Source organism: Bacteroidia bacterium, from assembly GCA_019695265.1.
In the GTDB taxonomy this organism is placed as follows: domain Bacteria; phylum Bacteroidota; class Bacteroidia; order JAIBAJ01; family JAIBAJ01; genus JAIBAJ01.
The window spans coordinates 1-55,834 of the sequence record JAIBAJ010000011.1 but is presented as its reverse complement, the minus strand read 5'-3'; the positions used below and the strand labels follow the sequence as shown (position 1 = coordinate 55,834).

The window sequence follows — 55,834 nt, the reverse complement described above, 5'->3', positions numbered from 1 at the left end:
AAAAACTGATTGTTCGGCATTAACATCATTATATATCGTGAATTCAATTTTTACCATTGGGATAAGTTGATTTTCACTTACATTATCAGACCGATAAAAGCCAAGTTCGAAGCACCCCGGGCAACGATTGAGGCAGTGTAGCCCGCAAGGTTGCGCAGTGTTAACGGAGCAGCCGAGGACTACCGCCGAAAGCGTGACCTTTTTGCCTTGCAGAAACTTGGAAAATTAACTGAAGTTCTTGGCAAAAAGGGGCCCGCCAAAATCTCCTTACCGAATTGAAAGCTCTCCCCTACCCTTTGATTACCTGATTTTTACGTTTGTAATACACGAAATTAATGGCCAGCCAGGTTAGAAAACCGACAGTTAACACGATGGAAATTGGCATCACCCATTTTACCCAAGAAGAATAATAGGTCAGATAAAGTACATTGTAAACCGGTAGGAAAATGATTAAACGAAGTATTTCAATGCGGTTGACCCATTTACGCCCTTCCATAATTCCACCGCAATTCATGGTGGTTAGGATGATAATTAGAAAGAAAATGATTCGGTAAAACCAGGAAAGCTCGGAAAAATGTCCCATAAAAGATACAATTCCAAACATGAGGGCTAAAAATTGAACAAATACATAAATCTGCATGTTCAATTTGGGCTTAACCTGATATTTGTCCACATGTCCCTCGGAATTTTTGTATAATTTAGAATCCATTCCCAGCAGGTTTCCTAGGTATTCCGGACCTTTCCATAAAAGCATAAATTTATTCCAAAGCCCTTTTTCGCGTTTCATTCCTTCAATCAAATCAACATAAAAATGCACATTGGCCCAGACCGGATCCCAACTATTAATGGGTATAGTGGTTCCATATTCAGGCTCTTCTTTTTCCTCTACAAAGGTTCCAAACATTCGATCCCAGATAATAAAAACGGCTGCATAATTTTTGTCTAAATACTGCGGATTGATGGCATGATGCACCCGGTGATGCGAAGGGGTATTGAAAATCCACTCGAACCAGCCCATTTTTTTGATGGAACGGGTGTGAATCCAATACTGATACAACGTTACAAATGCAGCTGCACCTCCGAAAATAAGTGGATCAAAACCTAAAAACGGAATGGGCAAAAACATGAAAAAAGCGATGAGGTTGTGAATCCAGGATTGACGTAAGGCAACGCTTAAATTGTATTCCTGACTCTGATGATGAACAATGTGGGCTCCCCAAAAGAAATTCATTTCGTGCCCCCACCGATGAGCCCAGTAAAATATAAAATCAAATAGAATTACGCATAAAACAAATGACAACCAGGTTTGCCCTTGTTGAAACGGTGCCAAATGGTTGTAAATCCAGGTGTAAACCAACATAAGTCCAAGTTTCGACAAGGTGTTAAAGGCTTGACTGCCAATTCCGATATTCAGGTTGGTAATAGCATCTTCGAAGTTGTACCAACTCTTACCTTTTAAACGACCAAATAAAAACTCGAAAAAAATGCTTCCTAAAAAAAATGGAATAGCGAATAGAATGTAATTGGGACTCATGAGGGTTAAAATTTGTCCAAATATAAAGAAGCAACAAAACCTAAAACTGACTGCTGTCAGGCTTTTTAGAATTTTTAAGGTGTTTTAACGAAATACTGGAAAATGGGTAGTTTCGAAATCTAAATGAAGAATTTATGCTTTCCTTTTAGCTACATATTTCAATATAAATTTTTTCAAAAAATTGGGCGGCATTTTATACCCTTTGGCCATACGTTTTCCCATGTCCGGATACTCTTCTGCCTTTGCCGGCGTGGTTCCTAGTCCATCCACATACCGGTTAAACATGCAAAAGGCCGCAGCAATCAGAACTGTATCGTGAATTTCTTCGTCACTTGCTCCTAGCTTTTTAGCAGCATCTACATCCGTTTGGGTAACCTGTTTGCCACTTTTCTGAACTTTCCCTGCAATTCGAAGTAGGCTTTTCATCTTTTCGGAAACATTGGCCGTGTCAATATCTTTAATAACACAACTTACTGTTTTGCCTTGGTCGCCCAAGTGAACATTAGCTGCAGCCGTGTGCGAAAGGTGACAAAACTCACACTCGTTGAGGTAAGAAACATAGGAAGCAATTAATTCCCTTTCGCCGCTACTAAGGGGTGATTTTTCCAACAACAAAGTATTGGCGAGGTTGGATAAGGCATTGCCGGTTGAATTTTTATAGAATAATAATTCTAAAATGCCGGGTTGGTCTATGCCGGTTTGAATATAAGCCATGGAATATTTAATTTAAGGGTTAGCACAAACTTAGGACTTTTTTTAAATCACTTTTAGATTTTTTGCCTTAGTTCCTGCTTCTAAATTCCAATGGAGTTTTTCCTGTTTTTAGTTTAAATAGTTTACTAAAATACTGCGGATATTCAAACCCTAATTCATAGGCAATTTCACTCACATTTTGATCCGTATTCAACAAAATACGTTTGGCTTCTTCTATCAGGTGATAATGAATATGATCCTGAGCATTCATACCCGTTTCTTTTTTCAACAAATCGCTTAAATAGTTGGGAGAAAGATGAACTTGTTCAGCCAGAAACTTAACCGTAGGCAATCCATTGCTTCTAACATCCGAATTTCTAAAATAGTTCTTTATAACTCGTTCAACCTGAGCTACATAATCACTGTTAATTGATTTACGAGTTATAAATTGACGACCATAATACCTGGAACAATAATTCAACAGTAATTCAATATTGGAAACTATTAAAGTCTGACTATGCACATCGATGTTTTCATCGAGTTCGTTTTGGATTTTTTGTATTCCATCCCAAAGAATTTGCTTCTCTTTATCCGACAAATGCAAGGCTTCTGTCATCTCATAACTGAAAAAGCTATAATCGTCCATCTTTTCACCCAAATTGGTTCCCCGTATCAAATCCGGATGAAAAAACAAGCCCCAACCGAGTTTATCCGGCCTCTTCTCAATTTCGGTATCCATAGTTATGGTTTGTTTCGGAGCAATGCAAATCAGACTTCCATCTTGAAAATCATAAGATTGGCGACCATATTTAATTCGGTTGCTGCAATAATTCTTAAACATGATGGAGTAAAAATCAGCACTCACACGGGTGTCTTCAGGCATGTATTCATCCACCATGGCAAAATCTATAATGGCCACCAGAGGATGCTTGGGTTTCCAACCCGGAATGAGCAACTCAATATCCGAAATGGATTTAAGGTGAATTATCGGTTTCATGGTTTAAACTTGACTCATTACCACTTTGTCAAATATACGATCTCCGAGGAATATACGCATCCATACCATCGGTTTTGCCCACTTCCCTACTCTATAGCGAGTTTTAGGCTTGTCCGATTGCACTATTTTCGAAATTGTTTCAGCAATTATAGCCGGTTTTGAACCTCCTCCATTCGCATACATAGCTTTGGTGGCAGCCACTAGTTTGTTGGTAATGCCTGAATAAACTGTTTTTCCTGAATACTTGGTAATATTATCCAACATCACCTCACCAAATTCGGTTTCGATAATTCCGGGCTCCAAAATAACCACATTAATATGGAACTCTTTTAATTCCAGACGCAAACAATCGCTAAATCCTTCCAGTGCATGTTTGGATGCATGGTACCAGGCTCCCATTGGTGTATACATTTTTCCGCCCATCGATGAGGTGTTGATGATGGTTCCCCGATTGGCTTTACGCATAAAAGGAATAACTTTTTGCGTGAGGGTGGCCAAACCAAAAATATTCACTTCAAATTGTCTGCGCACCTCTTCCAATGGAACATCTTCAACCGATCCATATAAACCATAACCGGCATTGTTCCACAGTACATCAATTTTTCCTTCTTTTTGAATAATGGTATCCAATACCGCCTGAATTTCATTTTCGTTGGTCACATCCATTTTTATTGGAAAACCTCCAAGTTGTTCCAGGTCTTTCATCTGGTCAATGCGTCTGGCAACTGTATAAACCAAATGACCTTGTTTAATAAGTGTTTTAGCTGTTTCCTTACCCATTCCGGAGCTTGCTCCTGTAATTAATATCACTTTTTTCATTGTTGTAAATTTTGATGGGGCAAAGGTCCTTTCTTCTGCCCGGATGGATGTATACAAATCCACGCTTCTTGGAATCAAATTCCTTTTTTTATTTTTTGGAAACAATCTTCAGTGACCCGAATAGGCTTCAGCCCTGCTATCGGCTATAGTTTGCCTTTTTTATTAGCCTTGTACTGGTTTTAGTTCAAACTCCCCGTTCCATGCAACCTATTACAGTAAAAAAGGCAAAGCTATTTGCCTCTATCAGGTTTAAAACCAATCTGCATCGCCATTAAAAATCTTTTTATTAGCAGTTTATTTCATACGAGCCCCAATTTTATACCGCACTTTTCATTTGAAACGAAGTGAACAAATGACAAGTGTGGTGGGATGTATTCCAAATCAATTTTGAGTTATCTTTTGGAGATTATTTCTTTTTTGCTACTTCTTTAAAGAAGGATAAAAGCAAATACCCGTTACCGGTTTGCATATATCTTTCAGCCGCTTCTTTAAACCTATCCGGTTGGTAAGTAAGATAACGTGTTTGATCAACAAAATCTAAATACAATGTATCCTTCCAGGAGCCATAGTTTGTTACTTTTTCCTTGCCTCCTTCGTGCATTTCATACAAATTTTGAATGGTATCGTTTCGAAAAATGGTGTCACCACTCAGCCGAAATGTGCCAAACCTTTCCCTTTCCGTACAAGCTCCGCAATAGACATACGACCGTGTTTGTCCATTGCTCATCAACCATAAAAAGGTGTTTTCTATTCCAATTTGGGCATTGTAAACAGCAGTGTCTATCCTGTTTGTTTGCCCAAAAAGGTTCATTCCAATGCAGATGGAAAAAACAGTTAGCATAGACTTTAGTTGCTTCATGGCCTCCAATTTATAATTGATTATTCAAATGTACTCAATGAATTAAAAGGATAAACCAACAAAAAAACAGAAGTAATGGTACTTGTTATATATCCAGGCAGCAATTTGTTTCAGTTCATGAAAACATTCAGGCTTGCCTGATGAAAAGTTCTAGGCTTTTATCCATTTCTTTACAAGCTGGATTAAACCATCTTTTGCTACTTCAACTTCAGATAAGTTCTTAAAGGTAGCAACAGCCCTGTCGTTTTCTTTCCAAACAAGTAGTTTTGAATTGTCTTCAATTAATTTGTTGTTGGGTTGCTCTTGCTTTTTTGCACCTCTATGAAAAATAAGCTGAATAGTTTTAGGAGGGTTGATTTTCATCGTAATTCTGTCTTCCCCGTTGAAAGCGTAATTAGGTCCATTCCATTTAATGTTTTCCGTTAAATTATGGTCGGCAGATAGGATATAATTTCTTAAATGCTCAATTTCAATTCTTAATGGATGGTTTAACTGGTTTAAGAAAACAGTTACCTCGCTATTTAATGCTTTTAAAGTCATATTGAAAATGTATTAATCTAATAAACGCAATGGTAATTTATGAATTCACTGCAATTCAGGCAATTCATAGAATTACTCCATTTGCCTGAATGAAATAAAACAACAGCCCATTTGCCGGCAATAAATTTTCCCAAACCTAGGAAATTTTGACCTTACAACAATTTTAATTTATAAATAGTCCGAATGCTTTTATAAATTAAAATTGGTAAATGCCGAGGCAAAAGCTGTTTAGACCAATTTATTCAAGAATTAATATATAAAATTGGACTAAACCTAATGTCCATTCGGTATTACAATTGCGGATGGTAAATCCGCTTGGCATTCTTGTAGATTTCCTTTTTATCCAAAGTCATTCTTTTCAATTCATGTCTACCAAAGGCATGCATTTGATCATTGTAATGTTTGCTGCTTGAAAAACTACTGGCTCCGTAAGGACTGATTGAATTGATATGGGGGCCATCTTTTTTAAATTCTACCAATTGCATATAGCCATCACCTGCAACCATTCGTATTCTGCCATCAGACTGAATATGTCCAAAAACGGCGCGTATCGCATCCGGACCTCCATTTAATCCCACATATTTCCCTCCTCTTTCCAACACCTGAACTTTACCCAAAGGTTGATCAATACTACCAAAATAGGTTATCAAATGTGCCTGAGCCTCCCGAATACAAGCAACAAAGGTTTCTTCCATTTTTTTAGCATCCTTATCCAAATCCTTTAAACGTTCATGTGGACCATTCAACATTTTATATATGGTAAACATAAAAATTGAAGCATTTCTGTCCATGGTATCCGCTTCGTGGTCAAATGCTTTGATCCGATTTATTGCATCTGCAATATCAGGGTATTTGCCTGGATCCAACTTAAAAATATTGTCCAACCAAAATTGGCCTCTGTAAGTAATATGCTTTGGAAAAGTATAATCGAACTTTATTTTTTTGAAATCTTCAAAATCAATGAAAGTATTGGCATATTTTTCATTCATTAACTCATAAAAACGTAAACTACGGTTATTAAATTCCGGCTCATACCCTATTCCTTTGTTATACATTTCTAAGGTTCCGTTTTCAGTGGAACAGGTAGCCTCGTAACCGGCATTGTTGGTATTGAAAACAAAACCACATTCCGGATTTAAAAATTGAGCCAAACTATCAATGGGTAAGTAGCTATTCCATAAAGTTGCTGAGGTATCTCCGGGTAAAACCTTTTTCCAATTGTAATGCTTGTTTCGTAAAGGAATCAACCCGTTTGAAATAAAGAAAATAGTATCATTTTTGTCTGCATAGGTAATATTTTGTCTGGATAAACCCTGAACTTGGAGTGCTTTTTTAAATTCAGTAAAATTCCTGGCTTTGTTCATTCGATACCATTGCAGAGAAGTTTTGGGTTGGATCAGTGCCGGCATTCGAAGCGAGAAAAAACCATGCTCATTCTTCATGGTAGGTCCATAAACACTGGTCCAATACTTTTTTCGAACCGTTATTACAAACTTATGCTTCTTTCCTAATCCAACATGCATTTTGGCTCGATGGGTTTCCAGCTTTTTCCATTGACCATCAAACTTATACCAGTACTTCTTTTTAGGATGCATAGTTAATTTATAAGTATCGATTTCGTCCAATTGCCCGGTGGTATGCGCCCAACCTAAATTCTCATTGGTTCCTAAAAAAATGGTGGTTGAACCATGGAACAAGGCACCAATAATATTCCAACCTTCTTCACTGCAAACATGCGCTTCATACCACGACAAAAGGCCTTCAATGGGTTGATGGGCATTAACAGCCAAAAAGGTGCTTCCATTTTTTGTCTTTAAAGAATTAAAAGCAAAGGCATTCGATCCAATTCCGTCTTCAGGTTTTGGCATATCATGAATAATAGTTCCATCCACCATTCTTCTCACCGTACCTTCTACTCCACCCATCAAAGCCATTCCTAACATATAACCGGCCACTAAATGCTGCGGACGAATTGGAAGTAGTTTTTTATTCCATAATTTTTCAGGATGGGCATAAAAGTAGGCATTGGCTCCTGCTGCATATCCCTCCAATACCTTTTTAAAATCGTCCGGAATTTCCTTTTCATAAACCTTATCAACATAATCAACAACCCCTAAAAACTGAACAGCAAAATCAATCTTGGCGCCATCAACTCCTTGCCTTTGTCCTAATCTACCGCACATAGTGCTAAGCATGAATTGGGCATTGTCTACATCATCTTCAGCCGTTGCCCAGGCCAATCCATAAGCAACCTCAGCATCCGTTTTTGCAAAAATGTGGGGAATCCCAAATGAATCTCTTACAATATCAATTTTGCTGGGATCAATAGTAGTTATTGGTTTCTTATTCTGAGAAAATACAAATTGAACAACTAAGATACCAATTGCCAAAAAGAAAAATCGTTTCATGTTCAGTAATTTTATGGAGTAGGAAATGGATTAAATTGAATAACAACAGGACGGTGGTCACTAAGCCAATGAAGGGTATCATTCTTCCAGTCCGGACAATCATACTTTTTGATTTTCATTGACTTATGAGTAAATATATAATCTATTCGATTAAGTGGAAAAGGAGGATAATAAATTTCAAAACCGGCAAAACTATAGTCAGTTCCCAGAACTTCACCAGCCACTTTGCGACTATCATTTAGGCTTTGAGTCAAAACGGCATAGCTGCTATGTTCAGGGTTCAAATTCAAATCGCCACAGACCACATAAGGATCATTTCCGGCAATTTCTTCGGTTTTACTCTTTAACAACAATCCCGATTGAATTCTGGCCTCTTGACCTTTATGATCAAAATGCGTATTGAAAACAAGGAGAATTTTTCCATTGCTTTTAGACTTTAACTTCACCCAGGAAACTATCCTTGGCAAGTTAGCATCCCAACCTTTTCCTGGCTTTTCAGGTGTTTCACTTAACCAAAAACTTCCTTTTTCTAAACAAATCCATTCCGATATTTTATAGAAAATAGGAACCATTTCTCCTTTTCTTTTTCCATTATCCCTTCCAACTCCATAAGCCTCATATTCAGGCAATCCTTTTTGCAAATCATTGAATTGTCCTGCTAAAACTTCCTGGAAACAATATATAGAACCATTCAAATGTCTCAAACTATCCAACAAGTTTGTCCTTCGTTTGGGCCAGGCCGAAACTCCATCCATTGGATTGTTGAATCGGATATTATAACTCAATAGTTGAATTTCAGTCTGGGAAAACGCCATCAGGTGTGTAATGACAAATACCAACAGCAATCCAACTTTTTTCATTTAGAACTGCAATTCTTTAAGGTAAATCGGATGTTCAATTTTAACTTCTCCTTCCTCACTGATAATTTTCAAAGTAATCAAGGTTTCCATTCCTTTCCATTCAATATCAATCCAACCAAAGTTAGGCTTCATATAAGCACCATGAATCCGATGAATATTTTCTCCTGCACAGCTATGCCCATGGGTCATACCCGACGAAGTAAGATCGTAGAACGGGTAAGCATTCGTCCTTTTCAATTTGGACATTTCAGAATAATGAACATCTCCAGAAACAAAGAACAATCCATTGGCTTTGGTTTTTTCTATCAATCGCATCATTCTTTCTCTTTCATAGGGAAAATTGGCCCAAGCTTCCCAACCATTAAAATCAACTAAAAACTGGGTACTACTACAAACTATTCGAATATCCGCCGGCACTTTTAAAGTTTCTTCCAGCCATTTCCATTGCTCTTCACCAAGCATGGTTTTAGTGGAATCTTCACATTTTCCATATTCACCATAACAATCTTCATCCTTTCCAACCCTGCATAATTTATCCCGAAATGTTCTGCAATCCAATAAAATAAACTGTACCCTCTCCCCTTCTGGTCCAACAACCAATTGATGGTAAATTCCAGGATGTTTTCTGCGTTCACTTTCAGCCGGTTCTTTAAAAAAATCCAGGAAAATCTCCTTGCTTTCTTCCTTTTTAGGATATTCCTTTCCTCCGTCATTTACCCCATAGTCATGATCATCCCAAACTGCTAAAACTTTAGTTTTCTCCCATAATTTTTGCAATCCCGGTTTAGACCCCAATTGACCATACTTTGCCTTTAAAACAGCCATATTTTGGGTGTCTCCATAAATATTATCTCCCAAAAACAAAAAGTAATCAGGATGTAAATCATTTACTTTATACCAAATCTTTTGTTCGTTATCCTGACTTATACAACTTCCAAAACCAATTCGAATTTTATGCTGTGAATAAACCTGTTGCCATCCTATACTAATTCCAGCAACAAGCAAAGAGGCGATTACATTTTTCATGGAAGGAACTAAATTTTATACCTAACCTGTAAAGTGAAATTCCTAGGAGCTTCCATAATACCGGGTCTGGTGGAATAAGTATGATTAGTTAAGTTTTTACATACAAATCCAAGTCTTATTTTGGATGTAATATCAAATCCCGCACGAATATCCATTACCAAATCACCTTTAATATGCTTACGTTGATATTCATTGTAGTTGTAATTTAAAAAATCATCTACCAAACTAAAAATAGCCGGAATTTTCTCCGGGAAACTTCCGTAATAAATGGTATAACCAATAGATAGTTTTTTGTAAGTTATTTCAATATCTCCTCTTACCAAATGTCGGTTTCTAAATTGGAGTATATTGTTGTAAGCATATGTACTATCAATTCGTTTGGTGGCGTATTTGAAAAAATCTTTGATGTAATTTTTGGCACTTCGAATGTTAGAATTGGAATCCAAATCAGCCGGGAAAGTATAGGTATAACCTCCCATTACCCGAATCTTAAATTCACCAATATTTCCCTCGCCCATTAGTCCAATTTCGTATCCTGCAATTCTGGCTCCTGCAACATTAAATGGTTTTAAACCAAAACTGGTGGTATCTTGTCCCTGCGAGCCTTTATAGGTATATAAATCAAACCGATATTCCACGAATTTATCGTATTCCTGCCAAAAGAGCGCCGCATCCAACAATCCATTGAAATTGCCAATTCTAAAACCTTGTTTTAAACCAATTTCAGCACTCCAGCCTTTTTCCACATCCAAATTAGGGTTAGGTACTATTTTCAAAATGGAAAAACTTGCATCAACATAACGCTCACCAATAGTTGGTTGTCTATACGATTGACCGTAACTAGCCCTCAAGAAAGTAAATTTGGCAATTTGATAATTAATACCTGACCTAAATACAGGAATCCCCCATTGTACCATGGTATCTACACCATTAATCTCGTACCTTACCCCGGCAGTCGCCGAAAATCGCTTGCCAACAAAGTATTCTCCTTGTGTATAAACAGCACCGAAATAATTAATTCGTAAACCCGGATATAAATTGCTTCTCGAAAAGCCCGCACTTAAGGGTAAACCACAAGTAAGTATGGCTTTTTCTTTAAATTTTTTCTGAAATTGGTAATCTCCATTAATTGAATGTGAGTTTGCATTGGGATCATCGCCATTACCCCATCTGAAAACATTTAAATACCTAAATCTTAAGGTATGCTTTGCTCCATTGGTTCCTGAATAAGTAAGATGTGGGTCTATATAGGTTTGCATATACCTGTTATCGGACCAACTACTGGCAACATATGCACTATCGTCCAAATTGTGAGAAAGGAAAAATAGTCCATTGTTTTCTCGTTGCCAGTTAAAATCCAAACCATATTGTAAACCCGGCTTTTTCTTACTATTGATGCGGGTTTTCATATCAAGCCTTCCCCTAACCGAATTGCCTTGATCCAGATAACTATTGGTAATATACAAATTCCCCCCTGACACTAAATCTAAAATCCCAATCTTTCTTTTGTCTGAAAAACTAATTCCTGAAGTACTGGGTGCTGAACCTTCCGGCCACCAACGCATGGAATCAATTTCAGGAGCCCCAAATACCTGGGTGAAAGCTGTAATTTCTGTCTCCGGTTCTGATTTTGGCCAAGCTGTACGCATGTTTATTACACCATTCAAGGCTGATGAACCATAAACAACGGAAGAAGCCCCTTTAATCACTTCCACCTGTTCGGCATTTTCAATCGGAGCAAACGACCACTGGTTCATTCCCAGGTCAGCGCTGGCAATGGTTAATCCATCAACCATTACGGCAGTTCTGGAACCAACACCATAGGAATACGAGCTCCCTCCACGAATACTTACTTGTCCATCCTGAACCTGAACCCCGGCTACCCGGTTGACAGTTTCAGATAAGTCAATAGAATTCGTGTTTTTTATCTGTGCTTTGGTCAATACCTCCACGGATACATTTTCCCTGGCTAAATCTTTTTCATATTGACTCGAAGAAATTACAACCATTTTTAACTGGCTCTTCCTCCCTACCATTTCGATGGTCAAATTCAATAACTCCTTGTTCTTTACATTCACCTTTTCTTCCAGGTTCTCATATCCCATATAAGAAAACTTCAATACATGAGGCCCCTCTCTAAGTGTCAATTTGAAGTCACCTTCCAATCCGGTAACTTCCTTGGCAACACCATCCACAGAGATGGCAACACCGATGAGTTTTTCACCATTTGCTTTGTCCTTGACAAATCCGGAAACAATTCCATTTTGCGCAACTGCTGCAAAAGTAAATAAGGTAAATAGGAAGGTAAGTACTGGTTTATTCATACGAGGGGAAGTAAATGGTATTTTCTATTTGATTTTATGATTGCTTAAAAATTATTCTCGCCATCCATTTGGCAAACTTTATCCATGCAGTTGGTTTGGGATTTCGATAACGCCTTTCCAATTTCCTGAAATAGGCCGGCTTCTTTGCCTTTAATTTATTGATGCTGGAATGAGTAATATCCATCACAGCTAAGGTAACATTGCTTTCATCAACTACACTCAACCTAACTTTTTCCTTTCCCATTACCTCCACCTTACCAAATTGGTTTTTGAAATTCTTATTGCCTTTTAAACCTCCTCCACCATGGTTCCAAACAAATTTATCATACCGTGGATACCCCATCAATTTGCAAAATTTATTCATGTAATAGGCTAAATGAGTCCCCGCAACAGCTAAACCACTGGCATTGATTTCAGGTAAACCTCCATTCGTTCCATCGTCCATCACATTGTGGTGGGTATCTCCACTAATCACAATAACATCCTTTATCTGGTTGTTCTTTAAAAAAGCAAGCAACTCATTGGATTGATAAGGAAATCCTGCCCAATACTGTGAAAATGAACTTGCTATACGCAAGCCTGTCCCCTTTTCACCGGCATCTCCGGCAATAATATCCTGGGTCTTTATTCCTAAATCAATCAGGTGTTTTAAATTCTGGTTAAATGGCAATCCACAAACCAAAAATTTCCAATCAGCCTTCGATTCCTTTAGCTTTTGCTTGGCCCAATCCATCTGCTTTTTTGAAATTAGCCTTACATTGCTGTCCGGAGCAAACGACCAATGGTTTTTTAAACTGTCATATTTGAAATTCCTGTAGTTTAAATCGGCCGTAAATCGGGTATCCAGGAAAATAAATTCACAATTACCCATCACAAACGAATGGTAAAACCCATCCGAACTATCTACCAAAGCATATCCAGGAAAATTCTCTACATAACCTCGTTTGCAATTGCTTCGCTCTAATTGGGAAAATTTTGTAGTATGTAATTTGTTGACCACTACCTTTTTCTTCTTCTTCCCTCGCTGCTGCATCTCAATACTTACACCGGCCGAACCTTCTTCCCTCGCACATCCCCAACCATCATCATCATCCGCTATATAGGCAATTGGAACCGTCCTTAACATTTCCTTCATGCGCTTTTCCTGATACCTCCTTCTAAACGACTCTTGCACCGCCTCATACGTAAATGGATATTCATCACCCATCTGATAACTTGGGTAGGTAAAATCTCCGGTATGAATCATCATTCTTGGCTTAAGTTCAGCCATCCTATCAAAGGTGCGCATGTTTTCCGATTCCTGACACGAACCGGTAACAAACACATAATTACCGGGCTCACCAGGTTTTGGAAAGGTTGTAAAAGAGCCTTGCAGCGAATCCGGTCTTTCTGACTCAAAATAAAACTTTATTGCATACAAGGTATTTGATTTCAACCCATCTACATCCACTATCATGGAATTATCCCGCTCCGGTTTGGTATCAAACAACCATTCCCCCTTCCAATCTCCATTCTCCAATACCAGTTTGCCCGACATAGGCGCTACCGTTCTCACATACACTCTGGCCCCCGATTCCGTTACTCCTCCAACTACCGGACCATGTGTAATCTTTTGTCCAATACCTATAAACGGAATTATAAATAATAGGAGTGTCTTGAATACAATCGGTTTTATATGATACATTTAAGGTATAATTGCAGGCCGTCAAATATATTTTTATTCCAAGCCAACCCGCCATGATGAAATTGTTAAATCTACTATTTTTTTCAGCACTTATTAACATTTCTTCATCTTTTGCCCAAACTACCAACGGTGGAAAGTACATTCTGCTCATTGGTATCGATGGATTAGGTGGTTATGCTTTTCCACATGCCAATACCCCAAATATTCAGAAACTTTGGAGTAAAGGCAGTTATACCTTCAAAGCTCGTTGCATCTATCCAAGTTCATCCAGCCCCAATTGGGCAAGCATGGTTATGGGGGCTAAACCCCGTAAAACCCAGATTCCAAAAAATGGATTCTCCCTCGAAAAGGCAACTAAAAAAGCATATTGTGGCAGAAAACCGGGTCAACTTTGGCCTTCCGTTTATACCCTACTCCACGAACAAAAACCCGAAAAGAAAACCATACTCCTGCACCATTGGGACGAATACAATCGATTCGTTAATTTATCCGATGTTTACCTCGATCGTTGCACCCATACCGAAGATTCCACCGCATTCTATGCCATTCAAACCATCCAATCCGGTATGCCCGACCTACTCTTTTTGCATTTCGACAATGTAGATCATGCCGGTCATACCTACGGACACAAAACTCCGGCATACTACCGCGATGTGCATAAGGTAGATTCCCTGGTTGGATTGGTCATCCAAGCGCTTGAAGCAAAAGGCATTTTGGAACAAACTACCATTATTCTTACTGCAGACCATGGAGGAAGAGGAAAACACCATGGCTGGATTACCGAGGGTGAGATGAATATCCCTTGGATCATTACCGGCCCCGGTATAAAACTCAATCATCCCCTTAAAAACAAATCTGTAGTAACCATCGATACCGCTGCAACACTAGCCTACCTGCTCGGACTTACCATTCCAGAATGCTGGGATGGTAAACCCGTACTCGATGCCTTCATTCAACCACACTAAAAACCGGTTATCGCAAGTACGCATGACTTGTTAAACGGAGCAGGATTGGCCGGATTAGGATGCTGTATGGAAACAAAATAGGTTGTACCATCCGGTGTAAACATATTGCCAGTGGTTTCGCTACCTTCCGGTGCCATCATAAACCGTTGCAAATCTTCTAAAACAGGCTGTTTCAATGATGGATCTAAAAAGAAAACCTCATTGTAAGTTTCTCCACGTTTCACAATTTCTTCGCTTGCCTTGCCATTTAATTGCCCTTGCGAATCTTCACTTATAACTAACCATTCCTTGCCCTTAATTTTGGCTACAGTCATCGCATCCGGACTTGCAAAACAAAAATTGGGATCCTTTTCTGATACTCCTCCATTTAAATAAACCCGAATCTGATTGGTTTGTAAATCTAATTCCAAAATCCTTCCATAAGGATCCTCATATTCCTGTCCTTTCTTCTTACACAAGCGTTCCAGATGCGCTGCAGGTCTTCCACCTAAACCAACCTCATAATAAAAATCAAAATGTCCGGATCCCGATTCCGATATATACAGCTTATCCCCAATTCGTTGCAACCATTCCTGGTCAATAAACATAGTTGCTCCTCGTTTTACAGCTATTTCAATACTATTCTCCAAAGCATCTTCTCGCATGGGTAACGAAATCCAGGTCGGAAAACCATCATCTGCCCTTTCCTGATATGCAAACAGTTGCCCTTTGGTATAATCTCCTGCTTGGTCTGCCACAAATTTGAATAAAATGGATGGCTTATTATCTGAACTTAAATAAACCGTTTTCCCATCCGGCATAAACTCCGCATCCTCATGCCTGTACCTTCCAAAACCTTTTAATTTTCTCAAAGCCTGCTTGTTTTCCAGGTCAACCTCCACAGCCCAACCATAATTCAAATACCTGGGCTTTCCATTTATGGCCGAAGTATCCTGTATGCCCGACGATTTCAAAATTTCAGCATTTCCGGTCGGAAACTCTTCTTCCATGGTAACAATGGTTCCATGCGGTGTAAGTCCTCCACCACAATTTCTATACGTTTCTCCAACCGTAGAAAAATCAATTGCCTCCTTCCCTCCTACTACTTTCCATTTTCCATCTTCTTTCTTAATTTCCATCCTGGTGCCTCCTCCTCCATCGCCCAAAATTTTATTCGGCTTTCGTCCTTCCTGGCTTACATATAACCAACCATGCTCGCTCGAATTATTGATAGGAACATAAACTACCATGTCTTGCTCATCTTTCCCCGGCGAACTCACTCCTTTTGCATTAAACACTTCATCTCCGGCCGAGTATAAAACCTGATAGCTAAATCCTGCCGGTAATACCACTGTTTTATTCTGATAATTGTACAAAACAGGTTGAAATACTTGATTTTGAGCATTTAAACTTATGCCTAATGCCATTAAGCCTAATCCGGAATATATCGCTAAAATTGGTTTCATGCCCACAAAGTAAGCATGAATTGCCACGTTAATAGGCGCTTTAGTTTAATTGTTTCTTATTTTTTTGTAAACAATCTTCTGTGACCCGAATGGGCTGCATCCCTGCTATCGGCTATAGTTTGCGGTTTTTATTTTCTGCAAACCCTAGTAAATTTCCTTTTAAACCAATTCTGCTAAACCTAAAACCGCAAAGCTATTTGCCTCTATCAGGTTTAGCTTAGTTGCTGTTTTGCCTTTGTCAATCTTCATCCTGTTGCCACTTCCAACAGCACTGCATACACCACTTGGTTATCGCCGCCCATTTACCACCTCCGGATTACCCATTTTCCCACTTTGATAATTCTGTATGCATTGCTTAATTTCAGCCTCTGTATTCATTACAAAAGGACCATAACTATACACCGGCTCTTGAAGCGATTGACCGCCTAAAACCAATACATCTGCTCCTTCTTTTGAAAATACAGGTACCAAATCCTTTCCTCGTTCAAACAATGCTACTTGATTGGTATTCACAATTTTATTTCCACTAGTTTCAATAGTACCTTTAATTACATATACAAAAACATTATGGGTTGGGTTAACAGGAATTTCCAGTTTTCCATTGGGTTTTACCTGAATGTGGTAATAAAAAGCAGGTGATAACAATTCAATTTTTGATTTGGCACCAAACAATTCTCCCAAAATAACTTTGGCGGCATAGTCCTTGGTTTTCAAATTAGCCATTTTATCTTCTCTATGCACATCCGTTGCTGGGGCAGAAAACTTATATTTTGCAGGCATGTTTAACCAAATCTGAAATCCATGATACAACCCACCTTCCTCATAAAGCTTTTGCCCGGTTTCTTCCATGTGTATAGCTCCCCTTCCGGAGGTAAACATCATAAAATCTCCTCGTCCTATTTGAAAATCGTAATTTAAACTGTCCCGGTGATGCCCGTTTCCGGATAAAAAATAGGTAGTAGGCACTATTCCGGCATGCGGGTGTGCGTCAACACGTAAGGGTTGACTATTGGGAGTTAAATTAACAGGCCCAAATTCGTCAAACAATACATAAGGTGAAACATAGTCGTTCTGATCCCCGGCGAAGGCTCTTAGTATGGGCAAAGTTCCAACCTTTTCCTTACTGGTATTTAATATTCGATACACGGTTCGGTAACCTTTGCTGTCGGTTAACCCAAAACTACCTTTCAATAAATTGGGTAATGCTAAACTAACGCCTACAATGGCTGAACCTTTAAAAAATTGTCTTCTATACATGGTTTGGTAAAATTAATCAATCTTCCTTTTTGTCCATTTGAACATTTAATTGATTTATTTCTTCCAATCTTCGTTTGAGTTGAACCACATAATCCTTGGCTAAAGCATTGTGAAACTGAAAGGCCGATTTATTAGCCCAGGTTAATGCCAAGTCATGTTTACCAAGCATCTCCGAAGCTACGGCTAAGTTATAACAAGCCCTACCGGCAATTTTTTCATCCTGAAGTACAGCTAAATCTTTCCAAATGGCAGCAGCATTTTCCCATTGCCTGGCATCGGCATATTTGGCTGCCTGTTTCATTCGAATTTCTTTTCTTGCTTTGGTATAGTAGCTGCGTTCAACCCTAGACCAACGAGCTGCGATTCGGTTTGAATAAACTTGTCCTCCTTCAAAGGCAGTTTTAAGAACAGCTTGCTCCGGGTTTAGCAAGGCCGTTTTTGCAGCAATCTCGGTAGGTCCTTCCGCATTAAACTGCATTTGATTATACATTTGGTGTTGATCTAAAATTGCTCCATTTCCGCGCTGATAAATTCTCCAACCCATGGTCACTTTTACATTCTCGGTCGCAGCAAAGAAATTCTGAATTACTTCTTTTTTATTCACCATGGTTTTACGTTGCATAGGCTTGGCAAACATGGCAATATCACTATCAAATACTTCAATTGCCAATACCGCATCAGCATTAAACTGTTGACATAATTGATTGATGGTTGCGGTATTTAATGGATCGGGGAAATATCCGGCCCCACTTCCTTCTAAATACCTATTTGCCAAAACCAAGTTGTATCTGGGACTATTAGCCAATTCAGATCTCAATCCTTCCAAGGCATTTTCGGCACCTTTTCGGTCGGTAAACATGAACTCACCGGTAAAAAATCCTTCCACCACATTCTGCCAGGCATTGTTGTTGTCAGGTTTGTATCGATTCACCAATACAATGGTTTTTATTTGAGGATCAATGGTAATATCGGATGGCTTTAATACTTCCAATTGTGCAGTATGCATGCAGGAACTCAATCCCAATAAACATGTCAGAATCAGAATGGGTAAATAGTGCTTCATCATTTCTCTTTTTCTTTGGGTATGCAAACATCTTACCAAAATTCTTCCATTTGAAAAACTTCAAGAAAAATATGCAAACAACATGTTCTTCAAAAATGAACATACTTACCTTCGCACTCAGATTTAAACTATGGAAAAATTTGATGTAACCGTAATCGGTTCCGGACCCGGTGGATATGTAGCAGCTATTCGCTGTGCACAATTAGGCTTTAAAACTGCAATCATTGAAAAATATTCAACCTTGGGTGGCACTTGTCTCAATGTTGGTTGTATTCCTTCCAAAGCCTTACTCGATAGCTCCGAACATTTTCATAATGCCATTCACAACTTCCGTGAGCATGGCATTTTAACCGACTCCGTTCAAGCCGATTTAGATCAAATGATTAAACGTAAAAACGGAGTAGTGAAGGCCAATGTAGATGGAGTCAATTTCCTGATGAAGAAAAATAAAATCACCGTTTTTCATGGTTTAGGTTCATTCGAATCCCCAACCCAAATCAAAATTACGAAGGACGATGGAAGCAGTGATATCATTGAATCGGCTAAAACTATTATTGCTACCGGTTCAAAACCCGCTTCTCTACCGGGAATAGAAGTAGACAAAAAAAGAATTATTACCAGCACCGAAGCACTCCAAATGAAGGAGATTCCGGAACATTTGTTGGTAATTGGAGGTGGAGTAATTGGGTTGGAATTGGGTTCGGTTTATGCTCGCTTAGGTTCTAAAGTATCGGTTATTGAATACGCTGATCGAATTATTCCGGGAATGGATGGCAGTTTAAGCAAAGAACTGCAAAGGGTTCTAGGCAAAATTGGTTTTCAATTTCACATGAGCCACCAGGTTTCCGGTGTAAAAGCCAAAGGCAAAACCGTTACCGTTGCCGCTACAGATAAAAATGGCAAAGAAGTTGAATTTAAAGGAGATTATTGTCTTGTTGCTGTTGGCAGAAAGGCCTACACTCAAGGACTTGGCTTAGAAAATGCAGGTATAAAAACCGACGAAAGAGGTCGAATTGAGGTAAATGCTCATTTACAAACCAATGTACCCAACATTTATGCTGTTGGAGATGTGGTAAAAGGCGCAATGCTTGCTCACAAAGCTGAAGAAGAAGGCGTTTTTGTAGCTGAAACTATAGCCGGTCAAAAACCACATATTAATTACAATGCCATTCCGGGAGTTGTTTACACCTGGCCTGAAGTTGCCGGAGTGGGTTTTACAGAAGAACAACTAAAACAAGATGGCAGAAAATACAAATCAGGACAGTTTCCATTTAGAGCCCTTGGCAGAGCAAGAGCCAGTATGGACCTGGACGGTTTTGTTAAGCTTTTAGCTGATGCTGAAACAGATGAAATTTTAGGTGTTCATATCATAGGCGCCAGAGCCGCTGATATGATTGGCGAAGGTGTTACTGCCCTGGAATTTAGAGCCAGCGCTGAAGACCTCGCCCGAATGAGTCATGCACACCCAACTTACATGGAAGCGATCAAAGAAGCAGCGTTGGATGTTACTGCCAAACGTGCCATTCACATGTAAAAACTCCAACAAATTTCAAAGCCAAGTAAGGTAATACGAGGCGTTATATTGGAATTTCGTTTTTAAGGATTAAATAAGGTAGCTATTCATCGAATGGCTACCTTTTTTATTGAATAAAATTCAATTGGATAACTAGGTTAAACACTTAATACCGATAGCCAATCAGTAATGGTCCAATTATGCTTCGCATTAATTTGCCTAAACAGCTTTAGCATCGGCATTTACCACTGTAATTTTCGAAATAGGTTTTGGACTATTTCTCCAATAATATTGGTATAAGAATGGTAGTTCAAAATACGGAAGTATGGGTTTGCACCTCGGGCAACGATAGAGGTAAGTAGCCCACAGGAGCACGCGGCGCTAGCCAAGGGCTACGAGGACTACAACCGATAGCGTGACCCGAACGCCTTGCATTCCAAGGTGGATTTTGCACATAAGTTTGTAGGCGGAAGGGGGCCCGCCTAAAAACAAGAACCTTAAAACAATTAAAACTAGTGAAAAACCGGTTAAAAACCCGGATTATAAGGGATTAACTTTCTATAATTTCCCAACTTTCGCTCACCCACTTCCGTTCGATTAAGGTAGGCCACAAACTCAGCAATTGGCGATCCTGCTTGCCCCAACCCGGAATACCAACCACGCCGGGAGGACCGTTCAAACCAAGACAAATGATGGATTGAAAGGCCATTTTTCCGGTTCGGGTATCGGAATGTTTTACCACCACCCGAATGCCGATTTCATTGAGATTGTCTAGAATTTCTTTGGGAGGCAAGGGCGCTGCATTTCCGTGAATACCGTTAATTCCGATGAGCTGAAACTCTTTGCGTTCAATTTTGATAGGAAGGGTACTCCAAATTTCTTGAGCTGCCTGAATGAACTTTTGGGCTTTCTCGTACGCAAAGGGCCAGGAAAAGAAAAAGAATTGGTCGCTCATAAAACCCTCATTTTGGCCAATGCATAATTTCAGCTTTTCCGGACGAGGCTTGCCTTTTACACCGGTTAATTTTACCAAACCTTCTTTTTCCTCGGTGAGTGAAATGGAGGTTAAATCAACAATTACATCCGGTGTAATGTAATGAGAAGGGTCGTGAATTTCGTAAACCAATTGTTCGCGAATGGTATTGCGGCTTACTTTACCACCTTGACTTTCCAATTTAGAAAACAAGGCAGTTCCATCTTCGAAAACCTCGGCAATTGGGTAACCCAAATTACTAACGGAATAATCCATAGGCCATTCGGAATAGCTATTTCCACCACTTGCTTGTCCGCCACATTCTAACACATGTCCGACCGTTATACCCGAAGCCAAGAGGTTTAAATCGGATTGATTGAGGTCGCCTTCTAATTTCCAGCCAAATTCATAAACCAGCACGGCCAGGAACAGGCAAGGATCGGCCACCCTACCGGTAATGACGATTTGGGCTCCGGCCTGCAATGCTTCCACCACCGATTTACAACCAATATAAACATTGGCATTGGCAATATCGTGGGTTTGTTCCGCATAAGGTAATTGAGAGTCCAGGTTGGCCAATATTTCTCCTTGCTCCAACATGGAAGGGATTTTATCCAATAAATCATCACCTGTTACAACTGCAATTTTACAGCCTTTTACTCCGTTTTTAGCCAAACCGGCAGCCACCTTTTGGGCGGCAGATTGAGGATTGAGTCCGCCGGCATCAGTTACGATTTTCATACCTTGCATAATGGCTGCCGGATAGCAGGTGTTAGCAAGCAATTCAATATCGCGGGCATACCCCAAACTTGGGTCCTTTTGACGATCTTTTTGTAAAATAGATAAGGTTAATTCCGCTAAGGCATCGTGTACCAGGTAGTCGGCACCACGTTCCATAACAATTTTAATGGCCGCCATTGGACTATCGCCATAAAAACCTTGAGCACCCGCAATTCGAACTGATTTCATAGCCACGAAAATAAATCAGAAAGCAATGAATGGGCGTTAAAAAAATCCTTGTTGAAAATTATTCCGTAAGAATGGGCATTTCCTCACCACTTCCCACCACAGCAGAAATAAAAATATCATTCATGGAAGGAATTAATTCTCGGAAAGAATCAATATGCCCAACATCTAGTAATACTTTAATTAAATCATTGGAAGTATTGTTATTCAATAATTTAATTTTCGCTCTTATGGTATTGCTATCAACGTTTTTTATTTCACCCAATTCAAAATTTGTCCACAAGGCATTGGAAAGTTTAATAGAATTGGTATCCGACAATTCCACTTCATAGGTCATGCTTCTGAATTGTTTTCGGATATCATTCACATTGCCATCCAGAACCACTTTGGATTTATTAATTAAAGCAATGTGGTCGCACATTTCTTCAACGGATGACATGTTATGGGTTGAGAAGATGATGGTAGAGCCTTTTTTCTGTAGTTCTAATATTTCGTTTTTTATCAGGTTGGCATTAATTGGATCAAAGCCGCTGAAAGGTTCATCAAGGATAAGTAAAGGTGGTTCGTGCAAAACAGTTACAATAAATTGAACTTTTTGAGCCATACCTTTGGATAATTCTTCAACCTTTTTCTTCCACCAATCTTGAATTTCAAACCTTTCGAACCAGTATTTTAATTTTGCAAGAGCATCTTTTCTACTTAATCCTTTTAATCTGGCCAAATAAAGAGCTTGCTCACCAACTTCCATTTTTTTATACAAGCCTCTTTCTTCGGGCAAATACCCAATCATGGCCGTATGTTTAGGTTGAAGGGTTTCGCCTTTAAAAAGAACCTGGCCTTCATCGGGGCCGGTTATTTGGTTGATAATTCGAATTAAAGACGTTTTCCCTGCACCGTTTGGACCTAGAAGTCCAAAAACACTGCCTTCATTTACTGAAATAGTTACATTTTCCAGGGCGGTATGCCCGTGGTATCTTTTGGTTACATTCCTAACGTCTATGATATGCATCTTACTGAGCGAATAATTTAACCATGGTTGATAAAAAATGTCGAAGATCCTTCCGTTCAACAATTTTGTCTAAAAATCCATGTTCAAGCACAAATTCCGCTGTTTGAAATCCCGGAGGAAGTTCTTTACCAATTGTTTCTTTAACCACCCTTGGGCCTGCGAATCCGATTAAAGCACCTGGTTCAGATATATTGATATCTCCCAACATGGCATAAGAAGCTGTAACACCGCCGGTAGTTGGGTCGGTTAACATGGAAATATAGGGCAATTTAGCCTGAGCCAATTGAGTAAGTTTAGCCGAGGTTTTTGCCATTTGCATTAAAGAATATGCAGCTTCCATCATCCTTGCCCCACCCGATTTGGAAATAATTACCAATGGTAATTTATGTTCAATACAATAATCGATGCTACGGGCAATTTTTTCACCAACCACACTGCCCATGGAACCACCTATGAAATTAAAATCCATGCAGGCAATTAAGATGGATTCACCTTCTACATCGCCTACCGCAACAGCCATGGCATCCTTTAGTCTGGTTTTACGAATTGTATTCTCAACTCGATCTTTATAAGGCTGAGTATCGGAAAAATCGAGCGGATCTCCACTTCTTAGTTTTTGGAACAATTCATGGTATTCACCTTCATCAAAAAGAATTGAAAAATATTCTCTTGAATTAATTCGCTGATGGTAGGCGCATTTTACGCAAACCCACAAGTTGGCTTCATTGTCAGCCGCGGTGGCAATGTGTTTGCACTGAGGACATTTGTACCACAACCCTTCCGGAGTTTCTTTTTTCTCCCGGGTAGTGGTGGTAATTCCCTGTCTAATTCGTTTAAACCAACTCACAAGCTAGCGTAATTAGGCTACAGTAATTTCTTTGGACAAATACACATCCTGAATAGAATTCAACATAGAAATTCCTTCAGCAAAAGGCTTTTGGAAGGCTTTTCTACCTGAAATAAGTCCTTGACCACCGGCACGTTTGTTTACAATAGCAGTTGTAACGGCTTCTTGTAAATCGGTAGCGCCTTTGGATTCACCACCTGAATTAATTAAGCCGATTTTACCCATGTAGCAATTGGCAACTTGGTAACGACACAAATCAATTGGATGATCGGTAGTTAGTTCGGAATAAACTTTTGGATGGGTTTTACCAAAATTTACAGCATTGTAACCGCCGTTATTGGTTGGCAACTTTTGTTTAATGATATCAGCTTGAATGGTTACACCTAGGTGGTTGGCTTGTCCGGTTAAGTCAGCACTGGTGTGGTAATCCACTCCATCTTTTTTGAATGCTGAATTTCGGGTATAGCACCACAAAATGGTTGCCATGCCTAATTCATGTGCTTCTTCAAAAGCTTGTGCAACTTCAATTATTTGTCTGGCCGATTCGTCAGAACCAAAATAAATGGTTGCTCCAACAGCGGCTGCTCCCATATTCCAAGCTTCACGCACCGAACCAAACATAATTTGATCGAATTTATTAGGATAGGATAAAAACTCGTTGTGGTTAATTTTTACAATAAAAGGAATTTTATGGGCATATTTTCTAGAGCAGGTTGCCAAAACACCATAAGTAGAAGCAACGGCATTGCAACCACCTTCAATTGCTAATTTCACGATGTTTTCCGGATCAAAAAACATAGGATTCGGAGCAAAGGATGCACCTGCTGAATGCTCAATACCTTGATCTACAGGTAATATACTTACATATCCGGTATTGGCCAAACGTCCGTTTCCATAAATTGATTGCAAACTACGCATTACTTGATTATTGCGGTTGGTACCTGCAAAAATCCGATCCACAAAATCACCTCCCGGTTGGGCAATGGTGTCTTTTGTAATTGTTTTGCAGGAATGATCTAAAAAGTAGGAGGCTTTATCTCCAAGTAAATCAGCGATTTGTGCGTAGTTCATGTTCTTAAATGAATAGTTTTAAGGATTGCAAAAGTAAAGAATTTGACATGCGAAGATTGATAAAGTTTTAGCCTTTTCAATTTAAGGTATGTTCATGTATTTATGAGTTTGGAGTGAAACCCTCCATTGGGGATTAGCCATTACATAATCAATAATAGCCGGCATCATCTTCTCCCTCCTACTCCATTCGGGCTGTAAAAACAAACGACATTTTTCATGTACTTTTTTGGCATGTTCTTCGGCCCATTGGAAATCATTTTGGTTATAGATAATGCATTTTAGTTCATTGGCTTTGGGCAAAATTTCAGGCAAGGGAGGAAGGGTTTTCTTAGGACTTAAACAAATCCAATCGAGATTTCCGCTTAACGGATACGATCCGGAAGTTTCAATATGAACTGAAAATCCCCTGTCTTTTAATTGCTTCGAAAAGGCGGATAAGTTATACATCAATGGCTCTCCTCCGGTAATAACAATGGTACGTGCCGGAAATTGAGAAGCATTTTCAACGATAGCATCAATAGATGTTAATGGATGAATACTGGCATCCCAACTTTCTTTAACATCGCACCAATGACAACCTACATCACAACCGCCAATACGGGTAAAATAGGCTGCGGTTCCGGTGTGGAATCCTTCTCCTTGAATTGTATAAAACTCCTCCATCAAAGGCAATAGCAAGCCTTGATCCAAGAGTACTTTTTGATCTGCAGTCAAACTGAAATTATTTCTCTAAAATAAAAAACTCCCAAGGTTTCAATTTGATTTTATCACCTGCTTTTAAGGTTTTGGTATCACCTTTCATCACATCTTTCCCTGAAAATTCTACACCTAGGTCGGTTTCAACAGGCTTTTTGGAGAAATTGGCAACATATAAAACCTGACTATCTCCATTTTTGCGAACGAAAGCAAAAACGCCTTCACCTCCTTTAGCAGAAATTCGCTCATATCCGGCCTCTCCACCGGCATATAAAGCCTTGTTTCTATTTTTCAAAGAAGTTAATTTGCTGTAAAAATCAGCCAGTGGGTATTTTCCCCAATCAATTACATCTTTATCAAAAAACTTTAATCTCTTTTTTAGTCCTGATTCCTGTCCGCTATAAATCAAAGGCATACCCGGCAAAACAAAACTTAAGGCCGAAAATGCATCTCTGGCAGGACCCATCCTTTCGTATTCAGTGCCATTCCAAGTGTTTTCATCGTGGTTGGTAGTGAAATACAAACGATAGGCTTTAGGTCCGTACAAAGAATCATTTCTATGTAAAACCGAATCCAATGAACTAACTTTCATTTTTCCTCCGGCTACCATATTCATCACATGGAAGGTGCTCCAGGTGTAGGAAGCATCAAAACATTGGTCATGAAATTCCGGACGCTCGCCTTCGGCTAACATAAATACAGGTTTAATAGAATCTAAAGCCGGACGAACACTGTTCCAAAAATCAACAGGAACCATTTCTGCCACATCGCAACGGAAACCATCAATATCGGCTTCTTTGATCCAGAACTTAAGACTTTCAATCATTTCCTTGCGCATCTCCTTGTTATCGTAATTCAAATCAATCACATCACTCCAATCAGCTACAGGAGGAACAAACTTACCCGTACTGTCTTTGGTAAACCAATCCGGGTGCGGACCTTTCCAAACATTGTCATGAGCCGTATGGTTAGCTACCCAGTCAATAATAACCTTCATTCCCAAGGCATGAGCTTCTTTTACAACAGCCTTAAAATCTTCCATTGTACCAAACTCCGGGTTTACTGCCTTGTAATCTTGTACACTGTAATAACTGCCCAAACTGCCTTTGCGTTGCTCTTTTCCAATGGGATGAATAGGCATAAACCAAACAATATCTACTCCCATATCTTTCAGTCTTTTCAATTGGGTCTGGAAAACCTTTAAGGAACCCTCTTTGGAATACTGTCTAAGGTTAACTTCATACATGGTAGCATTTTTAGACCATTCCGGGTGAATTACTTCCTTTTTCTTAATACCAATTGAATCATTGGTGGCTGTTGGTGGTGTAGGTGTTTTTTTATCAGGTCCGCAAGAACTGAATATTACAAGTGCACCTGCAGTTGCAGAAAAAAGAAGAGTTTTTAATGATTTCATAACTATTGAAACTTTTAGTTTTTGGAAATTTTTAGTTTTCTAAAGCTTAACCGTTGAATTCGGCAATTTTCTCCTGTGCATATTTTCCATCTGCCAGGTTTTGCTTGATTTTGGTAAATGCAGAGATGGTGTAATCCACATCTGCTAAGGTATGAATGGCAGTTGGAATCAAACGTAACATGATAATTCCTTTCGGAACAACCGGGTAAACGACCATGGAGCAAAAAATATCATAATTCTCACGCAAATCTTTGATTAGGTGAGTAGCTTCCGGAATGGTTCCATTTAGGTAAACAGGAGTTACAGGCGATTCTGTATTTCCGATACTGAAACCGGCTTCAACCAATCCTTTTTGCAACGCATTAACTATTTTCCACAAATTCTCTCTTAGTTTGGGATTGGAACGAAGCAGTTCCAAACGTTTCAAAGCACCCACTACCAATGGCATCGGTAATGCTTTGGCGAAAATTTGAGAACGCATATTGTAACGAAGAAACTCGATTACATTTTTATCGGCCGAAATAAATCCTCCAATTAATGCCATGGATTTGGCGAAGGTTCCAAAGTAAATATCAACTCCATCTTGAACGCCTTGAGCTTCAGCGGTTCCTGCACCGGTTGGCCCCATCGTTCCAAAACCATGGGCATCATCAACAAAAAGTCTGAAATTGAATTTTTTCTTAAGTGCAACAATGTCTTTTAGTTTCCCTTGGTCACCACTCATACCAAAAACACCTTCCGTAATCACCAAAATTCCACCATTGGTATCCTTTACTAAATTGGTAGCCCGCTCCAATTGTTTCTCCAAATTGGCCATGTCGTTGTGTGGATAAACAAAGCGTTTACCAATATGCATCCGAAGTCCGTCAATAATGCAGGCATGAGCCTCACTATCATAAACAATTACATCATGTCTGTCTACCAAACTATCAATAGCCGAAACCATACCTTGATAACCATAATTAAGTAAAATGGTATCTTCTTTGGACATAAATTCCGACAATTGAGCTTCCAATTGTTCATGTAAATCACTGTTCCCGCTCATCATTCGGGCTCCCATTGGCAAACCAAGTCCAAACTCGGTACTGGCAACCGCATCGGCTTTTCTTACTTCCGGATGATTGGCTAAACCTAAATAATTATTGAGAGACCATACCAATCTGGTTTTCCCACGAAATATCATTTTATTACTGATATCACCTTCCAATTTCGGGAAAGTAAAATACCCATGAGCATCTTTAGCATGCTGCCCTAGTGGACCGCGATTATCCTTAATTTTTTCAAAAATATCTTTCATTGCGAATGATTTGGATGCAAAATTAACCAGTCGGGAATAAGTACATTCATATTTAATAAGATGTTATGAACCAATTGTTCTTAAATATAACTGATTCATGGCTTTTTTACTATCATTCATCTTGTCTTTCACGGAAAATTGAATCATTTTTTAAAATATATCATATTTTTTTTATTTTTGTACCAAGTAGATTTTCCATAGTTTGTTTTTTTATTTAAAACCTATTGCCCCTTTATAAAATAAGGCTTATGAAAGCACTCCAACCCCATGAGGCTATACTTCAACACCAATCAATCCAAATTAATTCAATCTTTCTTAGAAAGTAAATTGAATCAAATGCAGGTTCCTTTTGAAAGCCTGGGGAATCATGAAATAAAGCTGCCTACCGATAGCTCTAAGGAAGAGATTGGCAAAATAAAAGATGAACTTAAAGATTTTGGATTCGAGTTTATTGACCACCCTAAAAAAGTACTGACTCAACGAATCAAAGAGTGCATACAATTGTGGATGGAAAATCAGGACCAGTTTCATACCATCAAAATTTCTTCGTTTTTATCAGAAAAACTCCAACACCACTATAGCTATTTATCCAGCGTCTTTTCCGAAACAGCTCATATCTCCATCGAACACTATATCATTCTAAAAAAAATTGAATTGGTAAAAGACTTGTATGTTAATAGAAACTTTACTTTAACAGAAATCTCTTATTTGTTGAATTACAGCAGTGTATCCCACTTATCATTCCAATTCAAGAAAACCGTAGGTTTAACTCCAAAGGAATATAAAAACTATATTATTCTACGAAAAAAAGACCTGTAATTCTGTCAATTTAATGCATCCATGTTGTCTCCAGTAAAGGTTACTGTTTTATTAGTTAGTACCTCCGAAAAGGTGTTTCAATATTTCTCTAACCAAAACCTGCTTCCCACTTTTCTTGTTAATTGGATTTGGATTAAAAATCCGGCAGAAATTATGACTCATTTTGATTTTATAAATAAAAAAAATCCTGAAATTATTTTATTTGAGTTGAACGATAACGACCCTTACGTTTTTAATCAATTGCAAAAATTTAAAAATAATTCGGTGAGCGGCGCTGCTACCATAGGGGTATTTTCCCAACTGATTGAGAAAAACAGAGTGGAAAAGGCTTTTGAAAATTGGGCCAACATTTATTTACATCTCAAGCCTGATGAAGATTTGCATCGCTCCAACCTTATAGATATTTGTTTGTTGGATTGGCAATACCGTCTTGGCGAATTCGATCGTTCAAATTTCCTGTTGCTAATTTAAGGAAGACTTATAAGTTAATTATTCGAATTATTTAGATATCAAAATACTTACTTAGGCGGGCCCCCTTCGCCCAACTAAATTGGTACAAAATCCAAAACAACTTGCATGGGCTTCGGGTCACGCTATCGGCTGTAGTCCTCGCCCCCCTAGGCTAACGCCGTCGGGGTTCTGTGGGCTACTTGCCTCTATCGTTGCCCGAGGTGCCGCCTCAACCTGTAGTTTCTAATCCAACATGTCACTGTATCTATTCATACTCCGCAAGGGGTTATACTTTCTGTTACACCACTGTGTACTAAGAAATTGGCCAATTACGAATTTGAGCTTATGTGGTAAGTGCGGTTTCAAAAATTATTTAAATGATTGATAATAAATTGATTGAGTGTTTTTCATCAGACCCTAAATAGTGAGAAGCCTTGTAACCTTAAGTGGTTGCAATCGGTGTAAACCTACTAAGCTTTTTACACAGCCAAAACCTTGCTCCTAACTATGGCTTAGGTGCAAAATGAGGCAAGAGCAAAATAAAGTAGAATTCAAAAACACAATCCCCTACTAATCAATTAGTTAAAATTTCATATAGTTTGGATAAAACAGACAAAAATGCAAGTTGTGAATCTATTTTTGTAGCATGAATAAAACGGTTGCCAATGCGGATGAAGCCATCCGGGGAATTGAAAGCGGAATGACCTTAATGTTGGGCGGATTTGGGTTGTGTGGAATTCCGGAAAATTGTATTAATGCATTAGTAAAGAAGGGTGTAAACCAACTTACTTGTATTTCAAATAATGCAGGAGTGGATGATTTTGGGTTGGGATTGCTGTTAAAGAACCATCAAATTAAAAAGATGATTTCGTCCTATGTAGGTGAAAATGCTGAATTTGAAAGACAATTATTATCAGGCGAATTGGAAGTGGATTTAATTCCTCAAGGCACTTTAGCAGAAAGATTAAGGGCGGGTGGAGCAGGCATTCCTGCATTTTTTACACCGGCGGGCTATGGAACCGAAGTAGCACAGGGTAAGGAAGTTAGAGAGTTTGATGGGAAAAAATATATTTTAGAAAATTGGCTAAAAGCTGATTTTGCGATAGTTAAAGCCTGGAAAGGAGATACACATGGTAATTTAATATTTAAGGCTACTGCTCGTAATTTCAATCCAATGATGGCCATGGCAGGAAAGATTACTATAGCCGAGGTGGAAGAATTGGTACCTGCCGGAGAACTCGATCCGGACCAAATCCATACACCCGGAATCTTTATTCAACGTATTTTTAAAGGAGTTGACTACGAGAAACGCATCGAGCAAAGAACTACCAGAAAAAGAGAACTTAGTTTGTAGCCGAACATGCATTTCAAAAAGACACTTTTATTGTTTTTGCTTTTTGCATGTGTAGGAATTACCGCAGAAATTTTCTTTACGGCTATTTATGATGCCGTAAAACAGCATGGAACCCCTCACTTTTCTTTAAAATTTCAAGGACAAAGTTATATCTGGATGTTTCCAATCTATGGTTGCATTAGTTTCATGGGTCCTATATTGGTGGATCGAATTCATTCATGGAATATCTTTTTGAGAGCCCTTATTTATGCAGTAGTCATTTTTAGTTTTGAATTCTTAAGTGGCTGGCTATTAGAGGTTTTTACAGGAAGTTGTCCTTGGAAGTACCGAGAAGGATTGCATATCGCCGGCTACATCAGGCTCGATTATGCCGTTGCTTGGATGGGATTTGGATTGATGGTGGAGCAAATTTATTTGTTTGCATCCAAGGTTTTAGATCATTTTCACGCACATCATCCTTAAAGGAAAAGGGTAATAAACAATTTGGTCTTAGTAACTATTTCAGTTAAGAACACGTTAATAGTTTGTTGAAAACATTTTTTTATTTCCTTTGGGTAAAATTTTGTGTGGATTGAAAAAGCTGCTTTTTGTACCATTTATTATCGGGCTTCTACTTTTTCTCAGCACTTGTCGTAAAACCGAGGAGAATAATTTCCTTAAAGGTACATGGCAAATAAACAGTATGAAGATCAACAAGGATACTGCCGATCCATTCATTTTATTTTTTCCTAATTATAATCCTGCTATTGGTGATTATCAGTATAGTTTAAATTTTGCCGAGAATGATGTAGTAATCGCTTCCTATGTCATCAATGACACCCTTTATTACACCAAAGAAGGAGAATGGCAATTAAACTCGACCAAGGAAATGCACTTGGTTTTGGATAACTTCATTAATGGCACTTTTACATTAGATAAATTAGACTCAGAGAATTATAACCTTACCAGTGACCAAGATTCCAACTATATTGAGTCCTTGGATACGGTTGTAAGATTGACCATCAAATTGAATCGACTGCCGGCAAACTAAGCCTTACGATACTCTTTGCCTTACTGCTTCGTACAATAATATACCTGCCGCAACTGACACATTGAGACTTCCGGTTTGTCCGAGCATTGGAATTTTCACTTGGGCATCACATAATTTAAATAGGTTGGATGAAATACCTGTCTCTTCTGATCCCATTAGGATAACCGTTGGTAAACTTAAATTGGTTTGATAGTAAAATGAATTAGCCTTTTCGGTAGCAGCCACAATTTGAAGCCCGGAAGTTTTGAGATACACAAGGGTATCGGTTAAATTTTTCACTTTACAAACCGGAATATGGTTTAATGCACCAGCAGAAGTTTTTATGGTATCCCCATTAATCAAGGCAGATCCTTGGGCTGGAACAACAATAGCATGAGCACCGGCACTTTCAGCAGAACGTGCAATAGCACCTAAATTTCGGGTGTCTGTTATCCTATCCAAAACAACAATTAATGGATTAAGTCCTTTCTCAAAAATACCTGTCACAATTTCTTCAATGGGCTGATAATCCACTTCTGAAATTAGAGCCACAACCCCTTGGTGATTTTGGCGGGTAAACTGGTTAAGTTTCTGAATTGGAACATGTTTAACTACAACCTTCTTATCAGAAAGCCATTTTTGCAATTCCTGAAAACCTTGTCCTCTCAAACCGGTTTGAACAAAAACCATTTCCAACTCCTTGCCGGCCTTAAGTGCTTCCAGTACAGGATGTATTCCAAAAATAATACCGGATTTATTTCTATTCTCCATTTAACTAATTGATTCTGCGATTTATAAAGCTATTTATTTGATGTATCAATTCCAGAGGTTGATATTTTCTCCAATTGAACTCCTCTTCTACCAATTCTACACAATGATGGATTCGGGAAAGTTTCATTTCACGGATAACATGTTCTCTAAAGTTCAAAAAAACAATCCATCCATCTTCCACATCCTCCATCCATTCCTGATAATACTCGTCATCTGAACTATGAAAATTAAGAACGTTTTCACCAATTAAAATAAAATGATTAATTCCACGGCTAGAGAAATGGTCAACAATTTCCCTTTTTAAATACATGATATCGTTGTGAAGTGCATCGTTCCATTCACCAATCAATTCAATAATTGCGGCATTGGAATCGGTGTAATCGGCATAGAGAATTTTCAAATATAAAGTTGAAGAGCCAAAATTCTCCCATTGAGGATGGATGTAATAATTATATACAGTGTTGGTAAAATACAATTCACTATGCTCCACCTGGTAAAAAGGAGAGAACGGATCAGATTCGGCAGAATAATGACTATCCCAATGGTAAAAAGGTTCAATATCATGCATTCGCTGCAAAAGTAAACAGGAAATCAGGTAATTGGATGCTTATTACTAAATAGAACGAAGTATTCTACTTAGAAGAAAATTGTTGTCAATCCAGGTTTTCACCTTCTGATATATTTAAAACAGCGAACTTCCTCCTTTATTTCCAAGCCCAAATTGGTATGAAGTTAGAGAAAAATTAGTAATTGAAATGATTGAAAATGAAAATTGGTTTTTATAGTTTTAGAATAACCACTTTACAACTCTCTACCAAATTAGGTGTACTATTGTACTTTCGTCTTCAAAAAAGCGGTTGTTTAACGATTATTTCCATAGGTTCAAGATATTTTTATTAAAATTGCCTATTCGAAATGAAAGCTATTTTTGGCATTTGTATAGGATTGCTCATATTCTTAGGCAGTTGTAGAAAAACTACAACACCTGAAGGAGAAGGCGAGAACTTAGTTTATGCTAAGCAATTTACCACAACAGCAGATGAAGAGCACCTGGAAGGAAACTACCAATCGGCTATGGCAAATTATGACTTTGCTATTTCATTAAGCCCTACTTATGCTATTGCCTATTGCAACCGAGGAAAAACAAAAAAAGAACTTAAAGATTACAACGGAGCATTAGCAGATTATAACAAAGCCATTGCTTTGGATCCCAAAATGGCAGAAGCTTATATTAATCGTTCGGTTATTCTAGGTTTATACCAAGATAGTTTAGGAGAATTAAGAGATGTGCAAAAAAGCTTGGAACTCAATCCTAACCTAGCCGAGGGTTACAATGCAATGGGAGTAATTTACCGAAAAAAAGGCGATTTTACCAAAGCAATACAAATGTATAACCGAGCAATAGCAATTTTGCCTACCAATCCTATATTTTACAACAACCGTGGAATGTCTAAACGCAAACTCATGGACTATTCCGGAGCACTAAAAGATTATACCAAAGCCATTGAATTGGATCCCAAATTCGCCTTGGCATATTACAACAGGGCTATTGCCAAAATTAAACTTGGAGATTTAGTTTCTGCCGAAGAGGATAAAGAAATTTATTCGGAAATCGAATCTATGAAAACCTTTCAATAGCCTATTTGTTTATTTGACATTCATCGTTGTTGTTGGTTTTTTTTAATAACTATTTTCCTACTTTTTAATTGGCTAATTATTTTCACCTTGGAAATTATTAGATTTTTTATTTCCAATTGAACTGAAATTTCAAATTTCTTCCAATTGAAATAATTCATTAATTATCAACGTTTTCCGAAATATTTATTCCATTCAAAATGAAAAGGATTTTTCTTATCAGCCTTTTAGGAGGACTACTAATTTCATTGTCTACCTTAAAGTCATTTCAATGTTCTAATGCAAGGGGTATTCAAGCCGAGTTATTTCCACCAATCAATCCTGAATTTGCAGAATATATTCAAGCATTTACGGCAGGCACCATTTCAACTAAGAGTTCTATTAAGATAATTATGTCTGCCGATGTTGGCTTACCTGTTGAATTAAATACAGCAGTGGAAAATGAGTATTTTGAATTTGAGCCGAATATTTCTGGAAAGGTAGTTTGGACTGATGCCAAAACAATTGAATTCAAGCCAGATCAGAAATTGGCTTCAAATCAAATCTATAAAGCCAGTTTCAAACTGGAGAAATTACTTCCTGTTAAAGATGAATTAAAGCAATTCAATTTTGCCTTTAAAACAATTAAGCAGGATATTCAAATAGAAATTGAAAATGTATTAGGACATTCTGCTACAGAAGAAGGGTTGGTTGGTATGCAAGGAAGCGTTGTAACTGCCGACGCCATAGATGGGCAATTATTGGAAAAAATCTTTACATTTAAAAGTCAAAAATCCGGATTGGTGCCACTATGGGTTCACAGTGCCGATCAACGCAGTCATAGTTTTAGTGTTGATAGTATTCACCGAGGACAATCGGATAGTGAAGTTTTAATTCAATACGATGGATCAAGCATTGGAATTGACAAATCGGATGAATTGAAAATTGAAATTCCGTCCATTAATACCTTCCAGGTAACCAAGGTAAGAACTGTAAATGCGGGTGAGCAATATGTTTCAGTACAGTTTTCTGATTATTTACCTGAACAATTTTTACCTCAAGGTTTAGTTGAATTGGAAGGGCTAAGCGATATTAAATATTACCATAATGCTAATGAAGTTAGGTTATATACTTCATCCAAAATAACAGGTTCCTATACCTTGAAAGTATTAGGAGATGTTTCAAACGCTCATGGTAAAAAGCTGGGGAAAACTTATACTGCTTCGGTTTCCTTTGCAAATAACTCTCCGGCAGTTAAAATCCTGGGAAATGGCACTATTTTGCCCGATGGTAAAGGTTTAATTATTCCTTTTGAAGCAATTAATTTAAAGGCTGTTGATGTAAAAATAGTCAAAATTTTCGAGAACAATATGACCCAATTTCTTCAAACCAACTCCATTGGAGATAATGGTGAACTGGGAAGAGTGGGTAAAGTAGTCAGAAAAAAAACAATTCTTTTAAGCAATTCAAATTCCCCAACCAATGATTGGAAACAATATGGATTAGATATTTCTAAATTGGTCAAAACCGAACCAGGAGCAATTTATCGGGTTAGTTTAAGTTTCAAAAAAAGTTATGGAATTTGCAATTGTCCAGGTGTTAGTAATAGCCCGATTGAATTGGAAGAAATGCATGCGGATCAGGAAGAGTCTCAAGGTCCAACCCGTTGGGGTTATTACTACGATTATTCAGAAAATGATTACGAAGAAGGTGAGGGATATGAATGGTCGCAAAGAGATAACCCTTGTAACATTGCCTACTACCGGGAGGCTCGTGCCCAAACAAGAAATATTTTGGCCTCCAATTTTGGCATAATTGCAAAAAAAGGCAACGACAACACCTATTTAATAGCAGTAAGCAACCTCAATACCGCACAACCATTAAGTGGTATCACGGTTGAATTATACGATTATCAAAAACAACTCATCCATACCGGAATTACCAATGATGAAGGGTTGGTGTTGACTACCCTTAAAAATCCTGCATTTATCATCGTTGCAAAAAAAGGAGCTGAACGAGGCTATCTAAAGGTGGATGAATGGTCAAATCAACAATTAGGCATGTTTGATATAGGTGGAGAAACCGTGCAGAAAGGTATCAAAGCCTTTATTTATGGAGAAAGAGGTGTTTGGAGACCGGGTGATTCTTTGTTTCTAAACTTAATTTTAGAGGATAAACAAAAAAGACTTCCGGAACATTTGCCTGTAATTATGGAATTGTTTACCCCTCAAGGTCAGTTGTTTAAACGCTTGGTTAAAGCCAATCCTTTGAATGGGTTCTACACCTTTAAAGTAGTAACAGATAAAGGTTCTCCTACAGGAAATTGGACCGCCAATTTTAAAGTTGGAAGTACTAGTTTTTCCAAAACCCTGAAAATTGAAACCGTAATGCCTAATCGGTTAAAAATCAATTTAGATCCGGGAGTTGAAAAGTTTACATCCAATATGAATTCCCAAGAAATAAAACTTAATTCCAAATGGTTGCATGGAGCACCTGCCAGAAACTTAAAAGCAGATGTAGCTGTGAGTTTTGGAAAAATTCCAACCGAATTCAAATCGTTTAAAGGATATACTTTCGAAAATTCAAATAAATCCATTGAAGGAGAAGAGTCCATCTTGTTTGATGGTAGGTTAGATGCCAATGGAAATACCAACTTCACACTTTCGTTAGACAATGAAGCCAAAGGCAATGGCATGGCTAGAATTTACTTCAAAACCAGGGTTTATGAAGAAGGAGGAAATTTTAGTATTGACAAATATTCGATCGATTATTCGCCTTATTCTCACTATGCCGGTTTTATTAAACCCGGTGATGCCTTGCAACCCAAACCTTTGATTACCGGTAAGGAACAAACGATCAAAGTTGTTTCAGTAAATGAACAAGGCCTTGGTACATCAGGCAGAAAAATGAACCTGGTTTTGAAAAAATTATCATGGCGTTGGTGGTGGGATAATGAGGATGGTGATTATGATTATGAAAGTTACGAATACGGAACCGAAACTATCAACCTCGAAGAAACAACTGGAAAGGATGGATTATGTCAGTTTATAGTAAAGATAAAGGACAATGATTGGGGAAGATACAAGTTGGAAGTTACTGATGTGGAAAGTGGACATACCGCCAGTTCGGAAATTTGGTTTGATTGGGAGAATTGGTGGACGAGACAAGGCGATGGAGGAAAAGCGCCTTCAACCATCAATTTTAGCTGCGATAAAGAAGTTTATGAACCCGGTTCAGACATTAAATTATCCATCCCGGGTATGGAAAACAGCAAGGCCTTAATCAGTCTCGAATCCGGATCCCGAGTAATTAAAGCATTTTGGGTTAATTTAAACAAAGGTCAAAATGAGGTAAAATTTAAGGCTTCTCCTGAAATGGCCCCCAATATTTACGCCTATGTAACGCTGGTTCAGCCTTTTAACCAAACTATAAATGATCTTCCCATTAGACAATACGGTGTAATTCCAATTCGAATTGAAGATCTGAAGACACACTTAAAACCTGTTATTTCCATGGCCGATGTTGTTGAACCCGAATCTAAAGCCACTGTACAGGTAAAGGAAGCAAATGGAAAAGCTATGACTTATACCTTAGCCATTGTTGATGATGGTCTATTGGATTTAACCAGATTTAAAACTCCTGATCCATGGTCCCATTTTTATGCCCGTGAAGCCTTGGGCGTTAGAACATGGGATTTATTCGATCAAGTTATCGGAGCCTGGGCCGGAGAAATTGAAACAGTTTTAGGAATTGGGGGAGATGAAGGTTTAAATGGTAAAGAAGGTTCAAAAGCTAATCGTTTTAAACCTATGGTCAAATTTTTGGGACCGTTTTACCTGGAGGGCGGTAAAACCCAAACCCATTCCATTGCAATTCCTGCGTATGTCGGTTCAGCAAGAGTAATGGTGATAGCAGGACAAGATGGAGCCTATGGATTTGGAGAAAAAACGGTAACGGTTCGAAAACCATTAATGGTATTGGCAACCTTGCCCAGAGTTTTAGGACCAGAAGAAACGGTTAAACTCCCGGTTACCGTTTTTGCGATGGAAAAATCTGTGAAGGATGTTACGCTACAAGTTAAGGTTGGCAACAAGGTTTCTGTAGTTTCGTCTTCCGTTCAAAACCTACATTTTAATGAGGTTGGAGATCAGGTTGCAACATTTGAATTAAAAGTAAATAACACCACTGGAGTAACTAAAATCGGTGTTTTGGCAAGTTCAGGAAAACACCAGGCAAAAGATGAAATTGAAATCGAAATCAGAAATCCAAATCTACCTGAAACCAGGGTTGTTAATGAACTGGTTGAACCCGGAAAATCCATAACTTTAGACTATGCTGCATTTGGATCATTGGGTACTAATAAGGGCAGTATTGAAGTATCTTCTGTTCAAAATTTTGGATTAGAAAAGAGGTTGGAACAACTTATTGTGTACCCACATGGCTGTATTGAACAAACAACTTCATCCGTATTTCCACAGCTGTTTTTAAGTAAAGTTATGGACTTATCTCCAGAGTTAAAGGCTGATATAGATAACAACATTAAACATGGTATTGACCGGATTAAAGGTTTCCAAACTACTTCCGGAGGATTATCCTATTGGCCTGGTGAACAATATGCCGACACGTGGGGAACCAATTACGGTGGCCATTTTATGTTGGAAGCAGAAGCTAAAGGTTATAGCTTACCTTCCGGATGGAAATCAAAGTGGATTGAGTTTCAAAAAACAACTGCCTTAAGCTGGAAACCTTATAATTACCACCATGGCTATTATTTTTATGATGACGACCTTATTCAGGCTTATAGACTATATACCCTGGCCTTGGCTAAAGCGCCTGTCTTAAGTGCCATGAATCGCTTAAGAGAAAAATCCAATTTAAGTTTTCAAGCCAGATGGAGGTTAGCTGCTGCTTATGCCTTAAGTGGTCAAAAAGAAATTGCCTCCAAACTAATCGCCAATCAACCTACTACCGTCAAGTTCTATCGGGAATTAGATTATAGCTTTGGTTCAAACACGAGGGACGAAGCTATGATCTTAGAAACTCTAACCTTATTGGGGCAAAAGAACCTCAGTTTGGCTTTAGTTCAAAGACTTGCGAAAGAAATGACAAATGACAGTTATTGCAGCACTCAAACTACGGCTTACACATTAATTGCCCTTTCTAAGTTCTTTGGAAGTTCCAGTCAAAAAGGAGTTTCAGGTAACCTGATTATCAATGGGGTTAATCAAACCTTTAAATCCACTTCGGTTAGCTATAAACAAGATTTAAAAATGGATCAAAAGGCTAAAGGAAAAATCCAAATAAAAAATGATAGTAAAGGAGGTCCTTTATTTGTTCAATTAACCATATCAGGTCGTCCATCCTTTCAACAAACCAAAGACTATTCGAGCAATATGAATATGAATGTGCGCTATACCGATTTGAAAGGTAACCCGATTTCTGTTTCAAAACTGGAGCAAGGAACAGACTTTATTGCAGAAGTAACTATTGCAAATCCAATTAGTTCATTAGACCTAAGGCAATTGGCATTGTCTCAAGTTTTTGCCAGTGGTTGGGAAATTAGGAATGTTCGTATGGAAGACAATAGCAATTTAGGCAAACAGCTTAGTAACAGCAGTTTCACCTATCAGGATATTCGAGATGATCGAGTGTATACCTATTTTAATTTAGATAGAAATCAGACAAAGGTTTTCAGAATACAACTAAATGCTGCTTACTTAGGGAGATTTTTCTATTCCGGACCTAGTTGTGAAACCATGTATGACAATAACTACTCAGCAAGAAAGGCCGGAACCTGGGTTGAGGTAGTTCAAGAAGTTCCTCCCTCCTAGCCTTTACATAATTTATGGATGAAGAACCAAATTCTTGAATTCAACCAACCAAAACCAAAGAACAACAATTTAGAATAAACCTATTTTAATCCTTTCTTTTTCATTTGTTCAGCCACCTGATGAGCTAAAAAATCATTTTGCTTTTCCAGGTGGTTAACAATGGAATGGTAGTCCTCTTTATTCCTATTTTGAGAAAGTTTGGACTTGGCTTCAATTTTAGTTGGCTGAAATTCAAATCCAACAATTTCACGAATGTAGGCTTTGACCATTTTATCCGGAATTTTATCCATGGTTCTTGGATTCTCTTGATGCGATTCGTAAGTATTTGTTAAATCGGTTAAGGCATTTACCAATTCAACTTCATTCAAAATCCGAATAGTTCCGTACAAATGAACGGCTTCATAATTCCAGGTAGAAACATTGGTATTCTTGTACCAAGAAGAAGAAATGTAGGCATGAGAACCATTCAAGATTATTAGATGCTCGCCTTGGTTTAAGAATTTGGCATGCTGATTTTCTTCGGCAATATGCCCTATTAAAACAAAAGAATCATTGGTTTGTTTTAGAAGAAAGGGAATATGGGTAGCCTTAATTCCATCCGGTGATTGGGAAATAAGAATTCCAAAAGGATACTCCTTAATAAATGATAGGATATCCTCATCCTTCATGTGAAAATGCTTAGGAATGTACATACTTAACGAATTGGACCTTTCTATTCAATTAAACCAACCAAATAATACATCCAATCATCAAAAATAGTCAAACCGTTGGTATATCTGTAAATGTCCAAGATGTTTTGCCCTAGTATCACTAACCAGGTATTGAATCGGCATTTATCAGCTAAACCCAACCTGGTTTTTAGACTATTTTTAAAATACCTGGGCCCAATGATAGGTTTGAAAAGGTGCCCCCTTGCAGAGCACGGATAGATACTGTTGCAAGTTGGATTTGAAACAAAACTATTAGACTGCGCCGCGGGCAACGATAGAGGCAAGTAGCTCCAAGCCAACGCAGCGTTTAGCGGAGTGGGCTTGGACTACAGCCGAAAGCGTGACCCGAACGCCCGGGCACATAATTGGGGCTTATGCAAAAAATTTGTTGGGCGGAGGGAGCCCGCCTAATAGGTATTTAAATAGAAATTCTAGTTGTTAAGATTTAGGTTAAAAGCATACCTAATTTAAAATGAAAAAGCCCGATTATAAGGAATAACCGGGCCTGTGTTTGTATGGGCGAATTACTTCTTTTCGTCCCTAAGTGCTCTTCGTAAAATTTTACCGACATTGGTTTTAGGCAATTCTGTCCTGAACTCAATGTATTTAGGCAGTTTATAACCGGTCAAATTTTCTTTACAATAGGCATGAACTGAATCTTCGGTGAGATTTGGATCTTTTTTGACAACAAATATTTTTACCACTTCACCTGATTTTTCATCGGCTACACCCACTGCAGCAACTTCCAACACTCCGGGATGAGAGGCAACAACATCTTCAATCTCATTGGGGTAAACATTAAATCCGGAAACCAAAATCATATCCTTTTTACGATCCACAATTTTGAAGTAGCCTTCTTCGGTAAAAATAGCCACATCACCTGTTTTTAGCCAACCGTCTACGGTAATTACCTTGGCCGTTTCATCCGGTTTGTTATAATAACCTTGCATAATTTGAGGACCTTTAATCCAGATTTCGCCGGGTTCGCCAATTGGAACTTCGTTTCCATCGTCATCGGTAAGTTTAAACTCCGTACTTGGAATAGGTAAACCTATGGTACCAATCCTATCTTTTCCACCAACAATTGGATTGGCAGAGGCAGCAGGAGAGCTTTCAGTTAATCCATACCCTTCGGTAAGAACACAGCCGGTAACTTGTTTCCATTTCTCGGCTACCTGTTTTTGAATAGCCATTGCCCCTCCAACTGTCACCTTTAAGTGACTAAAATCCAATTTGTTAAAATCCGGATTATTAAGTAAAGCATTAAACAATGTATTTACTCCGGTAACAATGGTAAATTTATGTTTTCCCAATTCTTTTACAAATCCGGGTATATCTCTTGGATTGGTAATAAGTACATTTTTGCCTCCCATTGCCATAAAACCTAAGCAATTGACAGTAAGAGAAAAAATATGGTAAAGAGGAAGCGGAGTAATAATTATTTCGGTTCGTTCATTTACTGCCGTTTGCATCCAGGCCTTCATTTGCTCCATATTGGCCACTATATTAAAGTGGTTCAAAATAGCTCCTTTAGAAACACCGGTTGTACCTCCTGTGTATTGTAAAAAGGCAATGTCATCCGGAAGAATTTTAACCTTATTGTATTTTAGTCCATGGTTTGCCACTGCATCACCAAAAGGAATTGCACCGGGAAGATTAAAGCCCGGAACCATCTTTTTAACATATTTAATAACGAAGTTGACAATATGCTTTTTAGGAAATCCCATCAAATCTCCAATTTCGGTTAAAAAAACATGTTTAATGGAGGTGTTTTTAATAACCTGCTCCAAACTATTGGCAAAATTTGCCACAATTACAATAGCTTTAGCTCCCGAGTCATTGAATTGGTATTCCATTTCTCTAGGAGTATATAACGGATTGGTATTTACAATAATTAATCCGGCCTTCATAGCTCCATACAAAGCCACCGGATATTGCAATACGTTCGGCATTTGTATAGCAATTTTATCTCCAGGCTTTAAATCTGTTTTGTTCTGTAAATAGGCTGCAAAGTTACTGGCCAATCGCTCTAAATCCTGGTAAGTTAAAATAGCACCCATGTTTTCGAACGCGGGTAAATCACTATAATTTTTACAACTTTGTTCAAAAATTTCCAACACATTGTTGTAGGTGTTGGGACTAATTTCATGCGGAATGCCTTCCGGGTAATTCTTAAGCCACAGGTTCTTATCCATAGTAGTTATAGGTTTTAGGTTAACTTGACAGGGGATAAAAATAGGAGAAAAACCTTTAAATACGAAGGAAATGAAAAAAAACGATATGTATTTTCTTAACTATTCCTTAATCCAGGTTTTTGAACGAATTAACCCATTGGATTCCAATTCAAAAAGATAGGTACCACGGCTATATGTTTCCACATTAAATTTCTTGGTTGTTACGCCGGGTAAAATGTCTTCATACATTTCGGAGAGCAGAATTTTTCCATTTAAATCCCTAATTCTCAATTGAACATTGGAACAAGATGGGTTGTAGAAATCCAGAAACAGGTTTGACCCGGCCGGATTAGGATAGGGTTCATAAACTTGCAAGGTTTTAATTTTATCTGAAAAATCAAATTCTTGAGTTCCGGTAAAAAAATCTGAACTATCAATTACTATATTTTCATCACCGGGATAGTACGGAGTGTACTGGAAATAAACTAAGAACATTTCATCATTTGTTCCTTCGCCCAAACTAACTGTTTGAGGTGGATTAGCAGGATTAAATGGATTGGCGGTGGTATTATCATAAAAGGCCTCTCCCCACAGAGTGGAACTTGCCGGAATTTTAACCACTTTTTTAAAATTATAAAAACCTTGCCAATGAAAATCCCAATCATTTATCCGTATAAAAGGAATAGAATCTTGTGCCGGTGACACAGCATATGCAACTATCTTTCTACCAATCAAATGCATATGTGGTGCCACGCTTAAAACAGAAACATTTACAGCCGGTATGGTATAGGTTTCATGGAAAGTCTTGGTGGTATTTGGAGGAATAACTAATGGTCCATCGGTTAATCCAAAAACATGATTCAGAATGGGTGCAGTATTGACTTGCCTTATTCCGGTGGTTGAGGAGGCAAACTTTATGCGAATTTTAGTGCTATCTGCTTGGTTAAACACCGCACTGGGGTAATGAATTTGAATCACCACATCCGCATTCGCAAACAATTTTATTCCAAAATTGGTTGGCAGTTTCATGGCAGTGGAACCCGGAACCCAGCCGGCCAATAAAGTCGGATTCTGTGTTCCAATTCCTCCAAAATTGGTATAACCCGGCTCTAAATCAGCGGCATCGAAGGCAGCGGCTTGATGGGTTGTATCAGAAAAAACTAAAACGTGGTGAACAATATTCTTATTCCCCGGAATTACCTCTAAGGCGCTAATCATTTTATCCTGAGTTAAATTGGGAGGTAAAACAAAACACCGATACAAATCAGATACGGTATTAACAGTGTAAGTTGGCATAGTTAATTCCAAATCGTAATCCAACAACTCCGGACCATTGTTGTAAACCGGAGGTTGGGGTGCTATAGATAAATCTCCACTTGCAGCTCCGTTATCTACCCAGGATGAAATTGTTTGTATTTCCTGCTGGCTCAAAATTCGTTCATGAGCTAAACGATTATAGGTGGTATCCGGAGGCCAAGGTGGCATTTTTCCGGTTACAACTTTATCCTGAATGGAATACCGTAAATAAAAAGCATCCTCAAAAGTCAATAATGAATAATGTCCAACTCCTCCCGGATTATGACAACTCCCACATTTGCTAAATAAAATAGGAGCAACATCAGTAGCCCAAGTCTGTGCATTTATTTGATTAATCCATAATAAGGAAATAATCAATGAAGACCAAATAATCCTTTGCATTTATATAAATTTTTGAAAAGTAAAAATAGTCTTAATTTCCAATAAAAAAAATCAATCATTCACTTAAACTATTCAATCTGCTCTGCTATCTAATTAATTGATAATTAGTCCTGGTTTGGTTGTTTAACGATTTTTTTTAACCATTTATTAATAGGCTATGTTAAGATCTCAAAGAATTTCTATTTTTACTCGTCGAAAAATGATTGGAACTTCTCAACATACTGACCTAATCGCTCCTCCGGATGATGACTTTGATACCTTGCTGTTAATGTTACATCAGGAAATCGTTTCTGAAAGTGTTTCCGATATCTATTCCGGTCATTCCAGATGTGAGAAAGTTGCTCAAATTGAAGGTGTTACCTATTACAATGACTCCTTGAGTGCTTGCCTTACCGATGCTTTAGAAGCGCTGCAATTTATTCCCGAAAAGAAGGTTGTTTGGGTGATGAACGAATCGGACGATATTAATAAGTTGCATAAACTTAGTAAAATTATCCACGAAAAAGTAGTTGGAATCATCGTTGTTGGTGATCGAAATAGTCAAACCATGCTCAAATTAATGGATTATTCGACCATTATCTTAAGCGCCAACAGTACCACCGAAGCGGTTGAATTGTCTAAATTCTTCGGGAATACCAACAATGCCGTAATTTTTAGTCCGGCCTCCCCAATTTACCCTAAATTGGAAAAAAACCAGGACCAAGGTGCCTTGTTCAAAAAAGCTGTTAAAACCCTAGAGATTTTAAGGGATAAGGAACGTATGGCAGCCGCTTAGTTCTACCTTTTATTTATTCTTCGTTTTTATTATTTGGCGGGTCCCATTCGCCAATAGTTATTTCCCTTCCCTCGAATTGGGTGCAAGGCGAATGGTCGGGCTATCGCTGTTACTCCTCGGTAATCGCCGCTAAGGCGTCTCTTACCTGTGGGGTAACCGGCTCTATCCCTACCCGACCGTAGCCCAATCTTTTTCCGTATATTATTACATTTAGAAACAACTAGGCCCAAGCTTTAACAGCTTCCGGATGCATTTCAGAATATTTTTCAATGTTCCTATGCATCACATAAAACCAAATCGGCGGTACCAAAGCTAAAACAATCATTCCTGGATAACCGGTTGGCATTTGAGGACTATCTTCAAAATGTCTCAAAATTTGGTACTTACGACTAGCTTTGTAATGATGATCGCTGTGGCGGGATAATTCAAATAACAACAACCGGCCAATAAAATGGTTGGAGTTCCAACTGTGAACAGGCAATACCCTTTCGTAATTGTCTCCTTGACTTTTTTTACGGGTTAACCCATAGTGCTCAATGTAATTCACCGTTTCAAGCAATAGGAATCCGATAGTGGCTACAGCTAAAAAGCTAAGCATACCTTTCAAACCGAATACCAAATAAATTAAACCAATAAAGCCAAGTTGAATAAAGATATACCTAATCATTTCATTGGAAAATGACAATGTGGATTTACCTTCTTTCTTCATGCGTTTGGCTTCTAATGACCAGGCAGAGAGCCAAGAATTTATTATTGAGCGTATCCAAAAAAAATAAACTACTTCACCATACCTGGATGTTGCAGGATCGTTTGGAGTTGCCACATTTTTATGATGCCCCCGGTTATGCTCCACATAAAAATGCATGTACAAGGAAGTTAAAAGCAAAGCCTTGGACATAAACCTTTCGGAGGGTTTAATCCGATGCCCTAATTCATGGGCAACATTAATGCCTAAAATACCACAAGCAATTCCCATGGAAAAGGTTTTTCCTGCAAAATCCCAGGTGGAATTTTCAGTAAAGCAAACAATATATAAATAAAAAGCCAATAAACCATATTGAATGGGAACCAACAAATAAACCACCCAATCATAAAAAGGGTCGGCTAATGCAACTTCCTCTTCCATTTCTGACATATTTTGAGTGGAAGCGGGTAAAAACAATTCGGCAATAGGAATTATTACAAAAGCATAAATGGGTAATAACCAGGCTAATATTCCATGTCCGTAAAAGGAAATTATTCCAATAATCGGTCCTTGCATGACCATCCAATATTTTAACGATTTGGTTCTCATGGTATGATTAAAGTTAAAGGTTATAATTTCAAATTAAAATTTTGTCACTTGCAACGTATCACTTCTTATTTCATTGCTGACGTTTCCGGCACGATCTCGAAGTGAAATAGTAAAGGTAAACTTTTCATATGCAGCATTTCCCAACCTGAACATCGAATTTAATTTTACGGTTAAGGTTCCTTGTGCCGAATACACCTGATCGCTTGGCGTAACTGGTGGTATGTGGTAAAAATCAGACTTCTCTAACCTTGAATCTTTTATTTCCAAGGTTTTAATATTGGGGTCAGTTTCTCCAAGATCTCCTTCCAAATCTTTGTAATCAAATCGAATTTCAACAGTATCCTTCCACTCCAAAATGGAATGTGGGGTAATTATCAAATTCGAAATCTCCGGCGCCGTATTGGTTTCAGCTTTTTTCTTGCAAGATGAAAACCAAATCCATCCGAAAATGAACACTAAACACAAAAACTTATAACTCTTAATTACAGGCATTTACAACAATTAGTTTGAGAGTTTAAATGAACAATAATTAATCACATGATTTAGACTTCCGCTTTCAGGAATTTCGGTTGGAGCCGGTTGAGCCGGATCTTGAAAATAGGATCTAAAAAAAATAACGGTATCACCGGTAAAAACAGGCATGGCAAAATTCACTTTGTGAGTAAATTGAACTACATCTCCCGAAAATCCGGGTCCGGTAACAGAACCGGGTACATTTTGCAAACTTTGAATAGTTGAATTTTGAAAATTATACGGTTGTCCGGAAAATTTAATGGAAGGATTACCTAATAAAGATACGGCAGTGCTATCATCTCCAATGGCAATCCAAACATCAACTGTTCCTACACCTGCAGTAACCTCAACCGATGAAGTACCTTGTCGGGGATATGGAATTGTGCTTCCTACCGGTGTAACCATAATTCCCAACAATTGCGGTTCACGGTTACCGGGCTGAGGAATTTGTCCGTAAATATCCTTGGCACCATCTGCTATCCAATCCTTAATATTTTGAATATGGGTTGCTTTGTTTTGATTCCATTCAGCATCCGGATCTGTAATTAAGGGCATAATACCACTTAATCCATCAATATCGGTAGTGAGCCGATTAATCAATACGGATGCATCCGGTTGGAAAGGAACAACCCGAAAGGTATAAGTACCTTGGGGATTATTTTTAATTATTGGCCGATAAACTAAGGTATTGTAACTACTTTGAATGGTTCTGAAATCAGGTTCAAAGGTACCATCGTGGCAGCCGCTGTTTGCACAGGTAGGTTTAAAAATGTAGTATTGTAGCCCGGCAAAGGATTTAGGATCCGGGGGAGCAACCGAATCCGGGTTGCCACCTTGGTTGGTATCATCGTTTCGAAAAGGTTGAGGACTTTCCTTTTTACATGCAGAAAGTCCCAGCAGGAACATTCCTGCACCCAAAACCAACTGATATCCAAACTTCTTAATCATGGTTACATTCGTTCAAACCAGCTTAATGAATCTGACGCTAATAAACCGGAAGAAACAACTTCATTTTTAAAACCTAAAATTTCGGCAATGGTTGGAACCACATCTACCGTATTTCCCACCGGTTGAACATTGGAACCAACTGTCAAATTGCTTGGAATAGAAGGACCGGCCATCATACCAAATACGCGCAAAGAGTTTTGATCACTGTGATCAAAGGCATACCAGTCGTTTTCGTCTTTAATTGGATTATGATTTAAATTCCTTCCACATTCAGGTGCTAAAATTATTGCGGTATTTCCAGCCATTTCAGGAATTTGTGTTTGAATGTAATTCCATATATGAGCTACCGCATGGTCGGCGCGGTGCAATGCTTTCAGATACCCGGTAAAATCGCTGTGGCAACCATCTACAGCGCTCATATTAACGGCCAACAAATTGGGTTTAAACCATTTTGCTAATTCACAGGCATAACCAATGGTTTTTAAATCTCCATTATCATTCACCGGAGGAAAGGCTACGGTACCATCCAATGACTTTTGGTACATTTCTTTAAAAAACTCTTTTATACTTTGCTTTTCTTCCTCTGTATTGTGAATTCCCTCCAAGGTACCGGCAGCATTTTTGAAATTATTATCCAAAAAATACTTCATTTCATACATGGGACCTAACTCTTCCTCCGGATGATAGACTTTACTATGAGACATATAGGTTTCTCCTTCATTTCCAAAAACTATGGTTGGTGCCAAAAAATTTGCTCCATAAGCTGGGCCATAATCCGGATGGGTACTATAATTCAATAAAGGGGTTGAATTTCCGATTCCATTTCCAACGAACCAAACTTTGGAAGCTGCAAAACCACCGTGTCGGCGGGCATATTCAAAAATGGTTGGATGAATAGGCTTTTGCTTCAATCCTTGGGTATACAAGGTATTTCCTTGAACCAAGGCATTCAACCCATTGTAATGTCCGGTAGTTCCGGTTCGAAGTTCAGAAAATAAGGTTCCCTGACTTTGCAATGTTTGGTTTAAAATGGAAGGTATTGGGGTATCACCTGCAAGCAATCCATCTGTACCATAAACAATTTTAGCAGTAGGTGCAGATCCATTAAACAGATTGTACATGATATTACCGGGAATTGGCATTCCCTGACTATCTTCCAGATAACGTTGTAAAACACTTTCTTGTTGACGAACCCCTCCGGCAAACATGATCAAAATAACATGCTCAGCTAATGGAACACCCGAGGCTGCGAACAACCTACCACTAGGCAAAATATAAGGCAATGCAAAGGCACCTGCTGTTGCAGTAGCTGCCTTTTTTATAAATGATCGACGTTGCATAGCCTAATAAAATTGATATTCGTTACTAATTGCAAAGGATGAATAAACGATTTCTGGGGTAACAGTTGGGTGAGTATTGATGTAATTTCTAAACCATGTTTTTTCAGCCTCTGTTGGGAAGCGAACCAAAAAACGTTTGTATGTTTCTACTATAAACGAATCCGGATTTGCCCGCATTATTTCCGAAGTTGGCAATTGAACATCCGGACGATTCATAAAATTGGAAACCAATACTTCATGAATCAAATCTTTATCGCCATTGGCTTTTATGCAACGAACCACCCTAACCAATTCGTTGGCACCTAATGCCTCCTGAAACAAATTCGCATAGAGGATGGAAACATATTGTTCATCGGATTTTAACTTAACCTTTCCAGCATTGTCAGGATACAGATTTTCATTCTCTATCTGGTAAGTGTATTCCGTTTTTTTGCAGGAATGAAGTATTCCGCCAATCAACAGAAAAAGGAATAAAACACAAAGATGTTTGGTCATACGGCTTCAAATGTACTAATTTTCAACCAAATCAGCCTCTACCCTCAAATTGTCAATTATGAACATTTGCCTATCCGGAGTATTTCCACCCATATAGTATAAAAGCAATTGGCTAATATGGGCGTCTTTACCAATAATAACCGGATCTAGCCGAATATCCTTTCCAATAAAATGTTTGAACTCATCCGGGGATATTTCTCCAAGTCCTTTAAATCGGGTAATTTCCGGACGAGGACCCAAGGCTTCAATAGCAGAAATTCTTTCCTCTTCCGAGTAGCAATACCGGGTCTCTTTCTTGTTTCTAACCCTAAACAAGGGCGTTTGAAGAATATACAGGTGACCATTTTTTACCAAGTCAGGGAAAAATTGCAAAAAGAAGGTTATCATCAACAAACGAATATGCATACCATCGTTATCAGCATCGGTAGCAATTACAATATTGTTGTAGCGCAAATCATCGAGTGATTCTTCAATGTTCAGAGCGGCTTGCAATAGATTGAACTCTTCGTTTTCATAAACCACTTTTTTAGTCATTCCATAGCAATTCAAAGGTTTACCCTTTAAGCTAAATACGGCCTGTGTATTTACATCCCGGCTTTTGGTAATAGAACCACTTGCACTATCTCCCTCGGTAATAAACAAGGTAGTTTCAAGTCTTCGTTCGTCGGTGGAATTAAAATGCAATCGGCAATCGCGCAATTTTCGGTTGTGCAAACTGGCTTTTCTTGCTCGCTCTTTGGCCAATTTTTTTATACCTGCCATGTCTTTCCTTTCCCTTTCGCTTTGCAAAATTTTCCGAAGCAACGCATCGGCAGTTTCCGGATTTTTATGCAGGTAATTATCAAGTTCCTTGGCTAGAAAATCTCCAATAAATGACTTCAAGGAAGGACCATCCGGCGCAATAACGGCTGAACCCAATTTAGTCTTGGTCTGACTCTCAAAAACAGGCTCCATTACCTTCACGCTTACAGCAGCGATAATACTGGTGCGGATATCGGTAGTTTCAAAATCCTTTTTATAGAAATTCCGAATCACTTTGGCTATTTCTTCGCGGAATGCAGACTGGTGGGTACCGCCTTGAGTGGTAAATTGACCATTAACAAAGCTGTAATATTCTTCCCCATAGCTATTACCATGGGTAAGGGCCACTTCGATATCATTGCCTCGCAAGTGAATGATAGGATAAAGAATTTCTTCACTGATATTGTTTTGAAGCAGATCCTTCAGTCCATTTTCAGAATAAATTTTATCTCCATTTAGGTAAATGGTTAGGCCTGGGTTGAGGTAGCAATAGTTCCAGCACATTTTTTCAATGTACTGGTGAATAAAATGAAAATTATGAAAAATGGTATCATCCGGTTCGAAGGTCACTATGGTTCCTTTACGCAAGTTGCAATCCTCGATGGGTGCATCCAATACAATATTGCCTTGGTTAAATTCAGCTACTTTGGTTTTTTCATCGCGGATACTTTGAACCCTAAAATAGGTGCTTAGCGCATTGACAGCCTTGGTACCTACCCCATTCAAACCTACAGACTTTTTAAACGCCAAGCTATCGTATTTACCGCCAGTATTGATACGGCTAACACAATCAATAACTTTACCAAGCGGTATACCCCGACCATAGTCTCTTACCTTAACCCGTTTATCTTTCACTGTAATTTCAACGGTACGACCATTTCCCATTACAAATTCATCGATGGCATTATCGATTACCTCTTTAATGAGAATGTAAATACCATCGTCGGTGCTGGAGCCATCGCCCAATTTACCGATGTACATACCGGCCCGAAGGCGAATATGTTCTTTCCAATCGAGGGTTCGTATATTGTCTTCGTCGTATTTAACTACTTCTTCTTCTGCCATGGGGTAAAATTATACCGAAAATCCTTTTGCACCAAGAGAAAGGACCAGGAATTTATAAACAAAACGGAGGTGGAAAAGTAAGGATGAAATACCTGGAAGTGAGAACAGACTAATCAGCTCAAAATCCTAAATAGCAACTTACCCTTAACTTACCATACAAATAAATTTTGAGCCAAGGATACTTGTTGTTATTAGAGTTGTATGGATTAAACATTTATATCTCGGAAGTTGCCAATTACCCAAAACACAATTGCAGCTTAGTAATGAACATTCGTTCGGGTATTAGAACAATTTAAACCAGGTTGCGCATTAGAAATGCACAAACTCTTCCCGAAAGGCTACGGGAGGTGTAACCTCAATTAAATCAAGTAGTTCAGATTTTCAATCCTCCTAATGATTAAATTGGGTTTAATGGACCTATCGAATAACCCAGGAACTTAATCCAATTGCACAAAGGTAAGGTCGAAGCCCTCGGGCAACGATAGAGGCAAGTAGCCCACAGGACACCTACGGCGATAGCCTAGGTGGACGAGGACTACAGCCGATAGCGTGACCTTTTTGCCCGTGCAGGTCATTTTGAATATTGGAATCAGGTTGGAAGCAAAAAGGGGCCCGCCTACAAAAAATTAAACTGTCCTACCCTAGTCTGATGCGGGGATCCAGGATGGCATAAGAAATATCGACCAGGATGTTGATAAAAACGAAAACCACCGATACCAATAAAACAGCACCAATAACAACCGGTAAATCATAATTATTTAAGGCTTGTAACATGGTGAATCCCAATCCTTTCCAACCAAAAACCATTTCAACAAAAACAGCTCCGGCCATGAGCGATGCCAACCATCCTGAAATGGCAGTAATAACCGGATTTAACGAGTTGGTAATCACATGCTTAAACAAAACTATGGCTGGTGAAAGTCCTTTGGCTCGAGCAGTTCTAACATAATCCATTCCGAGGACGTCGAGCATAGCATTTCGGGTAAGTTGAACCACAATAGCTAAAGGCCTGATACCTAGCGTTATAGATGGCAGAATTAAATTTTTCAAAACCAGATGCTCTCCGGTAAACTCATCGATTTCGTACAAGCTACCGCTAATGGGAAGTCCGGTAAAATCGCCCAATAGAAAGGCAAAAACCCAAAGAATGAGCAAGGCAGCAACGAACGAAGGCATGGAAATACCGGTTACGCTAAGCATGAGAAGTGATCGATCGAGAAGGGAATCCTGCTTGAGGGCACAAACCACTCCCAAGATAATCCCTATAAAAATAGCCAAGAGGGTGGCGGAAATGGCAAGTACGGCAGTCCCGGGAAAGGTTTCGAGCAATATATCGGAAACATCCTTTTTGGACTGGTAAGAACGACGGAGGTATATCTTCTTGATGCACAGAAACTTATCGGACCCTATTCCAAGTAATCTTATAGGTCGTCCATATTTGGAAGTATCGGAAAAAGCATGGGATTCAGGGTTAGTCGATAAGGCCGCAATTGGGGAAAGATCGTTCAAAAACAGCAGGTATTGGCGGGATAATGGAAGATCGAATCCCAGTTCTTTTCGAATATTATTGGCAGTTTCAACATCGCTTCGTTGACCTAACATCAGTCGGGAAGGATCACCCGGAAGCAAGTTGAATAAAACAAAAACCAAGGTAGCAATCCCCCAAAGTATGGAGAGGGAATACAAGATTTGTCGGAGGATATACTTGGTCATTTCGGCAAAAATAGCAGACGAACATGGTGCAAAGACAAGGGCAAACCGGGAGTTTTAAACAGGAATGTTAATAGAGTCATTTTCCATAGTTAAGAAGGGATTACGGAACAAGCAGAGAAAATAAAGGAAGGTTCAGTTTCATGCTGACTAATATCAATTCGAATATGGAAATATCCGGCTTAGTTGTTTATTTCTGAGGCGATTAGTATAAATACCAACCATTTCAGATAAGGATAGGATAATCAAAATTTGGTTGAAAAAACAAATGAATCCGGGCCAGGCTTTAAATAAAAACAGCTCAGAACGAACTAAATAAAGGGCTGTAAACCTGAATTGCCTTTCTTTGTGATAAGTACCAAACCATGTTTACCGGATTAACCAATGATTTTCTGCTTCTTTTATCCGGGTTATTGCTAGTGCTCTCCATGGTTCAATTTCAACGAGGCAAGGAATTGGGAGGAATTGCCATTTTATTTCTAGCCTCCATCGCAATTGCTTCTTTTATGGCCGGATTAGATCCATTTTTAAACTTATGGGATGAGCAATTTCATGCCTTGGTTGCCAAGAACTTAATTAAACATCCATTAAAACCAACCTTGTATGAGCATCCTGTTTTAGGTTATGATTACCGAATTTGGTCGGGAAACCATGTTTGGTTACATAAACAGCCCATGTTTTTGTGGCAAATAGCCTTAAGTATTTATTGGTTTGGGGCAAACGAATGGTCGGTAAGATTACCCGACATTATTATGCATGGTTTGCTGACTTTAATGGTTTTTCGAATAGGAAAAATTGCAGTGAATAGTCGGGCGGGATTTTACGCAGCCATCCTTTTCACCTTTGCCTATTTTCCGTTGGAACTAGTGGTTGGAAAATTTGCAACCGACCACAATGACAGCTGCTTTCTATTTTATGTAGGTGCCAGTTTTTGGTCCTGGTTTGAATACATGGATTTTTGCCATCGACGTTGGATAGTTGCGATAGGAGTATTTTCAGGCATGGCTGTTTTAGTGAAGTGGCTGGTGGGCTGGTTGGTTTTTCCAATGTGGTTCATGGTTTTAGTTTGGAAAAACAGGGAGCATCCATTTCAACTTAGACCTTACTCCCCTCTCCTTCTTTCCTTTCTAATCTGTTGCTGCATTTTCCTTCCCTGGCAATGGTATATTATTCAGAATTATACCACAGAAGCCTGGTATGAATATGGTTTAAACACCCGACACTTTTTTGAAGCTGTAGAAAACCACGGTGGCGATGTTTGGTTTCATTGGAAAGCCTTAAAATACCTGTATGCAGCTGGAGATTTAGTTCCCTACCTCCTACTCTTTTCTTTGGTTTATTTATTGAAGCGGATAGGGCTCAATTACCGCCTTATGGTAGCAGGTTCCATCTTCCTTGTTTACGGTTTTTACACCCTGGCCACCACCAAAATGGTATCCTTTTGTTTAATTGTTTCACCCTTTGTTTTTTTGTCATTAGGAACATTGATTGAAGGCATAGAGAGTTGGCTAACTGGTTTAGTAAAGACGGGTTGGATGGTAAAGCTTTTTGTCGGAATAGTGCTGCTGGCGGGTAGTTATGGACTGTTAGACTTTCATAAAATAAAAAGCAACCACAGCATGGTTTGGGCAGATTTAAAGGACGAACGCTTTCCGAAATTAGCTCAGCGACAATTCATTAACCTGGTTGAAACCCAATTACCCAAACAAACCCATGTGGTATTTAATGCCGATGTAACCATTTTTGGACAAATTCCGCTGATGTTTTACACCCAACACATTGGATACGACTTCATTCCCGATTCCATGCAGGTTATTAAGGCCAAGCGGCTCCAGTTTCCATTGGCCATTCGGGATGATGGAAATTTACCGGAATTTATCTTGCAGGACCCGGAAATAAAGAAAATTCAATTTCCTTAAAAAGAAGGGTTGATTCGGCCAGGAGAATCGTGTTTAGATACCATTAACCAGAGACTGCTAAAAAGGTCATCCTTACTAAATTATTATTGATTTAAATACCTTGTATGCGGGCCCCCTCCGCCTACCCTACTATTTGCAAAACCCAAAAACCTGCTAAGGCGTTCGGGTCACGCTTTCGGATTTCTATGTTCAATTTACATTGTACTGAAAATTTTTTTCGTACTTTTTTTCATTTCTTACACATGCAAATATCCTAAGGACAATTTTGTTTCTTATTGCATTAA

Annotated in this window: 44 protein-coding genes; 11 read left to right on the top strand and 33 right to left on the bottom strand. The window is 38.6% G+C overall.

Translation table 11 applies throughout. The features are described 5' to 3' along the window. Positions 1–289 precede the first annotated feature (289 nt). The 11 genes from K1X82_03480 to K1X82_03430 form a co-directional block, all read right to left on the bottom strand. Positions 290–1,534 (bottom strand): sterol desaturase family protein, encoded by a 1,245-nt coding sequence (locus tag K1X82_03480; protein ID MBX7181152.1) that lies wholly within the window; start codon positions 1,532–1,534, stop codon positions 290–292. Between the two features lie 132 nt (positions 1,535–1,666). Beyond that, on the bottom strand, positions 1,667–2,248 hold the full coding sequence (locus tag K1X82_03475; GenBank protein MBX7181151.1) for a peroxidase-related enzyme: 582 nt from the start codon (positions 2,246–2,248) through the stop codon (positions 1,667–1,669). Between the two features lie 67 nt (positions 2,249–2,315). Then, positions 2,316–3,224: a helix-turn-helix transcriptional regulator gene (locus K1X82_03470; protein ID MBX7181150.1), complete on the bottom strand. Its 909-nt coding sequence runs from the start codon at positions 3,222–3,224 to the stop codon at positions 2,316–2,318. 3 nt (positions 3,225–3,227) lie between these two features. After that, the gene (locus tag K1X82_03465) at positions 3,228–4,043 is read right to left on the bottom strand and encodes an SDR family NAD(P)-dependent oxidoreductase (GenBank protein MBX7181149.1); all 816 of its coding nucleotides are present in this window, start codon (positions 4,041–4,043) and stop codon (positions 3,228–3,230) included. A gap of 406 nt (positions 4,044–4,449) precedes the next feature. Continuing rightward, entirely contained in the window at positions 4,450–4,902 is a 453-nt protein-coding gene (locus tag K1X82_03460; GenBank protein ID MBX7181148.1) for a hypothetical protein, read from the bottom strand. A gap of 150 nt (positions 4,903–5,052) precedes the next feature. Beyond that, on the bottom strand, positions 5,053–5,442 hold the full coding sequence (locus tag K1X82_03455; GenBank protein ID MBX7181147.1) for a DUF1801 domain-containing protein: 390 nt from the start codon (positions 5,440–5,442) through the stop codon (positions 5,053–5,055). 290 nt (positions 5,443–5,732) lie between these two features. After that, positions 5,733–7,850: a penicillin acylase family protein gene (locus tag K1X82_03450; protein ID MBX7181146.1), complete on the bottom strand. Its 2,118-nt coding sequence runs from the start codon at positions 7,848–7,850 to the stop codon at positions 5,733–5,735. Positions 7,851–7,861: 11 nt separating this feature from the next. Continuing rightward, positions 7,862–8,710, bottom strand: coding sequence for an endonuclease/exonuclease/phosphatase family protein (locus tag K1X82_03445; protein ID MBX7181145.1), 849 nt, complete (start codon positions 8,708–8,710; stop codon positions 7,862–7,864). Beyond that, positions 8,711–9,736: an alkaline phosphatase family protein gene (locus tag K1X82_03440; GenBank protein MBX7181144.1), complete on the bottom strand. Its 1,026-nt coding sequence runs from the start codon at positions 9,734–9,736 to the stop codon at positions 8,711–8,713. Positions 9,737–9,744: 8 nt separating this feature from the next. Further along, positions 9,745–12,060: a TonB-dependent receptor gene (locus K1X82_03435; GenBank protein ID MBX7181143.1), complete on the bottom strand. Its 2,316-nt coding sequence runs from the start codon at positions 12,058–12,060 to the stop codon at positions 9,745–9,747. Positions 12,061–12,094: 34 nt separating this feature from the next. Beyond that, complete coding sequence (locus K1X82_03430) at positions 12,095–13,744, bottom strand: alkaline phosphatase D family protein (protein MBX7181142.1); 1,650 nt, start codon at positions 13,742–13,744, stop codon at positions 12,095–12,097. Positions 13,745–13,797: 53 nt separating this feature from the next. Here K1X82_03430 and K1X82_03425 point away from each other — a divergent pair, with 53 nt between their 5' ends. Then, entirely contained in the window at positions 13,798–14,709 is a 912-nt protein-coding gene (locus K1X82_03425) for an alkaline phosphatase (protein MBX7181141.1), read from the top strand. On the opposite strand, the gene K1X82_03420 is transcribed toward K1X82_03425, so the two are convergent. The 3 genes from K1X82_03420 to K1X82_03410 form a co-directional block, all read right to left on the bottom strand. Further along, a complete protein-coding gene (locus tag K1X82_03420) occupies positions 14,706–16,154 on the bottom strand; it encodes a PhoX family protein (GenBank protein MBX7181140.1) in 1,449 nt (482 codons plus the stop codon). The genes K1X82_03425 and K1X82_03420 overlap by 4 nt on opposite strands. Positions 16,155–16,442: 288 nt before the next feature. Next, positions 16,443–17,411: a pirin family protein gene (locus K1X82_03415; GenBank protein MBX7181139.1), complete on the bottom strand. Its 969-nt coding sequence runs from the start codon at positions 17,409–17,411 to the stop codon at positions 16,443–16,445. Between the two features lie 16 nt (positions 17,412–17,427). After that, positions 17,428–18,477 (bottom strand): hypothetical protein, encoded by a 1,050-nt coding sequence (locus K1X82_03410; GenBank protein MBX7181138.1) that lies wholly within the window; start codon positions 18,475–18,477, stop codon positions 17,428–17,430. Positions 18,478–18,604: 127 nt separating this feature from the next. On the opposite strand from K1X82_03410, the gene lpdA reads away from it, so the two are divergent. After that, positions 18,605–20,008 (top strand): dihydrolipoyl dehydrogenase, encoded by a 1,404-nt coding sequence (gene lpdA / locus K1X82_03405; GenBank protein MBX7181137.1) that lies wholly within the window; start codon positions 18,605–18,607, stop codon positions 20,006–20,008. A 529-nt stretch (positions 20,009–20,537) separates the two neighbouring features. Here the strand turns inward: lpdA and K1X82_03400 are convergent. From K1X82_03400 to K1X82_03370, 7 genes are all read right to left on the bottom strand, one after another. Then, complete coding sequence (locus K1X82_03400; protein ID MBX7181136.1) at positions 20,538–21,929, bottom strand: DUF1446 domain-containing protein; 1,392 nt, start codon at positions 21,927–21,929, stop codon at positions 20,538–20,540. A 58-nt stretch (positions 21,930–21,987) separates the two neighbouring features. Further along, a complete protein-coding gene (locus tag K1X82_03395; protein ID MBX7181135.1) occupies positions 21,988–22,935 on the bottom strand; it encodes an ATP-binding cassette domain-containing protein in 948 nt (315 codons plus the stop codon). A 1-nt stretch (position 22,936) separates the two neighbouring features. After that, positions 22,937–23,782 (bottom strand): acetyl-CoA carboxylase, carboxyltransferase subunit beta, encoded by an 846-nt coding sequence (gene accD / locus K1X82_03390; GenBank protein MBX7181134.1) that lies wholly within the window; start codon positions 23,780–23,782, stop codon positions 22,937–22,939. Positions 23,783–23,794: 12 nt separating this feature from the next. Next, complete coding sequence (locus K1X82_03385; GenBank protein ID MBX7181133.1) at positions 23,795–24,853, bottom strand: class I fructose-bisphosphate aldolase; 1,059 nt, start codon at positions 24,851–24,853, stop codon at positions 23,795–23,797. An 81-nt stretch (positions 24,854–24,934) separates the two neighbouring features. Then, entirely contained in the window at positions 24,935–25,516 is a 582-nt protein-coding gene (locus tag K1X82_03380) for a 7-carboxy-7-deazaguanine synthase QueE (protein MBX7181132.1), read from the bottom strand. A 58-nt stretch (positions 25,517–25,574) separates the two neighbouring features. Beyond that, entirely contained in the window at positions 25,575–26,963 is a 1,389-nt protein-coding gene (locus tag K1X82_03375) for an alpha-glucosidase C-terminal domain-containing protein (GenBank protein ID MBX7181131.1), read from the bottom strand. A 46-nt stretch (positions 26,964–27,009) separates the two neighbouring features. Continuing rightward, a complete protein-coding gene (locus tag K1X82_03370; protein ID MBX7181130.1) occupies positions 27,010–28,260 on the bottom strand; it encodes an aminotransferase class I/II-fold pyridoxal phosphate-dependent enzyme in 1,251 nt (416 codons plus the stop codon). A gap of 267 nt (positions 28,261–28,527) precedes the next feature. On the opposite strand from K1X82_03370, the gene K1X82_03365 reads away from it, so the two are divergent. From K1X82_03365 to K1X82_03345, 5 genes are all read left to right on the top strand, one after another. Further along, positions 28,528–29,079: an AraC family transcriptional regulator gene (locus tag K1X82_03365; protein MBX7181129.1), complete on the top strand. Its 552-nt coding sequence runs from the start codon at positions 28,528–28,530 to the stop codon at positions 29,077–29,079. Positions 29,080–29,100: 21 nt separating this feature from the next. Next, the gene (locus K1X82_03360) at positions 29,101–29,550 is read left to right on the top strand and encodes a hypothetical protein (protein MBX7181128.1); all 450 of its coding nucleotides are present in this window, start codon (positions 29,101–29,103) and stop codon (positions 29,548–29,550) included. Between the two features lie 625 nt (positions 29,551–30,175). Continuing rightward, complete coding sequence (locus K1X82_03355; GenBank protein ID MBX7181127.1) at positions 30,176–30,883, top strand: CoA transferase subunit A; 708 nt, start codon at positions 30,176–30,178, stop codon at positions 30,881–30,883. Positions 30,884–30,889: 6 nt separating this feature from the next. Then, positions 30,890–31,345: a hypothetical protein gene (locus tag K1X82_03350; protein ID MBX7181126.1), complete on the top strand. Its 456-nt coding sequence runs from the start codon at positions 30,890–30,892 to the stop codon at positions 31,343–31,345. A gap of 109 nt (positions 31,346–31,454) precedes the next feature. After that, a complete protein-coding gene (locus K1X82_03345) occupies positions 31,455–31,913 on the top strand; it encodes a hypothetical protein (protein MBX7181125.1) in 459 nt (152 codons plus the stop codon). Positions 31,914–31,916: 3 nt separating this feature from the next. On the opposite strand, the gene rlmB is transcribed toward K1X82_03345, so the two are convergent. Beyond that, complete coding sequence (gene rlmB / locus K1X82_03340) at positions 31,917–32,663, bottom strand: 23S rRNA (guanosine(2251)-2'-O)-methyltransferase RlmB (GenBank protein ID MBX7181124.1); 747 nt, start codon at positions 32,661–32,663, stop codon at positions 31,917–31,919. 4 nt (positions 32,664–32,667) lie between these two features. Then, positions 32,668–33,231: a hypothetical protein gene (locus K1X82_03335; GenBank protein ID MBX7181123.1), complete on the bottom strand. Its 564-nt coding sequence runs from the start codon at positions 33,229–33,231 to the stop codon at positions 32,668–32,670. Positions 33,232–33,578: 347 nt separating this feature from the next. On the opposite strand from K1X82_03335, the gene K1X82_03330 reads away from it, so the two are divergent. Together K1X82_03330 and K1X82_03325 are read left to right on the top strand one after the other, a co-directional pair. Next, positions 33,579–34,301, top strand: a complete 723-nt coding sequence (locus K1X82_03330; protein MBX7181122.1) for a tetratricopeptide repeat protein — start codon at positions 33,579–33,581, stop codon at positions 34,299–34,301. Positions 34,302–34,498: 197 nt separating this feature from the next. After that, positions 34,499–40,108, top strand: coding sequence for a hypothetical protein (locus tag K1X82_03325; GenBank protein MBX7181121.1), 5,610 nt, complete (start codon positions 34,499–34,501; stop codon positions 40,106–40,108). A gap of 80 nt (positions 40,109–40,188) precedes the next feature. Here the strand turns inward: K1X82_03325 and K1X82_03320 are convergent, their stop codons facing one another. From K1X82_03320 to K1X82_03310, 3 genes are all read right to left on the bottom strand, one after another. After that, positions 40,189–40,800 (bottom strand): FMN-binding negative transcriptional regulator, encoded by a 612-nt coding sequence (locus K1X82_03320; GenBank protein MBX7181120.1) that lies wholly within the window; start codon positions 40,798–40,800, stop codon positions 40,189–40,191. Positions 40,801–41,342: 542 nt separating this feature from the next. Then, on the bottom strand, positions 41,343–43,013 hold the full coding sequence (locus K1X82_03315; protein MBX7181119.1) for an AMP-binding protein: 1,671 nt from the start codon (positions 43,011–43,013) through the stop codon (positions 41,343–41,345). Between the two features lie 99 nt (positions 43,014–43,112). Then, positions 43,113–44,690, bottom strand: a complete 1,578-nt coding sequence (locus K1X82_03310) for a T9SS type A sorting domain-containing protein (GenBank protein MBX7181118.1) — start codon at positions 44,688–44,690, stop codon at positions 43,113–43,115. 157 nt (positions 44,691–44,847) lie between these two features. Between K1X82_03310 and K1X82_03305 the strand changes: the two genes are divergently transcribed. After that, positions 44,848–45,465: a hypothetical protein gene (locus K1X82_03305; protein MBX7181117.1), complete on the top strand. Its 618-nt coding sequence runs from the start codon at positions 44,848–44,850 to the stop codon at positions 45,463–45,465. A 220-nt stretch (positions 45,466–45,685) separates the two neighbouring features. Here K1X82_03305 and K1X82_03300 read toward each other — a convergent pair whose 3' ends face one another. From K1X82_03300 to K1X82_03270, 7 genes are all read right to left on the bottom strand, one after another. Continuing rightward, complete coding sequence (locus K1X82_03300; protein MBX7181116.1) at positions 45,686–46,759, bottom strand: alkane 1-monooxygenase; 1,074 nt, start codon at positions 46,757–46,759, stop codon at positions 45,686–45,688. A 33-nt stretch (positions 46,760–46,792) separates the two neighbouring features. Continuing rightward, positions 46,793–47,251 carry a hypothetical protein gene (locus K1X82_03295; GenBank protein ID MBX7181115.1) on the bottom strand — a complete coding sequence of 153 codons (459 nt, stop codon included), beginning with the start codon at positions 47,249–47,251 and terminating at the stop codon, positions 46,793–46,795. Positions 47,252–47,260: 9 nt separating this feature from the next. Beyond that, the gene (locus K1X82_03290; GenBank protein MBX7181114.1) at positions 47,261–48,220 is read right to left on the bottom strand and encodes a hypothetical protein; all 960 of its coding nucleotides are present in this window, start codon (positions 48,218–48,220) and stop codon (positions 47,261–47,263) included. Between the two features lie 2 nt (positions 48,221–48,222). Beyond that, positions 48,223–49,560 carry a hypothetical protein gene (locus K1X82_03285; protein ID MBX7181113.1) on the bottom strand — a complete coding sequence of 446 codons (1,338 nt, stop codon included), beginning with the start codon at positions 49,558–49,560 and terminating at the stop codon, positions 48,223–48,225. A 3-nt stretch (positions 49,561–49,563) separates the two neighbouring features. After that, a complete protein-coding gene (locus K1X82_03280) occupies positions 49,564–50,055 on the bottom strand; it encodes a hypothetical protein (protein ID MBX7181112.1) in 492 nt (163 codons plus the stop codon). 15 nt (positions 50,056–50,070) lie between these two features. Next, positions 50,071–51,921: a type IIA DNA topoisomerase subunit B gene (locus K1X82_03275; GenBank protein ID MBX7181111.1), complete on the bottom strand. Its 1,851-nt coding sequence runs from the start codon at positions 51,919–51,921 to the stop codon at positions 50,071–50,073. 636 nt (positions 51,922–52,557) lie between these two features. Next, entirely contained in the window at positions 52,558–53,634 is a 1,077-nt protein-coding gene (locus K1X82_03270; GenBank protein ID MBX7181110.1) for an ABC transporter permease, read from the bottom strand. Positions 53,635–53,996: 362 nt separating this feature from the next. On the opposite strand from K1X82_03270, the gene K1X82_03265 reads away from it, so the two are divergent. Further along, on the top strand, positions 53,997–55,550 hold the full coding sequence (locus tag K1X82_03265; protein MBX7181109.1) for a glycosyltransferase family 39 protein: 1,554 nt from the start codon (positions 53,997–53,999) through the stop codon (positions 55,548–55,550). Positions 55,551–55,834: the final 284 nt, after the last annotated feature.

Excerpts from the sequence above, each read along its gene's own strand:
- K1X82_03480 (MBX7181152.1), bottom strand. The coding sequence starts at position 1,534 with ATGAGTCCCAATTACATTCTATTCGCTATTCCATTTTTTTTAGGAAGC.
- K1X82_03475 (MBX7181151.1), bottom strand. The coding sequence starts at position 2,248 with ATGGCTTATATTCAAACCGGCATAGACCAACCCGGCATTTTAGAATTA.
- K1X82_03470 (MBX7181150.1), bottom strand. The coding sequence starts at position 3,224 with ATGAAACCGATAATTCACCTTAAATCCATTTCGGATATTGAGTTGCTC.
- K1X82_03465 (MBX7181149.1), bottom strand. The coding sequence starts at position 4,043 with ATGAAAAAAGTGATATTAATTACAGGAGCAAGCTCCGGAATGGGTAAG.
- K1X82_03460 (MBX7181148.1), bottom strand. The coding sequence starts at position 4,902 with ATGAAGCAACTAAAGTCTATGCTAACTGTTTTTTCCATCTGCATTGGA.
- K1X82_03455 (MBX7181147.1), bottom strand. The coding sequence starts at position 5,442 with ATGACTTTAAAAGCATTAAATAGCGAGGTAACTGTTTTCTTAAACCAG.
- K1X82_03450 (MBX7181146.1), bottom strand. The coding sequence starts at position 7,850 with ATGAAACGATTTTTCTTTTTGGCAATTGGTATCTTAGTTGTTCAATTT.
- K1X82_03445 (MBX7181145.1), bottom strand. The coding sequence starts at position 8,710 with ATGAAAAAAGTTGGATTGCTGTTGGTATTTGTCATTACACACCTGATG.
- K1X82_03440 (MBX7181144.1), bottom strand. The coding sequence starts at position 9,736 with ATGAAAAATGTAATCGCCTCTTTGCTTGTTGCTGGAATTAGTATAGGA.
- K1X82_03435 (MBX7181143.1), bottom strand. The coding sequence starts at position 12,060 with ATGAATAAACCAGTACTTACCTTCCTATTTACCTTATTTACTTTTGCA.
- K1X82_03430 (MBX7181142.1), bottom strand. The coding sequence starts at position 13,744 with ATGTATCATATAAAACCGATTGTATTCAAGACACTCCTATTATTTATA.
- K1X82_03425 (MBX7181141.1), top strand. The coding sequence starts at position 13,798 with ATGATGAAATTGTTAAATCTACTATTTTTTTCAGCACTTATTAACATT.
- K1X82_03420 (MBX7181140.1), bottom strand. The coding sequence starts at position 16,154 with ATGAAACCAATTTTAGCGATATATTCCGGATTAGGCTTAATGGCATTA.
- K1X82_03415 (MBX7181139.1), bottom strand. The coding sequence starts at position 17,411 with ATGTATAGAAGACAATTTTTTAAAGGTTCAGCCATTGTAGGCGTTAGT.
- K1X82_03410 (MBX7181138.1), bottom strand. The coding sequence starts at position 18,477 with ATGATGAAGCACTATTTACCCATTCTGATTCTGACATGTTTATTGGGA.
- lpdA (MBX7181137.1), top strand. The coding sequence starts at position 18,605 with ATGGAAAAATTTGATGTAACCGTAATCGGTTCCGGACCCGGTGGATAT.
- K1X82_03400 (MBX7181136.1), bottom strand. The coding sequence starts at position 21,929 with ATGAAATCAGTTCGAATTGCGGGTGCTCAAGGTTTTTATGGCGATAGT.
- K1X82_03395 (MBX7181135.1), bottom strand. The coding sequence starts at position 22,935 with ATGCATATCATAGACGTTAGGAATGTAACCAAAAGATACCACGGGCAT.
- K1X82_03385 (MBX7181133.1), bottom strand. The coding sequence starts at position 24,853 with ATGAACTACGCACAAATCGCTGATTTACTTGGAGATAAAGCCTCCTAC.
- K1X82_03380 (MBX7181132.1), bottom strand. The coding sequence starts at position 25,516 with ATGGAGGAGTTTTATACAATTCAAGGAGAAGGATTCCACACCGGAACC.
- K1X82_03375 (MBX7181131.1), bottom strand. The coding sequence starts at position 26,963 with ATGAAATCATTAAAAACTCTTCTTTTTTCTGCAACTGCAGGTGCACTT.
- K1X82_03370 (MBX7181130.1), bottom strand. The coding sequence starts at position 28,260 with ATGAAAGATATTTTTGAAAAAATTAAGGATAATCGCGGTCCACTAGGG.
- K1X82_03365 (MBX7181129.1), top strand. The coding sequence starts at position 28,528 with ATGAGGCTATACTTCAACACCAATCAATCCAAATTAATTCAATCTTTC.
- K1X82_03360 (MBX7181128.1), top strand. The coding sequence starts at position 29,101 with ATGTTGTCTCCAGTAAAGGTTACTGTTTTATTAGTTAGTACCTCCGAA.
- K1X82_03355 (MBX7181127.1), top strand. The coding sequence starts at position 30,176 with ATGAATAAAACGGTTGCCAATGCGGATGAAGCCATCCGGGGAATTGAA.
- K1X82_03350 (MBX7181126.1), top strand. The coding sequence starts at position 30,890 with ATGCATTTCAAAAAGACACTTTTATTGTTTTTGCTTTTTGCATGTGTA.
- rlmB (MBX7181124.1), bottom strand. The coding sequence starts at position 32,663 with ATGGAGAATAGAAATAAATCCGGTATTATTTTTGGAATACATCCTGTA.
- K1X82_03335 (MBX7181123.1), bottom strand. The coding sequence starts at position 33,231 with ATGCATGATATTGAACCTTTTTACCATTGGGATAGTCATTATTCTGCC.
- K1X82_03330 (MBX7181122.1), top strand. The coding sequence starts at position 33,579 with ATGAAAGCTATTTTTGGCATTTGTATAGGATTGCTCATATTCTTAGGC.
- K1X82_03325 (MBX7181121.1), top strand. The coding sequence starts at position 34,499 with ATGAAAAGGATTTTTCTTATCAGCCTTTTAGGAGGACTACTAATTTCA.
- K1X82_03320 (MBX7181120.1), bottom strand. The coding sequence starts at position 40,800 with ATGTACATTCCTAAGCATTTTCACATGAAGGATGAGGATATCCTATCA.
- K1X82_03315 (MBX7181119.1), bottom strand. The coding sequence starts at position 43,013 with ATGGATAAGAACCTGTGGCTTAAGAATTACCCGGAAGGCATTCCGCAT.
- K1X82_03310 (MBX7181118.1), bottom strand. The coding sequence starts at position 44,690 with ATGCAAAGGATTATTTGGTCTTCATTGATTATTTCCTTATTATGGATT.
- K1X82_03305 (MBX7181117.1), top strand. The coding sequence starts at position 44,848 with ATGTTAAGATCTCAAAGAATTTCTATTTTTACTCGTCGAAAAATGATT.
- K1X82_03300 (MBX7181116.1), bottom strand. The coding sequence starts at position 46,759 with ATGAGAACCAAATCGTTAAAATATTGGATGGTCATGCAAGGACCGATT.
- K1X82_03295 (MBX7181115.1), bottom strand. The coding sequence starts at position 47,251 with ATGCCTGTAATTAAGAGTTATAAGTTTTTGTGTTTAGTGTTCATTTTC.
- K1X82_03290 (MBX7181114.1), bottom strand. The coding sequence starts at position 48,220 with ATGATTAAGAAGTTTGGATATCAGTTGGTTTTGGGTGCAGGAATGTTC.
- K1X82_03285 (MBX7181113.1), bottom strand. The coding sequence starts at position 49,560 with ATGCAACGTCGATCATTTATAAAAAAGGCAGCTACTGCAACAGCAGGT.
- K1X82_03280 (MBX7181112.1), bottom strand. The coding sequence starts at position 50,055 with ATGACCAAACATCTTTGTGTTTTATTCCTTTTTCTGTTGATTGGCGGA.
- K1X82_03275 (MBX7181111.1), bottom strand. The coding sequence starts at position 51,921 with ATGGCAGAAGAAGAAGTAGTTAAATACGACGAAGACAATATACGAACC.
- K1X82_03270 (MBX7181110.1), bottom strand. The coding sequence starts at position 53,634 with ATGACCAAGTATATCCTCCGACAAATCTTGTATTCCCTCTCCATACTT.
- K1X82_03265 (MBX7181109.1), top strand. The coding sequence starts at position 53,997 with ATGTTTACCGGATTAACCAATGATTTTCTGCTTCTTTTATCCGGGTTA.